Annotated in this window: 48 protein-coding genes (1 of these 48 cut by a window edge); 19 read left to right on the forward strand and 29 right to left on the reverse strand. The window is 67.8% G+C overall.

Features of this window, described 5'->3' with window-relative positions; translation table 11 throughout:
* Positions 1-132: 132 nt before the first annotated feature.
* The 7 genes from NKJ07_RS22560 to NKJ07_RS22590 all read right to left on the reverse strand — a co-directional run bounded on the left by NKJ07_RS22560 (position 133) and on the right by NKJ07_RS22590 (position 5,046).
* The gene (locus NKJ07_RS22560) at positions 133-1,020 is read right to left on the reverse strand and encodes a DHH family phosphoesterase (RefSeq protein WP_318571079.1); all 888 of its coding nucleotides are present in this window, start codon (positions 1,018-1,020) and stop codon (positions 133-135) included.
* Positions 1,021-1,183: 163 nt separating this feature from the next.
* Complete coding sequence (locus NKJ07_RS22565) at positions 1,184-2,305, reverse strand: DUF8173 domain-containing protein (RefSeq protein ID WP_318571080.1); 1,122 nt, start codon at positions 2,303-2,305, stop codon at positions 1,184-1,186.
* A gap of 450 nt (positions 2,306-2,755) precedes the next feature.
* The gene (locus NKJ07_RS22570; RefSeq protein WP_318571081.1) at positions 2,756-3,148 is read right to left on the reverse strand and encodes a DUF5518 domain-containing protein; all 393 of its coding nucleotides are present in this window, start codon (positions 3,146-3,148) and stop codon (positions 2,756-2,758) included.
* A gap of 351 nt (positions 3,149-3,499) precedes the next feature.
* Entirely contained in the window at positions 3,500-3,916 is a 417-nt protein-coding gene (locus tag NKJ07_RS22575) for a DUF6677 family protein (RefSeq protein WP_318571082.1), read from the reverse strand.
* Between the two features lie 26 nt (positions 3,917-3,942).
* Complete coding sequence (locus NKJ07_RS22580; RefSeq protein ID WP_318571083.1) at positions 3,943-4,107, reverse strand: hypothetical protein; 165 nt, start codon at positions 4,105-4,107, stop codon at positions 3,943-3,945.
* Positions 4,108-4,201: 94 nt separating this feature from the next.
* Positions 4,202-4,558: a YbjQ family protein gene (locus NKJ07_RS22585; RefSeq protein WP_318571084.1), complete on the reverse strand. Its 357-nt coding sequence runs from the start codon at positions 4,556-4,558 to the stop codon at positions 4,202-4,204.
* A 122-nt stretch (positions 4,559-4,680) separates the two neighbouring features.
* On the reverse strand, positions 4,681-5,046 hold the full coding sequence (locus NKJ07_RS22590; protein WP_318571085.1) for a DUF5518 domain-containing protein: 366 nt from the start codon (positions 5,044-5,046) through the stop codon (positions 4,681-4,683).
* 125 nt (positions 5,047-5,171) lie between these two features.
* Between NKJ07_RS22590 and NKJ07_RS22595 the strand changes: the two genes are divergently transcribed.
* The 8 genes from NKJ07_RS22595 to NKJ07_RS22630 all read left to right on the forward strand — a co-directional run bounded on the left by NKJ07_RS22595 (position 5,172) and on the right by NKJ07_RS22630 (position 16,422).
* Positions 5,172-5,723, forward strand: coding sequence for an LURP-one-related/scramblase family protein (locus NKJ07_RS22595; RefSeq protein ID WP_318571086.1), 552 nt, complete (start codon positions 5,172-5,174; stop codon positions 5,721-5,723).
* A 101-nt stretch (positions 5,724-5,824) separates the two neighbouring features.
* Positions 5,825-7,195 carry a TIGR00341 family protein gene (locus NKJ07_RS22600; RefSeq protein ID WP_318571087.1) on the forward strand — a complete coding sequence of 457 codons (1,371 nt, stop codon included), beginning with the start codon at positions 5,825-5,827 and terminating at the stop codon, positions 7,193-7,195.
* A 319-nt stretch (positions 7,196-7,514) separates the two neighbouring features.
* Entirely contained in the window at positions 7,515-8,003 is a 489-nt protein-coding gene (locus tag NKJ07_RS22605) for a DUF1269 domain-containing protein (RefSeq protein WP_318571088.1), read from the forward strand.
* A gap of 450 nt (positions 8,004-8,453) precedes the next feature.
* A complete protein-coding gene (locus NKJ07_RS22610) occupies positions 8,454-10,154 on the forward strand; it encodes an MFS transporter (RefSeq protein ID WP_318571089.1) in 1,701 nt (566 codons plus the stop codon).
* A gap of 97 nt (positions 10,155-10,251) precedes the next feature.
* Positions 10,252-11,442, forward strand: a complete 1,191-nt coding sequence (locus NKJ07_RS22615; protein WP_318571090.1) for an AI-2E family transporter — start codon at positions 10,252-10,254, stop codon at positions 11,440-11,442.
* Between the two features lie 248 nt (positions 11,443-11,690).
* Positions 11,691-14,009, forward strand: a complete 2,319-nt coding sequence (locus NKJ07_RS22620) for an arylsulfatase (RefSeq protein ID WP_318571091.1) — start codon at positions 11,691-11,693, stop codon at positions 14,007-14,009.
* Positions 14,010-14,265: 256 nt separating this feature from the next.
* A complete protein-coding gene (locus NKJ07_RS22625; RefSeq protein ID WP_318571092.1) occupies positions 14,266-15,096 on the forward strand; it encodes a YihY/virulence factor BrkB family protein in 831 nt (276 codons plus the stop codon).
* 264 nt (positions 15,097-15,360) lie between these two features.
* Positions 15,361-16,422, forward strand: coding sequence for an AI-2E family transporter (locus NKJ07_RS22630; protein WP_318571093.1), 1,062 nt, complete (start codon positions 15,361-15,363; stop codon positions 16,420-16,422).
* Positions 16,423-16,993: 571 nt separating this feature from the next.
* Here NKJ07_RS22630 and NKJ07_RS22635 read toward each other — a convergent pair.
* Complete coding sequence (locus NKJ07_RS22635; protein ID WP_318571094.1) at positions 16,994-18,010, reverse strand: DHH family phosphoesterase; 1,017 nt, start codon at positions 18,008-18,010, stop codon at positions 16,994-16,996.
* A gap of 134 nt (positions 18,011-18,144) precedes the next feature.
* On the opposite strand from NKJ07_RS22635, the gene NKJ07_RS22640 reads away from it, so the two are divergent.
* On the forward strand, positions 18,145-18,618 hold the full coding sequence (locus tag NKJ07_RS22640) for a hypothetical protein (protein WP_318571095.1): 474 nt from the start codon (positions 18,145-18,147) through the stop codon (positions 18,616-18,618).
* Between the two features lie 141 nt (positions 18,619-18,759).
* On the opposite strand, the gene NKJ07_RS22645 is transcribed toward NKJ07_RS22640, so the two are convergent.
* Positions 18,760-20,913, reverse strand: coding sequence for a DUF7282 domain-containing protein (locus tag NKJ07_RS22645; RefSeq protein ID WP_318571096.1), 2,154 nt, complete (start codon positions 20,911-20,913; stop codon positions 18,760-18,762).
* A gap of 249 nt (positions 20,914-21,162) precedes the next feature.
* Positions 21,163-21,612, reverse strand: a complete 450-nt coding sequence (locus NKJ07_RS22650) for an HTH domain-containing protein (protein ID WP_318571097.1) — start codon at positions 21,610-21,612, stop codon at positions 21,163-21,165.
* Between the two features lie 1,008 nt (positions 21,613-22,620).
* Between NKJ07_RS22650 and NKJ07_RS22655 the strand changes: the two genes are divergently transcribed.
* Positions 22,621-22,917 carry a HalOD1 output domain-containing protein gene (locus NKJ07_RS22655; RefSeq protein WP_318571098.1) on the forward strand — a complete coding sequence of 99 codons (297 nt, stop codon included), beginning with the start codon at positions 22,621-22,623 and terminating at the stop codon, positions 22,915-22,917.
* 155 nt (positions 22,918-23,072) lie between these two features.
* Positions 23,073-24,302, forward strand: a complete 1,230-nt coding sequence (locus NKJ07_RS22660) for an alpha-D-ribose 1-methylphosphonate 5-triphosphate diphosphatase (protein ID WP_318571099.1) — start codon at positions 23,073-23,075, stop codon at positions 24,300-24,302.
* Positions 24,303-24,309: 7 nt separating this feature from the next.
* On the opposite strand, the gene NKJ07_RS22665 is transcribed toward NKJ07_RS22660, so the two are convergent.
* From NKJ07_RS22665 to NKJ07_RS22675, 3 genes are all read right to left on the reverse strand, one after another.
* Positions 24,310-25,413 (reverse strand): hypothetical protein, encoded by a 1,104-nt coding sequence (locus NKJ07_RS22665; RefSeq protein WP_318571100.1) that lies wholly within the window; start codon positions 25,411-25,413, stop codon positions 24,310-24,312.
* A 104-nt stretch (positions 25,414-25,517) separates the two neighbouring features.
* The gene (glmS, locus tag NKJ07_RS22670) at positions 25,518-27,335 is read right to left on the reverse strand and encodes a glutamine--fructose-6-phosphate transaminase (isomerizing) (protein ID WP_318571101.1); all 1,818 of its coding nucleotides are present in this window, start codon (positions 27,333-27,335) and stop codon (positions 25,518-25,520) included.
* Between the two features lie 290 nt (positions 27,336-27,625).
* Positions 27,626-28,417, reverse strand: coding sequence for a DUF7344 domain-containing protein (locus tag NKJ07_RS22675; protein ID WP_318571102.1), 792 nt, complete (start codon positions 28,415-28,417; stop codon positions 27,626-27,628).
* 214 nt (positions 28,418-28,631) lie between these two features.
* On the opposite strand from NKJ07_RS22675, the gene NKJ07_RS22680 reads away from it, so the two are divergent.
* Positions 28,632-29,651 (forward strand): lipid II:glycine glycyltransferase FemX, encoded by a 1,020-nt coding sequence (locus tag NKJ07_RS22680; RefSeq protein ID WP_318571103.1) that lies wholly within the window; start codon positions 28,632-28,634, stop codon positions 29,649-29,651.
* 91 nt (positions 29,652-29,742) lie between these two features.
* Here NKJ07_RS22680 and NKJ07_RS22685 read toward each other — a convergent pair whose 3' ends face one another.
* From NKJ07_RS22685 to NKJ07_RS22720, 8 genes are all read right to left on the reverse strand, one after another.
* Entirely contained in the window at positions 29,743-31,086 is a 1,344-nt protein-coding gene (locus NKJ07_RS22685; RefSeq protein WP_318571104.1) for a prenyltransferase/squalene oxidase repeat-containing protein, read from the reverse strand.
* Positions 31,087-31,161: 75 nt separating this feature from the next.
* The gene (locus tag NKJ07_RS22690) at positions 31,162-32,160 is read right to left on the reverse strand and encodes a GNAT family N-acetyltransferase (protein ID WP_318571105.1); all 999 of its coding nucleotides are present in this window, start codon (positions 32,158-32,160) and stop codon (positions 31,162-31,164) included.
* Between the two features lie 46 nt (positions 32,161-32,206).
* Entirely contained in the window at positions 32,207-33,097 is an 891-nt protein-coding gene (locus NKJ07_RS22695; protein WP_318571106.1) for a polysaccharide deacetylase family protein, read from the reverse strand.
* A complete protein-coding gene (gene wecB / locus NKJ07_RS22700) occupies positions 33,090-34,166 on the reverse strand; it encodes a non-hydrolyzing UDP-N-acetylglucosamine 2-epimerase (protein ID WP_318571107.1) in 1,077 nt (358 codons plus the stop codon). Before wecB ends, NKJ07_RS22695 begins: the two co-directional genes overlap by 8 nt.
* The gene (locus NKJ07_RS22705; RefSeq protein WP_318571108.1) at positions 34,156-35,154 is read right to left on the reverse strand and encodes a glycosyltransferase family 2 protein; all 999 of its coding nucleotides are present in this window, start codon (positions 35,152-35,154) and stop codon (positions 34,156-34,158) included. Before NKJ07_RS22705 ends, wecB begins: the two co-directional genes overlap by 11 nt.
* The gene (locus NKJ07_RS22710) at positions 35,144-36,631 is read right to left on the reverse strand and encodes a nucleotide sugar dehydrogenase (RefSeq protein WP_318571109.1); all 1,488 of its coding nucleotides are present in this window, start codon (positions 36,629-36,631) and stop codon (positions 35,144-35,146) included. Before NKJ07_RS22710 ends, NKJ07_RS22705 begins: the two co-directional genes overlap by 11 nt.
* Positions 36,628-37,623, reverse strand: coding sequence for a Gfo/Idh/MocA family oxidoreductase (locus NKJ07_RS22715; protein ID WP_318571110.1), 996 nt, complete (start codon positions 37,621-37,623; stop codon positions 36,628-36,630). Before NKJ07_RS22715 ends, NKJ07_RS22710 begins: the two co-directional genes overlap by 4 nt.
* Entirely contained in the window at positions 37,616-38,698 is a 1,083-nt protein-coding gene (locus tag NKJ07_RS22720) for a DegT/DnrJ/EryC1/StrS family aminotransferase (RefSeq protein ID WP_318571111.1), read from the reverse strand. Before NKJ07_RS22720 ends, NKJ07_RS22715 begins: the two co-directional genes overlap by 8 nt.
* A 492-nt stretch (positions 38,699-39,190) precedes the next feature.
* Between NKJ07_RS22720 and NKJ07_RS22725 the strand changes: the two genes are divergently transcribed.
* Together NKJ07_RS22725 and NKJ07_RS22730 are read left to right on the forward strand one after the other, a co-directional pair.
* On the forward strand, positions 39,191-39,742 hold the full coding sequence (locus NKJ07_RS22725) for a DUF7344 domain-containing protein (RefSeq protein ID WP_318571112.1): 552 nt from the start codon (positions 39,191-39,193) through the stop codon (positions 39,740-39,742).
* 139 nt (positions 39,743-39,881) lie between these two features.
* The gene (locus NKJ07_RS22730; protein WP_318571113.1) at positions 39,882-41,465 is read left to right on the forward strand and encodes an alkaline phosphatase family protein; all 1,584 of its coding nucleotides are present in this window, start codon (positions 39,882-39,884) and stop codon (positions 41,463-41,465) included.
* A 67-nt stretch (positions 41,466-41,532) separates the two neighbouring features.
* Here the strand turns inward: NKJ07_RS22730 and NKJ07_RS22735 are convergent, their stop codons facing one another.
* Positions 41,533-42,114: a metal-dependent hydrolase gene (locus tag NKJ07_RS22735; RefSeq protein ID WP_318571114.1), complete on the reverse strand. Its 582-nt coding sequence runs from the start codon at positions 42,112-42,114 to the stop codon at positions 41,533-41,535.
* Positions 42,115-42,118: 4 nt separating this feature from the next.
* Positions 42,119-43,135 (reverse strand): DUF1616 domain-containing protein, encoded by a 1,017-nt coding sequence (locus NKJ07_RS22740; protein WP_318571115.1) that lies wholly within the window; start codon positions 43,133-43,135, stop codon positions 42,119-42,121.
* Between the two features lie 510 nt (positions 43,136-43,645).
* Between NKJ07_RS22740 and NKJ07_RS22745 the strand changes: the two genes are divergently transcribed.
* Positions 43,646-43,921, forward strand: a complete 276-nt coding sequence (locus NKJ07_RS22745; RefSeq protein ID WP_318571116.1) for a winged helix-turn-helix domain-containing protein — start codon at positions 43,646-43,648, stop codon at positions 43,919-43,921.
* Positions 43,922-44,616: 695 nt separating this feature from the next.
* On the opposite strand, the gene NKJ07_RS22750 is transcribed toward NKJ07_RS22745, so the two are convergent.
* Complete coding sequence (locus tag NKJ07_RS22750) at positions 44,617-45,231, reverse strand: acyltransferase (protein WP_318571165.1); 615 nt, start codon at positions 45,229-45,231, stop codon at positions 44,617-44,619.
* Between the two features lie 153 nt (positions 45,232-45,384).
* On the opposite strand from NKJ07_RS22750, the gene NKJ07_RS22755 reads away from it, so the two are divergent.
* From NKJ07_RS22755 to NKJ07_RS22765, 3 genes are all read left to right on the forward strand, one after another.
* Positions 45,385-46,482: a glycosyltransferase family 4 protein gene (locus NKJ07_RS22755; protein WP_318571117.1), complete on the forward strand. Its 1,098-nt coding sequence runs from the start codon at positions 45,385-45,387 to the stop codon at positions 46,480-46,482.
* Positions 46,483-46,613: 131 nt separating this feature from the next.
* Complete coding sequence (locus NKJ07_RS22760) at positions 46,614-48,431, forward strand: hypothetical protein (RefSeq protein WP_318571118.1); 1,818 nt, start codon at positions 46,614-46,616, stop codon at positions 48,429-48,431.
* A gap of 8 nt (positions 48,432-48,439) precedes the next feature.
* Positions 48,440-49,858, forward strand: a complete 1,419-nt coding sequence (locus NKJ07_RS22765; protein ID WP_318571119.1) for a sulfatase — start codon at positions 48,440-48,442, stop codon at positions 49,856-49,858.
* Positions 49,859-50,037: 179 nt separating this feature from the next.
* Here the strand turns inward: NKJ07_RS22765 and NKJ07_RS22770 are convergent, their stop codons facing one another.
* From NKJ07_RS22770 to NKJ07_RS22780, 3 genes are all read right to left on the reverse strand, one after another.
* On the reverse strand, positions 50,038-50,445 hold the full coding sequence (locus tag NKJ07_RS22770) for a DUF5518 domain-containing protein (protein ID WP_318571120.1): 408 nt from the start codon (positions 50,443-50,445) through the stop codon (positions 50,038-50,040).
* A gap of 161 nt (positions 50,446-50,606) precedes the next feature.
* Positions 50,607-51,545, reverse strand: coding sequence for a hypothetical protein (locus tag NKJ07_RS22775; protein WP_318571121.1), 939 nt, complete (start codon positions 51,543-51,545; stop codon positions 50,607-50,609).
* Between the two features lie 133 nt (positions 51,546-51,678).
* Positions 51,679-53,550 carry an asparagine synthase-related protein gene (locus NKJ07_RS22780; protein WP_318571122.1) on the reverse strand — a complete coding sequence of 624 codons (1,872 nt, stop codon included), beginning with the start codon at positions 53,548-53,550 and terminating at the stop codon, positions 51,679-51,681.
* A gap of 231 nt (positions 53,551-53,781) precedes the next feature.
* On the opposite strand from NKJ07_RS22780, the gene NKJ07_RS22785 reads away from it, so the two are divergent.
* Positions 53,782-55,317 (forward strand): flippase, encoded by a 1,536-nt coding sequence (locus NKJ07_RS22785; protein WP_318571123.1) that lies wholly within the window; start codon positions 53,782-53,784, stop codon positions 55,315-55,317.
* Between the two features lie 96 nt (positions 55,318-55,413).
* On the opposite strand, the gene NKJ07_RS22790 is transcribed toward NKJ07_RS22785, so the two are convergent.
* Positions 55,414-55,632, reverse strand: a complete 219-nt coding sequence (locus tag NKJ07_RS22790) for a hypothetical protein (RefSeq protein ID WP_318571124.1) — start codon at positions 55,630-55,632, stop codon at positions 55,414-55,416.
* A gap of 53 nt (positions 55,633-55,685) precedes the next feature.
* Positions 55,686-57,543 carry the 3' portion of a glycosyl hydrolase family 28-related protein gene (locus NKJ07_RS22795; RefSeq protein ID WP_318571125.1) on the reverse strand. Its footprint extends 71 nt past the window's final position, so 1,858 of the gene's 1,929 nt are visible here — the last part of the coding sequence; its start codon lies off the right edge, out of view; its stop codon occupies positions 55,686-55,688.

Consider the following 57,543-nt stretch of genomic DNA (forward strand, 5'->3'; position numbering starts at 1 on the left):
TCGTGCATTTCGGGAGCCGGGACGCGACTGTCACTCCGGTGGCATAGAAGTACCGTTCGGCGATCGGCTCGACGTACGCCTCGTTCAACGTACGCCAGTCTGTTCCTGTGGGGATCGACGACTCGACCGGGATCACCCACCAGCCATGTCCTCGTGTCCGCCTGCTCGGCTCTGACTGCCGACCACCTCGCGGAGGACGCGGTTCAACTGAAGCGCCGGGTTCTGGGAGCGCGCACTCAGGTGGATCTCGCCGTCGCTGATGCCGTAGACGAAGGTGTTGTCGGTGCCCTTGAGGTTGATAAGGATGTTGGCTGCCTGTGGCAGGGCGTCGCGCACGGCGACGTGACCTACCCAGGACACGAGGCTCCGGCCCCGAACCCGTCGGTTCTTGATCGCATCCTCGATCGCGTTTATCCTCGCGGGAGAGAACTGGGCGCTGTAGAACTCATAGATCATCGACTGGCTGGCGTGGCGCTGGAGTAGTGTTGCTGCGTCGTACGCGAAGTGGGTCGGATTACGGACGTGGTCGAGTCTCTCTCGGTGAAGGGCGAAGAGGAGCATCGAAGCGAGATACACCGGTGGCGGATTGGAGATTTCGGTGAGGTACTCGGTGAGGATGGTGCTCGTCGCCCCGAAGGAGGGACGGAGATAGACGAATCTGGCGTGTACCGGTTTGTTGTACTGGTGATGGTCGATGACGATGTCGACGTCCGTGCCCGGGGGGAGCTGCGTGTGGTCCCCGGGGAGCGCGTGGTCGACGAAAGCGATGAGTGCCGTGCCGGTGACCGTGGTGGAGGTGACTGCAACGAGTTTGAGCCCGAACTGCTCGACCATCGCGCGGTTCTGTTGTGGGAGATCGTCCCGCCGTAACGGATCCGGACGTCCGAAACCCCTGTTCTCCGCGATCCACTCGATCGCCGCCGCGCTCGCAATGTTATCCGGATCCGGACTGTCGTGACAGACGATATCGAGCGACGTGTGGCCCCGCAGCAACTCGACTAGCTCGTAGAGACGGCTCATGTTCAGGATAGGCCGTCGAAATCATCAATGTTTGAGTGAAGTCTCAAACCGAGGGGACCTCTCTGCCTGGTGATGGCGAAGAAGCCCGAGACCGGACGGGAGGTACGCGACACCGAGATCACCGCTTCCTGTTCGGCTGGTGTGTTTCACTCGACGATGCACTTTAGATCGACAGTGATTCGGGCGGTGGCGACGGGTCACGCGTCGTCTGTGACGACAGACGAGGCCTCGCCGGTCGCCGTGGTGCGTTCGGTCCGACGGTAGGTCTGGAGGCCGATCTGCGCAATCGCGCCGACACCAACGGCGATGACCACGACGTCGACGACGAACCCCAAATACGGGATGCGGATAGCCAGCCCCACCACCACCAGCCCGACGAGCAGGGCGGCCCAGCGGTTCTCGATCGGTCTCCCTTCGCCCCCACGAACGCGAGCTGTCGGGGAACGACGTCGAGCAGCCAGACGCCGATGGCGAACCGACCGTAGATCGCGCCGATCCACGAGACGACGACGAAGAGCAATCCCCCGACGAGCGCGATCGGCAGCCCGAAGAGGCTCAGCGCGAACAGCAGGAGGATGAGCGGGGTGGCGACCAGCACCGCGAGGCCGACGCCGCCGGACTGGAAGACGTCACGAGCAGCTCCGACGGAGACCCGATTCGAGAACCTCGGGAAGACGCCGATCAGGACCAGCCCGAGCAACAGGTTCACCATGAACCCGTAGATGTCCCAGATCGTGACGGTGAACCAGCCGGCCCCGGTCGCCTGCATCGGGAGCAGGACGCCACTGGCAACGGGCAGCAGACCGGCCTGCTGGATACCCGACCCCGGCGGGGCCCCCGTCGCCACCACCGGTGCGACTGGGAGGAGCGACGGGAGCGTCGCGTTCCGCGCGATTGAGTACGTCTGGTTCAACCAGCTGACGCTGGCGTTGAGGCTCCCCTGCGTCATCGCTGTGCCAAGAACATCGTCGACGTCGCTCACGACGGACGCGTTGACCGTCGCCGTCGCGACGAGGTTGGTGCGTCCGAGCGCGACCGTGGCCGTTCCGAGGAACCGACCGGCTGCGCCCACCTCCCCCTCGGGAGCCGTCGGGTCGCCCGTCACGCGCCCGCCCAACGCGACGGTGCCCTCGAATTCGTCCACGGTGACATCCACCTGCTGGGGGACGAACGGTGGCCCACCAGTCGACGCGGCGGCGACCCCGGACCCGGGACCGCCCGCGAGGAGGACTGTGACGACGACGGCGAGGAGGAGCACTCGCGAAGTGACGGGAGGGCGACTCATCTCACGAACCCCCCGACGAGGCAGCGCTGACGCTCGCGATGATGCTGGTCGAGGCGGTCACGTGCACGTGTGACCCGCAGTTTCGGTGGACGAGTCGGGCAGGATGTCATGGGGATGGATTGCAGTTTCGGTGGACGAGTCGGGCAGGATGTCATGGGGATGGATTACCGTAGACTGGTGTCAGCGGCGGCCCTCCGTCAGGCTGGCACCGATGGCGGCCGTGACGGCTGGCACGAACGCGTCGTCCTCGTCGGCTATCGTTTCGGTACCGTACATGTCTGAGTAGCGCTACCCTCGCTTCGAGATTGTGACGACGGGTGCGCTGTTCGATATGATGGCACATTCGGGACCAGTGATTGTGCCCCTGCACGTTGGGGCTCGGACCATCGGTGACCTCCATCTCGAACCGATTCCGAAGCGGTGTCATGAGGGCCTGTTAGATGGACGTAATCAGCTAGCCGCCGTGCCCGAGCGCGTCGCTTGGCGCTCCTTTATCCACCCACCTAGAGCACCGGCGAGTGCACCGGGAATCGCCTGGACGAACAGGGCGAACAGGGTGACGGTCGCGGCCCCGAGCGCGGGGAAGATTCCAACGAAGAACAACCCCCACACCGTGACGAAGGCGAGCCAGATCAATGCGCCGATGATGGTGGCGAGGCCACCGTGGACGGCTCCCTCCCAGCCGCCCAACACCATGTAGCCGGCGACGAACCCGCCGATCAGGCCTGGCAGGGCCAACATCCACACGGTTGCCCCCGAGATCGGAACCGCGAATGCGGCGACGATGGCGATGGCGAGGGCAACGAGGAAGCCCGTCAGGACGGCAGTCCAGTTAATCTCCATGATCGTCCCGTGACTACACCGGCACTCGACCTTGTTATATATGTTATGTCAGTAAAGTAAGGTACCTCGTTTGCTACCGATAACGGAGAGATACGTACCTGGTCATTTGCGGTTGGCTTCGGCGATGACGTTCTCGAGAGGTGTTTGTCGTCCTCCGACCAGCACCGTCTGGGAGGTTTCGATGAAACGGTTCTGGGGCCTTGTTGTAACTCTTGCTGAGAAACACAACGAGTGAGTAGCGCGAGGGATGATGGATGCCTTCCCGAAATCACACGTCCTTCAGTAGGTCGAACATGCGATGGTGCCGGCTCGTCGTGCAGTAGCTCGCCCCCAGTCGCCCACACTTCGCGATCAGTCGTCCGCAGTCTTCGATTCGATGTCCGCCTCGACGGGTTCGAGACACCAGCGACAGAACTCACTCGTCAGCTCGACCGAACGGTGGCACGCGTGGCAGTGCACGTGCGTCTGGCCGTGCTGTCTGTGGGTCAACCAGGTGTCAAGTGCGCAGAGGACGCGCGACACGGCGGCGAGGATGACGAGCGCGACGGTCGGGATCTGTGCGTCGACATCAGCGATGGACGCGGCGGTCCCCGTGGTGATCGTGACGATGAGGTCGGTCGGGAGGACGAGTCCGACTGCTGATAGGACAAGGGCGAGCCAGACGGACGCCCGAACCCACGCCCGGAGGTAGATGTGACCGAGTCCCGGATAAAGGAGAGACAGCACCACGGCGGTCGTTCGATGTCGTTTCTTGTGGGACAGGTTCATTGCTGGGATTCAGGGGTCATCTGGAATTAATCTTCCGTTACCTTGGCATCCCCGTCGCGCGCTTCGAACTCCCGGAGGACCCCGAGCAGTTCCGCTTCGAACTCGACGTGCTGGAGCTGTTTGTCCCCACCGATGTGGAGGTCGCTGATGAAGTAGTACGTGCGAGTTCGTCCGGTCTCGGGTGGTGCCATGCGTTGTGTCAATCCGGCGTGGATCGGTTCTGCCGCTTTTCCTACGCCGTACCGATAGCTCTTGGCCGGACGATCCGACGGTCCGATGGCTCGATCAGTCGAGCCGAACCGCGGTCCCGTAGGCGATCACTTCCGACGCGCCCTGTGTCACCCCCGACGTCTCCATCCGGACGTTGACGACGGCGTCGGCACCCATCGCCACCGCGTCCCGTTCCATCCGGGCGATCGCTTCGTCACGAGCCTGCGTGAGCAGTGTCGAGTACGCCGACAGCTCACCGCCGGCGAGGTTCTTGAGGCCCTGGGTGATGTCCCGCCCCACGTTCCGTGCTCTGACGGTGTTCCCTCGTGCGATCCCGAGCACTTCGACGATCTCGTGGCCGGGGATGGTTTCGGTCGTGACGGTCGCGACGAGCGACGACTCCGTGTCTCTCCGTTCGGTTTGTGAGGACATCTCGACCGGATAGACGACACCCGAGAGAATAACTGTCGCTGTGAACAGTGCTCGCAGCCGGCGGGTCAGTCGGTCGCCCCGACCGGACGACCGTTGCGGGGTCACCGTCCGCGTTCTCACGGTCAACCCAGCCAACCGCCGACCGCCCCCGCCAGCCCACTCGGCAGGGCGAACAGGAGCGCGACGACGACGCCGACGAGGAGCACGCTCGCACCGGCGAGGAGGCTCCCCAGCGGCCCCGCGACCGTCCCCACCAGGACACCGCCGACCGCGAGCACGACCGCCCCGACGATGCCGCCGAACGCGCCGGCGACCAGCCCGTTCCACCCTCCGTTCCAAAAGCCCCCGCCGGCGATGACCCCGGCGACGAACCCCCCGATCACGCCGCCGCCGATGGTCCCGACCACGGGAACGACGACGCCGCCGATCGACCCGACGACGACTATCACGATGAATCCGATCACGACCGCTTTCCAGTTCGTCGCCATACCCTCTTTAGAGCCGCCGGACGCATAATACGCGTGGCTGCGAACCCGTCGGACTGTCACGCCACAGTGAGCGACCGGTCGAGCGGCAACTGGATTCATGCCCGTCAGGAGCGTACACACGCACGATGGCCCGAAGATTCGACCGACAGGCCCGGAGAGCAAAGCGCACGCGCCGCGGCGGCGACCCCGGGTGGCAGCGATACCGGATGACCCAGAAACTCATCTCCATCGGGGACGACTACGACGTCGAGAACGCGGCCGGCGAGCGGGTGTTTACGATCGACGGCAAGGCGCTCCGCGTCCGGGACACCCTGAAGATGACCGACGTCGAGACCGGCGACACGTACCGGATCAAAGAGCGGGTCGTCCGGGTCATGGACACGATGACGATCCACAAGAACGGGCAGCGAGCGGCGGCGGTGAAGAAGGCCGTGGTCACGCCCATCCGCGACCGGTTCACCGTCTTGATCCCGGGAGCGTCGAACCTGAAGGTGAAAGGCAACGTGCTCGCCCACGAGTACCAGATGTCCCGGGACGGCGAGCGGGTCGCGGTGGTGTCGAAGAAGTGGTTCCGCGTCCGTGACAGCTACGGCGTCGAGGTCGCACCCGGGATGGACGCGGGACTCGTCATCGCTATGACGGTTGCGCTCGACATGATGGCGCATCCGAGCCGCTGAGGGTCGGCGTCGGACCACTCGCTCCCCGGCTGGTAGCCACGTACCGTCGACTCGCTCGTCGACAGCCCGTCATTTATCACCACCGACGTTGTACGACGCCTATGCGTCTCGTACAGGTACTGATACCTGCGGGGAACCGGGAGAGCGTGCTCGATGCCCTCGACCAACAGGGCGTCGACTACGCGGTGTTCGAGGAGGTGGGGCGGGGGGACTTCGAGGCGATGGTCCAGTTTCCCGTCCCGCCCAGCGGAGTCGAGCCGGTGCTCGAAGAACTCGTCGACGCGGGGGTGCAGGAGGACGCGTACACCATCGTCTTGGCCCCGGAGACGGTGGTCTCCCAGCGACTGTCCGCGCTGGTCGAACGGTTCCCCGGGCTCCGCATCTCGCGGGAGGAACTGTACGCGCGGGCGGAGGACCTCGCGCCGGCGAACTCGACGTTCTTCGCGTTTCTCGTCCTGAGTACGGTCATCGCCACCACCGGGCTGCTCCTCGATTCGGCCGCGACGATCATCGGCGCGATGGTGGTCGCGCCGCTCATGGGGCCGGCGATCTCGGCGAGCGTCGGGACGATCCTCGACGACCAGCGCATGGCCGCCCGCGGCGTCCGACTCCAGGTGACGGGACTGCTCGCCGCGATCGCGACCGCCGCGATCATGGGCTGGCTGCTCCAGCAGACGATCCTCCTGCCGCCCGGGCTCGACATCCGGATGATCCCGCAGGTGGCCGAACGGACCAGCCCGAACTTCCTGTCGCTGTTCCTCGCGCTCGGCTCCGGGCTGGCCGGCGCGATCAGCATCATGCGAGGAGCGGGATCGGCCCTCGTCGGCGTGGCTATCGCCGTGGCACTCATCCCACCGGCGGCGACCTCCGGCCTCGGGATCGCCTTCGGCTTACCGGGGGTCACCATCGCCGCCGCCGTGCTCGTCGTCGTGAACCTGCTCGCGATCAACGTCTCGGCGCTCGTCCTGTTTTACCTCTCGGGATTCAAGCCGCTCGACGCCGGGACGTTCGAGGGCGTGAAACGGTCCGTCGTCTCCCGGATCGTCGTCATCGCGATCGCCATCGCGGTGCTCTCGGTCGCCCTCGCGGCCGTCACGATCACCACGTTCCAGACCCAGTCGCTCGAACAGCAGACCCAGACGGAGGTCCAGCAACAGTTCGAGGAGGCCGACATCGAAGGCGTCGAACTCGTCAGCGTCACCGTCGACTACGAGCCCGAGGACCTGCTCCTCGGCAACGAACCGGAGGTCGACATCCTCGTCGCCATCCCGCGTGACCTCGAGGCACCACCCGACCTCGCCCAGCGGTTCGACGACCGGCTCACCGAGCAACTGGGGCGTGACGTCGTCGTCCGCGTCGGCTTCATCGAGGCGCAGGTCTCCGAGGACGAACCGCCGGAGCCGCCGCTCGGGTGGCCCTCTCGGTCAGGGGCCACGGTCGCGGACACTCGGCCCGTCCGCCCCGCCGCGTGACCGACTGAGTGCGATTGTCCCTCACAGCGCTGTCTCGTCCGGTTGTGCGCCGGCCACACTCCTGAGACGGGCCTCGGGCCGCGTTCACCGGCGGGCGCAGTACTCAACTGAGAACCGCCATCGTTGGGCTTACGGACGCGATCTGGATCGGGAGGAGGCAGACGAGCGGCGGGCGACCACGTCGTCCGACGGGACCGTGGTCGACCGGGCGTCGGGGGGACGAACGCCGTCAGCTGTCGCGACGTATCAAACCCCCTGAAACAACGGTTATTACCCATGCACTCAACATCAGGAACGAGGTGTTATCTGAGTGAAATCAATGGTCGTACTCGCGTTCGACTCCGAAACGGGCGCGTCCGAGGCGCGGGACAAACTGTTCGAGTTACAGAAAAAGGAGCTAATCACGCTCGAAGACGCCGCCGTCGTCGTCCGCAAGCAGGACGGGAAGACGAAGGTCAAACAGGCACACAGCCTCGTCGGTACCGGCGCGCTCGGGGGGGCCTTCTGGGGCCTTCTGATCGGTCTCATCTTCCTCGCGCCGTTGTTCGGTATGGCCGTCGGGGCGCTCGCAGGGGCACTCGGCGGGAAGTACACCGACATCGGGATCGACAACGACTTCATCAAGGAGGTCGGTGACACCGTCGAACCGGGCGAATCGGCGCTGTTCCTGCTCGTGACGCAGGTCCAGACGGAACGCGTCCTCGAGGAACTGTCGGCGTTCGACCCGACCGTCCTGCAGACGAACCTCTCCGCCGAGGACGAGACCAAACTCCGCGAGGCGTTCGGCGCCGAGGAAGTGGCCGCCTGAGTCGCGACCGCACCGCTTCCCGTTTTCACACGCCTGATCGACTCGCCCTAGGCTCCCCAGCCTCCTCGCTCGTCGGCGCGTCCGTGGTCGTCGGCGCATCGACACGTACATACGGCCGATCCGCATAGCGGAGCTATGCCGGACAGAGACACACCACGCCGACAACCCGTCTCGACGGGAATACGGTGTGAGGTCGCGGACGAACGCCGCGTGAAGCCAGGGATACACTTCTACCAACAGTGTCCGGTCTGCGGACGCCCGCTCGACGGGCGGCACGAGATCGAGTTCGACGTCCGCTCTCGATAGTCGCCAGCCCGTCGAGCGGCGCTTGCATCGTTTCGAATCGTCTCTGATGCATCGCTCCCAACTGCCCCGAACGTCCCCATCGAACACGCTTCGTACGCCGTGGAAATCGATTATATACTGTCGCCTCGTAGATAGAACCCGTTCATGGACGAAGAGACGGCGGAACAGGCGCGAGCGGACTCGACCCGTCGGTTCTGGATGCCGGCGATCATCGCGGCGCTGAGCATGTTCCTCGGCGTGCTCGACTCGTCGATGATGAACGTGGCCGTCCCGGCCATCGTGCAGGACCTGAACACCACGGTCAGCGCGATGCAGGCGGCCATCGCCGTCTACTCGATGGTGATGGCCGCGCTGATCATCCCCGGTGGGACGCTCAGGGCGGCCATCGACACCAGACGCCTGCTGATCATCACGCTCGCCATCTACAGCGTCGGGACGCTCCTGGCGGGCGTCAGCTGGAACTTCTCGGTGCTCTTCGTCGGTTGGTCGCTCATCGAGGGGGTCGCCGCCGCCCTGTTGCTGCCGATCACCTACTCGATCATCGTCGAGAACTACCAGGGAGGCGACCGTGCGAAGGCGTTCGGGGCCATCGGGGGCGTGACGGCCGTCGGGGTGGCCCTCGGGCCGATGATCGGCGGGACACTCACGACGTACGCCAGCTGGCGCTGGGGCTTTTTCGGTGAGTTCTTGCTCGTTCTGGTGATCGTCGGCCTGACCATGCGATACCTGCAGCCGCAGCCGACCGAGGAGTCCATCGCGTTCGATGCCGGCGGGACGGTCCTGTCGATCCTGGGGATCGTCGGTATCATTGGTGGGTCGTTGCTGGCCGGACAGTACGGCTGGGTCCAACCGCTTCGGCCGCTCGTCGTCGATGGGAGGCTGATTCAGCCGCTCGGGCTCTCGCCTGCGATCTGGTGTATCGGACTGGGGATCGCGTTCCTCGTGGCGTTCTTCCAGTGGGAGGCCCGACAGGCTCGCGCCGACCGACCGACGCTGATTCCGCCGGCCGTCCTCCGGAACCGGACGTTCTCCGCTGGCATCACCACGTTCGGCAGCGAGTCGCTGTTTCTCGCCGGCTTCATGTTTACGGTCCCTGTGTTCCTCCAGTCGGCGCTCGGCTTCTCGGCGTTCGAAAGCGGAGTGGCGCTGGTGCCGTTCTCGCTGGCCACGCTCGTGGTGGCGGTGGTCTCGACTGGCTGGCGGCAGTACGTCGCCCAGAAGCGCATCATCCAGATCGGGCTCGTCCTCATCGGCGTCGGGTTCCTGCTCTTGGCTGGCCAGATCGATCCCGACCTGACCACGTCCGAGATGGCCGTGCCGATGCTGGTCGTCGGCATCGGGCTCGGGCTGTTCACCGGGCAACTGGTCGACCTGACGATGTCCGCCGTGCCGGAGTCGTTCTCGGACGTCTCGTCGGGCGTCATCAACTCGATCAGCCAGCTCGGCTACGCCTTCGGGACGGCGGTCGCCGGCTCGCTCCAGCTCTCCGTGTTCTACGCGAGCGTCGTCGACGGGGTGACGCTCTACGCGACCGGGGAGTCGGTCACCGGGGACGAACGACAACAGCTCGCCGTGCAGCTCGAAGACGCCGTCGAGACGACGACACAGGCCCAACAGCAGGCGTTCGTGAGCGGGCTCTCCCCCGATGCACAACAGCAGCTCCTCGACATCGTCCAGACCGCGATGGTGACCGCCCAGCAGAGCGTCTTTGTGCTCATCACCCTGTTCGTCCTCGTCACCCTGCTCGCGTCGAGTTTCCTCCCCCTGTCGCGACCGCAACGGGGGAGAACGCAGGAGCCGGCGACTGCCTCTCGCGACGACGAACTGCCGTCGACGGACGACTGAGCGGCCAACCGAGGAGCGCGCTCGCGACGCCCGGCCGAGGCTCGACCGGCCGTTTTCTGTGAAAAACCGTTAACTACGTGTCAGGCTAAATACGGGCATGATCAACGACCGAACCGCTTCCGAGCCGATACGCGTGCGACTCCTCCGCCCGGACCTCGGCTGGTGGCTGCTCGGTCTCGCGTTCCTCGCCGTCGTGGCGTGGATCGGGTTCGAGTATCTCGGCTGGGTCGTCTTCGGGCTGTTCACGTACTACGTCGGACGCCCGATCACTCGCAGACTCCGAGGGCGTGTCTCCGGGTCGCTCGCCGCGGGGCTCACGCTGGCGTTCATCATCGTGCCGATCCTGTTGTTCATCGCGGCATTCCTCTCCGTCGCGGTTGGACAGGCGCTCACTCTGCTGTCGTCGGACGCCGTTGCGTCGGTTCTCGACAGTCTCCCCATCCCGACGACGCAACTCCCCACCGACCCCGTCGACGTCGTCGTCGTGATCCTCCAGGACCCGACGTTCAGCGCGGCCCTCGGCCAGTTCGGCGTCGCGGTCGGCGCGTTCACCGCGACGCTGTTCAACGTGTTTCTCGCGCTGATCTTCGCCTTCTTCCTCCTCGTCGAGGACGCGCGGTTGGCCCGCTGGTTCGAGACGAACGTCTCCGGGGCCGACTCGCGGACGGTCGCCTACCTCCGCGGCGTCGACCGGGGACTGACCTCGGTGTACTTCGGCTACACGCTCACGATCTTCGTCGTCATCGTCCTCGCGGCCGTCATCTACACGGTCTTCAACGCCGTCGCTCCCGCGGCCCTCCAGATCCCGTCGGCGGTCCTGCTCGCGGTCGTCACCGGAGTGTTCACGCTCATCCCCCTCGTGGGGCGGTCGATCGTGTACGCGCTCATCGTCGCGCTGCTCTCGGCGCAGGCGCTCACGGTCAATCCGGCGCTCCTCTGGGTGCCGCTGGTGTTCTTCCTCCTCATGGTGCTGGTGTTCGACAACGTCGTCCGGACGTACATCCGGCCGTACCTCTCGGGGAAGGCCTACCACATGGGACTCGTCATGTTCGCGTACCTGCTCGGGCCGGTCCTGTTCGGCTGGTACGGCATCTTCATGGGGCCGTTGCTGATGGTCCTCGTCGTCGAGTTCGCCACGAACGTCCTGCCGCGACTCACCCGCGTCTCTGAGGCGACCCCGTCGCCGGAGACGGGAACCGACGGCGACATCACCGACTACGGCGCGGTTGAGTACAGCGAACCCGCCGACTCCGGCGACACCGACGAGGGTGCCGCACGGCCCGGGTGAGACGAGCGAAATACGGCCAGCCGCGTTTCGGCACGCGTCACGGGCTGTCGCCCGGCGAATCGGACCGTCGTCCGGTCGCTCCCGTCGGCGGATAAGCAACCGATAACAATACGTGCGCACGGCGAGGTGAGAACTGCTCAGCGCCCGAGGTGAACGTGCTGTTCGGTGCGTCGTCGTGACCGGAGACCCACCGACGGGACTCCCTGGACTCGAGCGGCAGCCGTCTCCTCGACCGAGCGACCCAACACATGCCAACTCAGCGATTTCACGGCCAGATCGGCCGCACATACGACGAATCGGAACCGTGGTGGCCCGAGCAGACCCGGGCCCCCGAAGACGCCCCGAACGTGCTGATGATCGTCCTCGACGACGTCGGCTTCGGACAACTGGGCTGTTACGGCGGCCTCGTCGACACTCCACACATCGACCGCCTCGCCGACGACGGCCTGCGGTACAACAACTTCCACACCACGGCCCTCTGCTCGCCGACCCGCTCTTGCCTGCTGACGGGACGGAACCACCATTCGAACGGCTTGGCGGGCATCGTCGAGGTTTCGACCGGATTCCCCGGCTACAACGGCCACATCCCGCACGAGAACGGGATGATCTCGGAGGCGCTCGTCGAGGAGGGCTACAGCACGAACGCGCTGGGCAAGTGGCACCTCGCGCCGGCCGAGTCGACGAGCGCGGCGGGCCCGTACGATCAGTGGCCGCTGGGTCGTGGCTTCGAGCGCTTTTATGGGTTCCTCGGCGGGGACACCGACCAGTACACGCCGAGCCTCGTCCACGACAACCACCAGACAGCCCCCCCGGCCACGCCCGAGGAGGGCTACCACCTCACCGAGGACCTCGCCCAGCGGGCCATCGAGTTCATCGGCGACGCCAAGCAGGTCGACCCCGACAAGCCGTTCTTCTCGTACTTCGCCCCCGGCGCGTGCCACGCGCCCCATCAGGTCCCCAGCGAGTGGATCGAGAAGTACGAGGGCGAGTTCGACATGGGCTGGGACGAGGCGAGAGAGATGATCCTCGACCGGCAAAAAGAGATGGGCGTCGTCCCCGAGGACACCGACCTCTCGCCGCAGAACGAGGACGTCGACCGCTGGGACTCGCTCTCCGACGACGAACAGCGGCTCTGCGCCCGGATGATGGAGGTGTTCGCGGGCTTTCTCGAACATACCGACGCCCAGATCGGCAAGGTGCTCGACTACCTCGAGGAACTCGGCGAGCTCGACGACACGCTGATTATGCTGGTCTCGGACAACGGCGCCAGTTCCGAGGGCGGCCCGATCGGCTCGGTCGACGAGAACCGCTTCTTCAACAACGTCCCCGAGAGCCTGGAGGAGAACCTTGAGGCGATGGACGACCTCGGCGGGCCGGAGTACTTCAACCACTACCCGTGGGGCTGGACCTGGGCCGGCAACACGCCGTTCCGCCGGTGGAAGCGCGAGAGCTACCGCGGCGGTAACAGCGACCCGCTGATCGTGTCGTGGCCGAACGGCATCGACGCGGAGGGCGAGGTGCGCGAGCAGTTCGTCCACGCCATCGACGTGACGCCGACGATCTACGAGGCGATCGGCATCGACCCGCCCGAGGAGGTGAAGGGCTATTCGCAGTCGCCCATCGAGGGGACGAGCTTCGCGTACACCTTCGACGAGCCGGACGCCCCGGAACAGCACACCACCCAGTACTTCGAGATGATCGCGACGCGCGCCATCTACCACGACGGCTGGCGGGCCGTCCACCCCTGGCCGTTCGGCGAACCTATCACAGCCGATGACCTCGCGGCGACCAGCATCGAAGAGACGGGCTGGGAACTGTACAACCTGGAGGAGGACTTCGCGGAGGCACACGACGTGGCGAGCGAGCACCCCGAGAAGGTGCTGGAACTCGCCCAGTTGTGGTGGTCCGAGGCCGGGAAGCACGACGTCCTGCCGCTCGACGGCCGCGGCGTCCAGCGGTTCGCCGAGGCCCGGCCCCAGCCCGGGAAGCCGCGCGACCGGTACGTCTACTACCCCGGCGGCCAGCACATCCCCGAGAACGCCGCTGTCAAGGTGTTCAATCGCGACCACAGCATTACCGCCGATCTGACAGTGCCGGTCGGCGGCGCCGAGGGGGTCCTGCTCGCCCAGGGCAGCCGGTCGGGCGGCTACTCGCTGTACGTGATGGACAACCGCCTGCAGTTCGTCCACAACTACGTCGGCGTCGAGGAGCACGAGGTCGTCGCCGACGAGATGCTCCCGGAGGGTGACGTCTCCGTCCGCATGGAGTTCGAGGTGACCGGTGAAGTGGACCTCCAGAACGGGAAGGGGGCGCCGGGAACAGTGCGACTCTACTACGAGGACAGCCAAGTCGGTGAGGGCGACGTCCCCGTAACGACACCCATCACGACGGGCCTCACGGCCGGGCTGAGCTGCGGCTACGACGCCATCAACGCGGTCACCGATGACTACCGCGACCGGACGCCGTTCGCGTTCACCGGCGACATCACGCGGGTGACCGTCGACGTCAGCGGCGAGCCATTCGTCCACGAAGAGGCCGAGATGGACCGCATCATGGCGCGTGAGTGACCGATCGCGACGGCGCGCTCGGGACGCGACGGCCGACGAACCGGCGACGCCACGCGAGACCACCACGGCGCGGCATCGCCGACCGACACCGGGGCGGTTCAGACGGGGACCACGCTCGCCGCGACGACGTCGTCGCCGTCGCCGTCGGCGTTCGCTTCGGTCTTCTGGGTCGGTGCCGTGATACACGTGTTTCTCGCTGTGGTGTCACGGGGCAGCCGCGGTCGGCCGTCGTAAGCCACAGTTTCGAGGCCCACCGATGACGGAAGAACACGACTCCGAACGGAGCGGCTCGTTCGTGCCCGCGCCAGAGACGGCTCGGCGGCTCCTCGTGGTCGTCCGTGCGACGGACCTCGGATTCCTGGCGGCCAGCGTCGCGTACTACGCGTTCGTCTCGATCCTCCCGTCGCTTTTACTCCTGTTCCTGGCCGTCTCCGCCGTCAGCGGCGAGGAGTTGGCCCGTGCGGTGGTGCAACAGGCGACGCTTCTCACGCCGACCGGGCAGGAACTCATCCGGGAGGCGCTCGTGGGTTCGACCGCACGCCTCGAGGTGTCGATCCTCAGCGTGCTCGTTCTGCTGTGGGGCACGGTTCGGCTCTTCCGGAGCCTGACACACGCGTTCTCACGGATCCACGGGACGAAGGCTGATCGCTCCCCCCTGGAGACGGTCCGTAACGCGGCCGTCGTCCTCGGGGCCGTGACCGTCTCGTTCGTGCTCCAGACCGCCGTCTCGCTCCCTGATGCCCTCTTCGTGGCCCGGCTGCCGATCCTCGGACGGTTCGATCAACTCGAACTGTTCGTCAGCCTCTGTCTGACCCTCTTTCCCGTCTACTACCTTCTCCCGCCCGTTCCGCTCACCGCTCGGCAGGCGCTGCCGGGAACGGTCGTCGCCGCCGGCGGCTGGCTCGTCCTCGAGTTCGGGTTCGTACTCTACACCCGGTTCGTCGCCGGCGCGTCAGTGTACGGGGTCTTCGGCACGTTCATCCTGTTCGTCGTCTGGCTCTACTTCACCGGGCTGTTGCTCCTCCTCGGCGCGAGCCTCAACGCCGTCCTCGCGGGCGGCGGCGCTCCCGTTGGGGCGAGCGAGTGACGTCCGCCGAACGGGGCCCCGCCGGGTTCGATTCCCGCGGTTGGCGTCACGACCTCCACCGGTTCCCGGGGAGACGACACCCCGCGTCCCGCTCCTGGGCGCGTTGGCCGTTCGTCGACCGCGTTCGTCCCCTCCCGCCACGGATTGGCAGCACATAACAAAATCCACGCGGGGAGACGATCACCGTAGCGGCGGTGCCTACTCGGGTCACGCCGTAGCGGTGACCCCCGCTCGACGCACGCGGGGTCGGTACGAGGCTACACAATGACTGAAGACGGCGGCGCTCCCACGACCGGAGACGACGGCCTGTCCTCGAACACGTTCCTCCGGCTCCTCCTGTTGCTCGTCGGGACGCTGTCTGTCGCGCTCGTGGTGCCGTTCGTGCAGGCCGTCCTGGCAGGGGGGCTGCTGGCGTATCTCGTCGCCCCGATCGACGACCGCATCTCGGCTCGGGTGGGAGCGACCGCCGGAACGGTCCTCACGATGGCCGCGACGGTCGTCGTCGTGCTCGTACCGCTCGTCCTCCTGATCGGCGTCGCGGTCGACCAGGCCGTCTCGCTGGTTCAGGGTTCCGAACTCCCCGACGCCGCGGCGGTCGAACTCCGCGTCCGGGCGTGGCTCGGGCCGGATGTCGACCTGTCGGCCCTGACCGAAACGGCGTCGAACGCCGGCGAGATGGCGTTCAGGGGGATCATCGGGAGCCTCGCCGGACTCGTCGGCGGCATCCCCGCACTCGCCATCGGGGCCGTGGTCTTCCTGTTCACGTTCTTCTACCTCCTGCGGGACCGCGACCGGCTCCTCGCCTGGCTCCGGGTCGCCGCCCCGCTCGAGCCGGCGGTGATGGACGAACTGCTGACGCGCACCGACGACCTCCTGTGGGCGGCGCTTGTCGGCAACGTCATCGTCGCCGCCGTCCAGGCGATCCTGACGGTCGTCGCCTTCGTCGTCCTCGGGTTCGGTAACGTCGCCTTCTGGGGCGTGGTCACCTTCGGCCTCTCGTTGCTCCCGCTGATCGGTGCGTCGATCGTCTGGATCCCCGCGGTGGCCTATCTGGTCGTCGTGGGCAACCTCCCCGGGGCGTTCGGCCTCCTCGTGTACGGGAGCATCGTCATCAGCGGTTCGGACAACCTGATCAGGCCGCTCGCGATGCAGCGTGGGGCGCATCTCAACCCCGGACTCCTCATGCTCGGCATCTTCGGCGGGACGGCCGTGTTCGGGTTCGTCGGTCTCTTCGTCGGCCCGGTCATCATCGGCCTGTCGAAGAACCTCGTCGAGGTGCTCGTGCGAGAACGCGACGAGCAAGAGACCGTGACCGAGGGCTCCTAGCGCCGCCGGTGCCGGCCGTACGCGCCCGGCGGCCCGCGCCGACGCGTCCGTGGTCCCGATGTGAGCGGTAGCCACAGACGGGGACGTCTTGACCCCTCTGATAGGGGGGCGCGAGTGCCATGGACGCGTCGCATGACGTGAACTCCACCAGTTCGTTACAGTCATATAATCGTAATTGGTTGGCAACCCTGACCGTCCCGAGCGCCCCAGTCGACTGCCGACGTTCGTCGATCGGTTCGTCGAACCTACCGCTATCGCGTCCGAGTAACGGACTGTTTCTCCGGTCAGTCCTGATCGGCAGAGCTATGTAACGGGTCCGCTAAGCGCGAGGCATGCGAAGTGGACCCACGTGGCAGCGGCCTCGGTGTAAGACTCGCTTACAGTGTGCAGTGACCAAGGGGTACACGGTCAAACCCGGCGGCCACATCTACGAGTGGTGTCCGTTCTGTGGGCACCGGATCTCCGACGACGACCACGTGCTTACGCTCGACTTTCGCGGGTAGGCCGCTCCTCCCTCGCGGGTCGGCGTCCTCCGATCGTCGCCGGTCCGGTCGCCGACCCGGCCGACGGCTCACTCGGACCCGTGCTCTCCGTCCAAGTTCATACTGTCGAAGAACCGCCTGTTGACCCGCGCCGACAGGAACTGGATCAGGCCGTCGTCGTCGGGTGCGGGGTCGCCGAAGATCCCCAGCGGGATCTGCCCGGCGGCCATGTCACGGTGTCCGCCGGCGCTGCCGACGCTCCCGAACGCGTCTTTCAGGACCGAGCCGACGTTCACCCGTGGATCGGCCGTGCGCGCGCTGAGGACGAGTGCGTCCCCGCTGATGCCCGACACCAAGACGGTACCGACCCCTTCGAGGTTCAAGAGGAACTCCGCGGCCTGCGGGAGGGCGTCGCGCTCCGTCGTCCGGCCGACGCTCGTGACGAGCGTCCCCCCGCGGATCTCCCGGTGTTCGATGGCGTCGCCGATCGAGTCGACCGTGTTGGTCGAAAAGGCGGAACTGTAGATCCGTCTGAGCAGTTCCAGATCCGCCATCGGGAAGAGAAACAGCGCCGATTCGTACTCGTGGGCGGTCGGATAGTGCATGTAGTCGATCCGCTCGCGGTGCAGTGCGAACAGCAGCGCGGAGGCCAACTCCGTCGACGGGTCGATCCCGAGTTGCTGGAGGTACTCCACGAGGATGGTCGACGTCGCCCCGTAGTCGGGCCGGATGTCGACGAACGTCGCCTGGACCGGCTCGTCCCGTGGGTGGTGATCGATCACGACGTCGACGGCTCTGTCCGGGGGAAACGCCGTGTTGATTGCCGTCTCGGCGTGATCGACGAACGCGACTAGGTCCCACTCGTTGGCGTCGAACTCGGTGAAGGTGTCGAGGTCGATGTCGAGGAGGTTCACGAACGTTCGGTTCTGCTGGTGGGTGATCTCGCCCCCGTACACGATGTCGGATTCGGTCAGCCCGGTCGACTCGGCGACCGTCCGGAGTGCAAGCGCGCTCGCGAGACAGTCCGGATCGGGATTGTCGTGACAGACGATCGCGAGCGACTCGGCCTGCTCGAAGAGATCGACGAGTTCCCGGACGTCGGGCATACACGAACGTAGGCGACCGAACGGTATAGTCGCTTCTGACGCCCGGTCTTCGCCGTCGGCGTCGATCCCGCTCCGCCGGCCCTCGACCCGGGGTCGCCGGTGTCTCTTTGTCCGCCGGCGCCGAACAGCGCTCGATGACGACGCGACAGGCCTTTACCGCCGAGGAGTGGCGCAGCCTCGCCCACACGCCCACCGAGACGATGCTCGCCGTCATCGTCACGTCGTACGGTGGCAACCGGCGGGAGTTCCGTTCGCTCCGCCGAACACTCGAACGCGAGGCGGCGGAGGCCCGGACCGAACTGGGGACCGAACTCTCGGGGTTCGTCGCTGTCAACGCTCACCGACTGATCCGCGACGCCGTCGACGGCGACCTCCACCGGCCGGTGGCCCAGGCACGGGCGCTCGACCACTGCCGGGAGTCGACGTCGATCCTGCGGTCGAAAGCCGCGCCCGCGGAGCGAACCGAGGTCGGACAGTACGTGCTCTCCTGTGCCGAGACGACCGCGCACACGGCCCGCGCGGGGCTGTTCGGCACGGGCCCGCGCGTCGGTCGCGCCGAAGCGCGGTTCCTCGAACAGGTCGCGGACGCGCTCGACGTGTCACGCTGACCCTCCGGCCGCCGTGGCGCGGCACGCGCCGCGTTCACACGACGGTCCGGTTCGTAGCGACGGCTCTGGCGGTCGGCGACTGTCGTCTCCGTGTCTCGATCGACGGAGCTGAAAAAAACGAACGGCGAGGCCGTGTCGGCGTCAGAACGCAGTCGTCGTCACCAGCTGTGACATGGCCACCGATCCGGGCGGCGACGTCGGTCCGGGTGCCAGCGTGGCCGTCGGCGTTCCGGTCAGGGTTTCAGTTGTCGTCGCGGTCGCTGTCTCAGTTGGCGTTTCAGTCGGTGTCTGGGTCGGGGTTTCAGTTGCTGTCTCGGTCGGGGTTTCAGTTGCTGTCTCGGTCGGGGTTTCAGTCGGCGTTTCGGTTGGCGTGCTGGTCGGCGTTTCGGTTGGGGTTTCGGTTGGCGTGTTGGTCGGGGTTTCAGTCGGCGTCTCGGTCGGGGTTTCGGTTGGCGTGCTGGTCGGGGTTTCGGTTGGCGTTTCAGTTGGCGTCTCGGTCGGTTCCTCGGGCGCTTCAGTCGGGGTTTCGGTTGGCGTGCTGGTCGGGGTTTCGGTTGGCGTTTCAGTTGGCGTCTCGGTGCCGGCCTCGACGGTCACGTTGGCGGTGTCGGAGGCGAGGATGGTCTCGGTGTCGGGGTCGACGGTGCTGGCGTTACCGTCGATGTCCGGGTGGACCGCCGCGATGAGCGTCTGGCTCTCGTCGACCGGTTCGTCGAACTCGACCGAGACGTTGTCGACGGCGGTCTCGGTGGCCTGCGTCGCGCCGAGCAGCGTCTCGGGGGTGCCGTTGTCGTCGAGCGTCCAGACGGCCGTGTAGTACGGCGTCGTGGTGTTCGACGCGGCGGCGACCGTCACCGACGTGCCGTCCGACGTCTGGTCGTCGAACGTCACGGAGGGCTCGGTCTCCTCCTCGAAGGTCACTTCGGCGTCGTCGGTCACCGGGTTGCCGCTGCTGTCGACGTACGGGATGTCCTCGACCCCGCTGCTCGTGACGAAGTCGTACGTCTCGTTGTCGTTCGTGTCGAGGTGCGGCATCGCGATCAGCGTCTGCGACTCCGTGACCGTCCCGTTGAGCAGTGTGACCGTGACGTCGCTGCTCGCTCCGGGTTCGAGGTACTCGGAGACCCCGACGACGCTTCCGACCGCGTCGCCGTCGAGCAGGCTGGCGTTGTGGATCGTCACGAACCCGCCCTCCGGGAGCGTCGCGCTGGCGACGGTGACTGCCGACCCGTTCGTCGTCTGGCCCTCGAACGTTACCGTGGCGTCGGTCGACACCGAGTCGACCGTGACCGTCGCGAACTGCCCGTCGTCACGCGTGAACACACCGACTTCGTACTCGCCGGGCGCGAGGTCGCCGTCGACGGCCGTGAACTCGACTGTCTCGGTCGAGTCGCCGTCGATCGTGACGTTCAACTGTTCGACGCGCTCGCCGTCGAGCCACACTTCGACCGGCTGCTCGTCGCTCGCGGTGTTCGGGTTCGACACGTTGGCCGTCACGCTGATGCCTTCACCGACGACTGCCGTGTCCTGCGTGTCGATGCTTTCGACCTCGAAGGAGCTGTCCGACGAGATCGTGATCGGCGCGGAGAGGCTACTCTCCTGAGTGTAGACACCGTGGACGTACTCTCCCGGGACGAACTCCGAGGGGTCGAGCGTGAACGAGACCTGCGTCGACTCGCCGCTGTCAAGCGAGAGCTGCTGGCGGGCCTGGACTGCGCCGTCGACCCGGTAGGCGACCGACTGCGTTGCGGCCTCGTCGTTCGGGTTACTCACCGTGGCCGTCACCACGACGGAGACGTTGGACGACGTCGTGTCCGGGGCTTCGAGATCCGACACGGCGAACGACTCCCCCGTCACCGGCTGGTCGATGGTCACGTTGGCGGTGTCGGAGGCGAGGATAGTCTCGGTGTCGGGATCGACGGTGTTGGCGTCACCGTCGATGTCCGGGTGGACCGCCGCGATGAGCGTCTGACTCTCGTCGACCGGTTCGTCGAACTCGACCGAGACGTTGTCGGCGGCGTTCGTGGTCACCTGCGTCGCGCCGAGCAGTGTCTCGGGGGTGCCGTTGTCGTCGAGCGTCCAGACGGCCGTGTAGTACGGCGTCGTGTCGTTCGACGCGGCGGCGACCGTCACCGACGTGCCGTCCGATGTCTGGTCGTCGAACGTTACCTCGGGAAGGCCGTCCTGCTGGAACTGGACCGGGGCCGTCGCACTCAACGCGCCAGCGGGCAGGCTGGCGACTGTGAGTGCAACGACGACGGCGACCGCTCCGAACTGGAGATACCGTGTCGTCATGGTTTGGTATTCACCACGGGTATATGAATCGGAGAACGTGAATAAAAACTAGTACGACTGTTCCAGTTGTCGAGTCGGTTAGAAGATACTACTTATTCTCGTAGGGCACCGGCTACAGCGCCGAGACGGGACGGACGCACAGACCGCGCCGGGGTCGGAGGTGCCCGTGCTCCCCCGTTTCTCGTCCGTTCGTGACCCACGGAGCCGCCCTGCCGGTTCGCCGCCGATCCAGCCCACCGCCCCCTCGTTTCACCGACCCGAGGGGTTCGTCGGCAGCGTCACGCTCCGGTCGAACTGGTTGACGTATTCGCTCACCGTCCACTCCCGCCCGTCGACCGTACAGGGATAGACGCCGACCAGTTCGTCGGCCTCGTAGACCGCGAGACAGACGAACGGCGTGACGACCACAAAGAACTCCTCGTCGGTGTAGGGTCGCTCGATCGTCCGGTATCTGAACACGGCGTCGAGCGCGGCCCCCCGGTCTCGCGCCCAGGCGCCGAACTGCTTCAGCCGTTCGACGGTGACCCGGTGGCAGGTCGTGTCGTCGTCCGGCGCGACGGGGCAGATCTCGCGCCCCCAGACGATGACGTCGTACTCGTCAATCCGTCCGGTGTCCGCCAGTCGCTCGAGCCGATCGATGACCTCCTGCTGACGGCTGTGTGCGTCGATCGCGGCCTGGCTTCGCACGAACAGCTCCATTCGGATCTCAGACGGGGTGTGGCTCGACATGGTAGGGGCTTGCTAGCCAGTCACTGGCTGTGGCTCGTTTCATTCGCTCGATAGCATAAATCACTTGTTCAGCTCGGGCTGACTGTCAGTCCATCACTGGAGTGTCGTTCGGGTGAAACATCGCCCAGCCGTCGCCGACGCCGCTCGGTTCTGGCGCGTGCCAACCGGCGGTGGCGGTGATCCGCCGAAAGCCCGCTGTCCAACTCCGACCGACCTCTGTACACGTCTCCGACGCTATCCGTGCCCCTCTGTTACCAGACGGTGGCGCGGTGCCGCCGCGAACGTATACTCAACCCGACACGATCTCGTGCTGGTGCGCCACATAGGGGGTTCCGGTCGTGGCCGAGGCCGCCACCGGGCCGTCCCGTCCCGGAGCGGGTTCCGAGCGCACGGCCTCCCGTGCGTCGTTCGGCGCGGTAAGTACTGACTACTGGCTGTCGACTGCCGTCGACTCCGTCGAGCAGTCTCGGTGGGAGGGGTGAGGGCGGCCGTCCTGGGCCGGTCGGATCTGTTACAGAGGTAGGCATGTAACGAACGCGGCGCTGGGCAGAATACGGTGAGCGTATTCGGTCGTCACGAAAGAAAGCCAATCCTACTTCGGACCCGTCCGTCGGAGCACAGGTTAAGCGGTCTGTTCGGCTCCCGCCGGGCCGACCGTCTCCGTCGGACGGCGGGTGTCCGTCACGGCGCGGGCTGGCCGACACGGAGCAGGTGACACTGGCGTGTCACCACTTGATTTTCCGCCTTTACATCTCGCTAGGATGTATATTGTAGGTCATTAATGCTGATCGTGTCCCAATGTGATGCGGGTGTCGGAGACTGAATCTATAATTTACAATCCACGAATATTTATTCCTGAAAACGGACGTGGACGCTGGCGGCATGCAGAAAAGTATATGTCCAGGGCCCCGAATGGCCATAACCGTCGTCTAACTCAACCAGTGCCGGACGGACACGATCACACAGAGTGCTACATCAATGACAGGCAAACCTTATCACGACAGTGAATTCGTTCCCGGGAGCGAGCGAGACCAACCCGGCCCCCGAGCGGCAGGGACGCTGGCGTTTCGCATCACAGAGGCCGTGGCGGTCGAGTACGGGACGGAGGCCACGGAGATCAAGACACGGCTGTGGGACGCGATCGAAGTGGACGCGCTCTCAGGGCTGTTCGGGCGGTCCCAACAGGGGGCGGTCAGGTTCACGTTCGCCGGGTGCCACGTGGAGATCAACTTCCTTCCCGACGGAACCGAGGAGATCACCGTCCGTCGGATCTGACCCGCTCGTCGTGGCATATCATCTGACCCGCTCGTCGTGGCGTATCAACCGTCTACCCGTCAGTAGTGACCGCCGACGCGCCGTTCCGATCGCCTAAGCAGTAAATTACTATTCCCCGAATCGCCCTACTGAGCGACAACTCACGGGGAACACGAATGGTCGACACAGACGCCAACGGCTGGTACGCACGTGGACTGACGCCGCACACGCCCGACCACGCGCTCGACGGAGTCGGAGTAGTCGACGAGGACACGTTCGTCGTGCGATCCGACCGTATCGTCACTCCCGACGGGGTCCGTTCGGGGCATCTGGTCGTCCGCGGCGATCGGATCCTGGGGATCGATCGACAGTATTCCCGGCCCGTCGAGCACGCGGTCGACGCCCGGGGGCTCGTCGTCGTCCCCGGGCTGGTCGACCTCCACGGCGACGAACTCGAACGGTACGTCCACCCGCGCGACGCCGCGCGGGAGTCGATCGACAGCGCGCTGACGGCGTGCGACCGGGCGCTTCTCGCCGCCGGGATCACCACGAAATACCACGCCATCGCCTTCGAGGACGTCCCCGAACGCAACCGCTCGCACGACCTGGCGGCGGAACTCTCCGCGCGGATCGCCGCGGGCGACGTCGGGCTGGCGGACCACCGCGTCCACCCCCGCTGTGAGCTCTCCGACGCCGTCTCGGTCGACGCCGTCACCGAACTGCTCGGGCGGTTCAACGTCGACCTCGTCTCGATGATGAACCACGCCCCCGGACAGGGGCAGTTCGCGGACGAACAGCGGTTCGAACAGCAGTACCCGACGGCCGCCGCCAACGGCTCCGGGCTCGTCGACCGACGGCTCGCCGTCGACGACGGGACGATCGAGGCGCGTCGCCGCCGACTCGCCGAGGCGGCGCTCGACACGGAGACGACCCTCGCGACGCACGACGACGACGACCCAGATCAGCTCGCGCGGACGGCGGCCCAGGGGGTGTCGATCGCCGAGTACCCCGTCAGCCTCCCGGTCGCCCGACGGGCGCGAGCGCTCGGTCTCATCGTCGCCATGGGCGCGCCGAACCTGGTGCGCGGAGGGAGCATGTGGGGGAACCTCGCGGTCGCCGAGGCCGTCGACGCGGGCGTCGTCGACGTGCTCTGTAGCGACTACCGGGCCGCGTCCATGCTGGAAGCGGCGTTCGTCGAGACGGGTGAACCGCTCGCGGAGCGGGTCGCCAGAGTCACGAGCGCCCCCGCCGACGCGATCGGGCTCTCCGACCGGGGGCGGCTCGAACCCGGTGCCCGCGCCGATCTCCTCCTGGTCGATCCCACGGCCCGCCCGACCGTGCGCGCGACCGTCGTCGCCGGCGTGCCCGTCTACCGGGCGGGCGAACCCCTCCCACGCCTCGACTGAGTCGGAGTCAGTGCGTCAGCGGCCGCTCCCGCCGTGGGTCCGCCCCCCGCGGCCGGAGCCCCTCGACGCCGTCGAGATCCGTCGGGTCGGCGGCCACGCTGGTGAGCACGTCGGTCAGGTCGACCAGCGACCGGACGTACTCCTCCTGCCGGGCGGCCCACTCGGTCGCGACCGCCGGGCTCCCGAGGAACTCGTCGGCGGCGTCGAGCACCGCATCGAGCGTCCGGCAGTTGCGGATCAGCCCCCGCCGTTCGAGTTCGACGAAGTTCCCCATGTCGTCGTCGCCGACGAACGAGTTCGACCGGATCGCGGGGGTTCCGACCAGCGCCGCCTCGGTCACCATCGTCTGCGTGTCGGCGACGAGGAGCGACGCCGCGGCGAGCGCGTCGTGCAACAGCGCCGGGTGCGCCTCGTAGCGGCGCGCGGGGAGCCCGGAGAGGTCGCTGTCACCCCCCTCGTCGGAGACGAGGACGGTCGCGTGCTCGGCCAGGTGGGTGACGAGCCGACGGCGGTCCGCCGGGTCGAACCCACCGTGTCCGACGTCGTGGTGCGAGCCGAACGCGTTGAACCGGACGACGACGAACCGCTCGTCGGGATCGAGCCCGAGCCGCGCTCGGACGTCGGGTGCGGGCTCGAACACGTCGGGGTGGAGGTACGCACACTCTTTGAAACCGTCGAACACGTAGTGGGTGTCGCCGAGGTCGTTCCGGAAGGCGGCGGGGGTCAATACGGCCGCGGCGACCGGCACCGACAGGGAGTGGTCCAGCCCGGTCGGCTCCGAGTCGAGCACCAGGATCGTTCGCGTCCGCGTACACGCCCCTGCGAACGCCGCGTACGTCCCCATGCCGAACACGAGGTCGGGATCGAACGACCGACCGACGGTGAGGATCCGGGTGAACTGTGCCGGGAGGTTCTTGAGAAGCGACCCCTTCGTCGTTCCACACGTCCCGTACACCCGGTACGGGAGCCCGTACTCGTCGAGCAACGCCACCGTGCAGCCGTAGTCACGGGCCAGGATCAACACGTCGTGGCCGTCGGCGATGAGTTCGCGGACCGCGTGCTTGTACAGGTGGACGTGCGCGGGGGTGTTCGCCAGAACCAGATAGCGCATGGCGGCCCTCGAACCCCGCGGCGCTTAGTAACGCACCGATTACTCGGCTCGCCGGTTCCGAGACCGACCGGGGCGGGTCGATAGCGATCCCGTACCGATCGCGGTCACTCGACGGTCACGCTCTTTGCGAGGTTCCGCGGCTTGTCGATGGGCCGGTTGAGGAGGTTCGCGATGTGGTACGACAGCAACTGGAGCTGGACGGTGGCCGGGACCGGCGAGAGCAGCGGGTGCGTGTCGGGGAACGTGAGTGCCTCGTCGACGACGCCCGCGACGGTCGTCGACGACTCGCTCAGCAGCCCGACGACGGGCGCGCCGCGCGCCTGCACCTCCCGGACGTTCGCGAGCAGTCGCTCGTCCTCGTGGCCGGTGAAGACGGCGATGACGGGGGTCGACTCCGTGACGAGCGCCAGCGGCCCGTGTTTCAGTTCGCCGGCCGGGAACCCCTCGGCGTGTTCGTACGAGATCTCCTTGAGCTTGAGCGCGCCCTCGAGCGCGACCGGGTAGGCCGCGCCGCGGCCGATGAAGAAGTGGGCATCGGCGGTGTGGAACCGGGTGGCGAGGTCGAACGCGTTCGACGTCGCGAGCACCTCCTTGACCACGTCCGGGAGCGACGTGATCGCGCGGAGACAGTCGGGGTCGACCGGCGTCGCGCCGACGTCCGACGTGATACGGGCGGTCAACAGCACGAGCGTGGCGACCTGGGAGGCGAACGTCTTCGTCGCCGCGACGCCGATCTCGGGGCCGGCACGGATGTACAGCACGTCGTCGCACTCGCGGGCGGCCGTCGACCCGACGACGTTCGTGAGTGCGAGCGTGCGGAGTCCGGCCTCCTGGGCCGTCCGGAGCGCCCCCAGGGTGTCGGCCGTCTCGCCGCTCTGTGTCACCCCGATCACCAGCGGTGTCTCGGAGTCGGTGACGGCCGAGTACTCCGAGGCGAGAAACGCCTGGGCGGGGACGCCGTGTTGCCGCAGGAGGATCGCACCGTACAGCGCGGCGTGGTACGAAGTCCCACAGCCGATCAGGTGGACCGCCGAGACGTCGGCGAACGCGCCCGGGTCGAAGCGCTCGAGGGTGACCCCCTGGGTGGCGGGATCGACCCGGCCCTGGAGGGCCTGCGAGAGCGAGGTGGGCTGTTCGAAGATCTCCTTCGACATGAAGTGGTCGTGCGTGCCCTTCTGGGTGTCCTCGGGGTCCCACTCCACCGTCTCGACTGGCCGGTCGACCGGCTCCCCGTCGAGGGTCGTGATCGCGTAGCCGTCGGCGGTGACGACCGTCACGTCCCCGTCCTCCAGGTAGACGACGCGGTCCGTGTGGTCGAGGAACGCGGGGACGTCGCTCGCGAGGAAACAGCCCGTCTCGCCGACGCCGAGCACGAGCGGCGACCCCGCCCGGGTGGCGAACAGCGCGTCGACCCCGTCGACGAGGAGCGCGATGGCGTAGCTCCCCTCCAGGCGCCCGACCGCCCGCGTGAACGCGTCGCGCGGTGTCGCCGCGCCCGGGAGGTACTCCTCGACGAGGTGGGCGACGACCTCCGTGTCGGTCTCGCTGTCGAACTCGTGGCCGGCGGCGGTGAGCTCCGCCCGGAGCGTCTCGTGGTTGTCGATGATGCCGTTGTGGACGACGGCGACCCGACCGTGACAGCCCGTGTGCGGGTGCGCGTTCTCGTCGGTCGGCCGACCGTGCGTGCTCCAGCGCGTGTGGCCGATCGCGAGGTGACTTCTCGGCTCCGGCGGGCGCTCGTCGAGTTCGGCCGCGAGCCGGTCGATCGTCCCCGACTGCTTGTGGATGTCGATGCCGTTCGGACCCTGGACGGCGATGCCCGCGGAGTCGTACCCGCGGTACTCGAGGTTCTTCAGGCCGTGGAGCACGTCGTCGACGGCGTCGATGCCGTCGGCGCCGAACCGCCCGATGATGCCGCACATCAGCGGCTCACCCACCCTGCACCGACTCCCGTCCGGTGTGACCGCCCGCCCGTGTGCCGCCGCCGACCGAGCGAACGGCCTGCCGGCGTGGTCGACGAGCGGTACGGGACGAACGAGCGTGGACGGCAGTCGAGTCTGGTTCTGCTGGGCATGCGATGTCGCGTCTTGTGCGCACTAGGTGCTTTGTTATTGAGAGATTGTAACACGAATGTTGTCCTGACGATCCGATAAGGACCGTTTACCGAAAGAACTGCGGCCTTTGCCGAAAGAACCGCGGCCGGAGAGAAGCGCTAGTCGGACTGCTGCCACGAACCGACCGCCGGGAGCGACCACGGAACCCCGTCGGCCCGGTAGAGCGTCTGGGCGATCGCTACCAGAAACAGCGCCACGAGGAACGCGCCCTGGATCGCCACCAGCGCACCCGTCAACAGGTTCAACAGCGAGAGCGTCCCGACGGTGGCGATGCCCACGGCTGACACGCCCAGATAACAGAGCGACCACCGATGTGACTGCTCGTACGGCCCCTCGAGGTACTTCTCCAGGTACGGTGCCTGGGGGCCGGGTTCGATCAGCCCCCGGTCCTTGTTGAACTCGATCACGTCCAGTTTGTCCATCTTCGGCAGGTGACACTGGTAGAGGCCAACGTACACCCGCTTTCGCTCCTGGGCGGTGAGCAGTGCGGCCGACTTGTCGTTCTCCAGCGCGGCCACGTGGTCGGCGATGGTCCCCATCGAGACGGGCGACTCCTCCTCGCCGAGATAGCGCAGGACGCGCCGCCGCCGCTGGTTCCGGATGACGTCGAAGACGTCGTCGAGGCTGATCTGCTCGTCGGGCGTCCCAAGCTCCTCTCTGACGAGTTCCTCCGACGCGTCGCCGTGGTCGGTGCCGGTCCCTGCCGACCGGTCCGCGCTCGCATCCGCGTCGGCGTCCGCGGTTGTCGCCGCTTCCGATTGCTTTACATGCTGATAGATGCCTCTTGCAGTAGCAGCCGCCTCGCTCCCAACCGATCCTCCGTCGGTCCGTGTGTCATGTGTGTCATTCCGCTCTGTACCCGTCCCGTCGTGCCGATCTGTTCCCCCCATTTTGTTTCCCCCTACTTGCAATATCTACTACCAACAGGGTTACGTATAATTGTTATGGCTACCTCACAGTACTTACATACTTACCGACTTGTCCTGTTGTACGATTGAGAGGTCCCGACACGGCGCGTAGGGGACGGTGGTCGTTTCTTTCTCGACCGCTGGGAAGGACGCTTATAACAAAGCGTGGACCGCCGGAGGGAACGAGTAGGTGACCATGGGCCTGGAAATAGAGCCGGCGACCGAGGAGGACATCGACACCTGGAACCGCGCGGTCGAACGATCCCCGCAGGCGAACCTGTTCCACCAGTACGAGGCGCTCGCGGTACAGGCGGAGCACGCGGACGCGATCTGTCACCGCCTGATCGGGTACAAGGGCCAGGAGGTGGTCGGTCTCTTTCCACTCTTCGAGGTGCAGAAGGGGCCGTTCACGGCGGTGTTCTCGCCGCCGCCGGAGCTGCGGATCTCCTATCTGGGCCCCGCCCTGGTGAACATGGAGGGGCTGAAACAGCGGAAGCTCGAACGCCGACAGCGCGCCTTTATCGACGGTTGCTTCGAGTGGCTCGACGCCGAACTCGGGCCGCGATACGCGCACGTCCGACTGCACGGACACTACGAGGACCTCCGCCCGTTCATCTGGCGGGACTGCGACGTGACGCCCTCGTACACCTACCACGTCGACCTCCGGGCGGACGAAGAGGAGATCCTCATGCGGTTCAGCAGCGACGCACGGAGCAATATCCGTGACGGGCGCGAGGCGGCCGTCACGATCGAGGAAGGGGGTCCCGAGGCGATCGACGCCATCATCGAGCAGGTGAGCCAGCGGTACGAGAACCAGGGGATCGCGTACCACGTCACCGAGGGGTTCGTCCACGACCTCGCCGAGTCGCTCCCCGAGGGGCAGATCCGCCCGTACACGCTGTCGATCGACGACGAGTTCATCGGAGGGATCCTCTCGCTCGAGTACGACGACATCGCCTACCGCTGGCAGGGGGGCGTCCGTACCGACACCGACGTCGACCTGTCGGTGAACGACCTCCTCGACTGGGCGGTGATGCGGAGCGCTAAATCCCGCGGCTGTGCGGTGTACGACCTCGTCGGGGCGGACAACCCGCGCATCAACCGGTACAAAGCGAAGTTCAACCCCGAACTCGTCCCCTTCTACAGCATCGAGTGGGGCTCGCCGACGGCGAACCTCCTCGCGCACGTGTACCAGCGCCTCCGCCAGCGGGCCTGATCCGCCGCTCGGCAGCTCGTCGCGGGCGGCGTCTTCGGGTGCGTGCTCGCGGACGCGGCGGCGCGACCGCTCGCCGGACCGGGCGGCGGGATCAGGTCGAACGGTGAGCCGGCTGATCCGGACGCGGACGCGGCGTCGACCCGTCCACGGAGCCGTTCCGAAGCGACGTCACCGTGGTGTCGACGCCCGCTCTGTGTTCCGACTCCGGCTCTGTCTCCGTCCGGGCCCGCGCACGAAGGTACGTCGCCAGGGCGTACGCCATCCAGGCCTGACACCAGCGCATGAGCGTCGTCCGGACGGTGTACAGGCGGTGTTTACGGTAGTAAAAGCGGCCGTCGCCGACGTAGAGGTTGTCGAGCGTCCAGTCGATGATCCGGCGGGCGAAGGCGAACTCGCCGGCCAGCGTGAACACCTCGATGCCGGTCGCCGCCGCGTGGATGTCGCGCGGGTACGAACTCGACTCGTCCCAGTTGGGTGCGCCCGAGGGCTCGAACAGTTCCTCCCGGAAGAACCGGAGCCCGTCGTCGAGGGTCTCGTCGTACCGGCCGTCGCCGACGACGTGACGGTACCGCAGATACGAGCCGACGACGAACCCGTTGTGGTGGTTGTCCATCGAGAGGTGCGACGACGACGGCGGCTCCCGGTAGGCCCACCCTCCGACGTCCGTCTGGAGGTCGGCGATGTAGTCGAGGAGGTTCGTGGCGCGTTCGAGAAAGACGTCCTCGCCGAACTGCGCGTAGAGGTCGACGAAGAGCCGCGCGCCGAGCGCCCCGGCGTTGATCGTGTAGTACGTGTCGGGGTGGTTCATGTGGTAGTTGATCTTCGCGCCGCCGTCGATCGGCCGGTACGCTAGATCGGAGACCACGAAGTCGGCGGCGGTGCGTGCGACCGTCGGGTAGATCGGGTCGACGTCGGCGGCCGCCAACAGTGACTTCACCGCGAACGAGGTCGAGACGACGTCGGGGTCGTTCGGGTGGCCGCGCCCGTCGAGGTGCTGGATCTGGTGTTTGTGGCCCCCGCAGAACCCCGCGTAGCCGACGCTCCGGTTGGCGACGAGCCAGTCGTTGAGCGCGCGCACCTCCGCCCGGTGGTCGACGTCCGCGGCGGCCTCCTCGCCGCTCAACTCGGCGCGGTACTGGTTCGCCAGCGCGAACAGCGCGGTGCCCTTGAAGTTCCGTCGCTTTTCGACGAGGAGGAGCGGCCGCAGGTTCACCGGCGGCCGCTTGACCAGTTCCTGGGTGGCCAGGTTCAGGTACTTGTTGTCGACTGGCAGCCACTGCAACAGCCGGCTACTCATCCCGTCTCCGTAGTCCCAGCCCGTGTAATCGCGGGTGCGCGCGTACTCGAGCGTCGCGTCGAGGACTTCGAGGAGGTCGGCGTCGGGGCCGACGTCGGCGGACCGCGAGACACGTCCGGAGGTCGGTCCAGTTGTCATAACTGTGAACAAGCGAGTCCATGGAAACGACCGCCGGGCATTGTTATACTCTCGTTACCCTAGTGGGGGCGGCGCTCACCGCGCGACGAGTCGGTACGCGGACTTCGCCAGCTCCATCCCGATCCCGCCCGACTCGACCGTGTAGTACGGGACGAGCCGGCCGCCGAACTTCCGTTTGTAGTCGCAGATTCGCTCGGTGTTCGCCCCCACGAGGTCGTACTGGGTCACGTCCGAGAGTTCGGGCGCGTCGATCACGTCGCGGATGACCCGCCAGTGCAAGAGCGTGTTGACGCTGACGCCGTCGTAGGTGGCGCTGGCACCGCCCTGCCAGTAGTACGCCGTCCCGTCGGAGACGAGGACGAGCATCCCGCTGAGGTAGTCGCCGTCGGCGTCGCGGGCGACGTAGACCCGGCAGTCGTCGTCGAGCGCGCCGACCAGGTCACGGACGAACGGCCACCGGAGGGGCGACGGCTCGTCCTGTTCGTCGTACCGGGCTGTGACCGACTCGCAGATCTCCCGTGCGCCCGCGCGTCCCTCGACGTCGATGGTGACGTCGACGTCCTCGTCGATCTCTCGCCGCAGGCTCTTCGAGAACGGTCGCATCGCCTCCTCGGGGGTCACGTCGGCGAGATCGAGCACGTACGTAAAGCGCGGCTGGAGGTCGAAGCCCCGCCAGACGAACGGCCGAGGGTCGGTGTAGTCAGCCGAACAGACGATCCGAAACAGCGTCAGCGAGGTGTCGGCGTCGAGGGTGTCGAGCAGCCCCTCGACGAAGCGGCGGTTGACGAGTTCGGCCGTCCGGCGCTTCGGGCTGTTGGGCATGAGCACCGGCCCGAGGCGGTGGACGCCCATCGACGGGGGCGGGGAGACGACGAGCCGACCGGGTCGGCGCTGTTGTTCGAACACTGGGCAGAGCGCGACCGGGTTGTCGCCTTTGAATCCGCCGAACAGCCGGAGTCTCCCCCGCGCGTGCTGGTCGAGCACGCGGAGCGCCGGGGTCGTGTGGAACACCTCGACGCCGCTCGCCGGGAGGTACTCGTCCCATTCGGACAGTGAGAGTTCTTCAACGTTCATTCCGTCACCACGCAAGGCGGCTGATACGGGCTTTGTTATCCAGTTCCTACGCGAACGCGGGGCGTGAGAGTCGCTCCGGCCCGAGCGACTCATACAGTTCCCCCGGCGGTCCGACCCACGCACCTCGCTCTTTGGCCTGCTCGACGAGATGCCGGTAGAGCCGGCCGAAGCCGGGGAACTCCTGCTCGTTGAAAAAGCGCGGGTGCCACAGCACCGTCATCACGGCGTCGTTGTCGGCCGCCTCCTCGACGAGCCGGTCGCACTCGGTGGCGGCGCGCTCGAACGACTCGCCCGGGTCGGGGAGTGCGACCTCCATCGCGGTCAGCGGAAAGGTGACGAACTCGTCGTCGAACGGCCGGTGGACGCCGTACCCGTTCGCGAAGCCGTACTCCGTCGCCGAGCCCAGGCTCGCGTCGTAGTTGAACCCGAGCTCGCGCTGGGCGCGCCAGGTGTCGGTCCCGTCGAGATTCAGGTAATGCTGGCGGACGCCGTCGACGCCGTGGCCGAGCACCGATTCGAGCACCCGCGTCTCCGACGCCAGCCGGTCGGGGTCGGCGTACGAGCCGTACGAGCCGTGGAGTCCCACCTCCCACCCTCCCTCGTCGAGCGCGTGGATCACGTCGACGATCTCCGGCCGCGCGAGGTCGTAGCGGCCGAGATGCTGGATCCACCGGGTCGGATCGGTCCACACCGACGGCCCCTGCCCGAACAGATGCGGCTCGTTGAGGAAGTAGAACGCCGACCGCACGCCCAGTTCGTCTTCGAGGCGCATGATCCGCTCGAACTGCCAGTACGGCCGCGTCCCCGGCCGCAGGCTGGTCAGGTGGGCGGGGTCACGCTCGGCGAGCGCGTAGTACGCCGACTGCGCCCACGTCTTGTACGGCCGGTCGACGTCGTGGGTCAGACAGAGGGCGAACGAGTGGTCGGGATCAGGCATCGGCGAGCGCCTCCACGATCCGCGCGGCCGCGTCGCCGTCGCCGTAGGGGTCGGGCGACGACGACGGGACGCGGCGCTCGGCGAGCGCCGCCCGGATCGCGTCGGCCGACGCCCCCACGAGCGTGTTCCAGCCCGCCTCGACCGTCTCGATCCACTCGGTCTCCTCGCGGAGCGTGACGCAGACCGTCCCGAGAAAGAGCGCCTCCTTCTGGACGCCCCCCGAGTCCGTGGCGACGCGGGCGGCCCCGTCGAGCAAGTCGACGAACTCGAGATAGCCGACCGGCTCGATGACGGTCAGCGCCTCCGTGGCCCGCTCCCAGAGACCGTACTCCCGCAGCGCCGCCTCGGTCCGGGGGTGGACGGGGAACACGACCGGGTACGGCGCGTCCGCCAGCCCCGCGAGGATTTCCTCCAGGCGGTCGGGATCGCCCGTGTTCGCGGCGCGGTGGACGGTGGCGAGGACGTACTCGCCCGGGCGCAGTCCGAGGTCGACGCGGACGGTCGCGACCTCGATCGCCCGCTCGCGAACGTCGACGAGCGCGTCGTACATCACGTCGCCCGTGTTCCAGACGCCCTCGTCGATCCCCTCGCCCCGCAGCGTCTCCACGGCGCGCTCACACGGCGCACAGCAGACGTCGGCGAGGTGGTCGGCCATCACCCGGTTGCGCTCTTCGGGCATCTCCCAGTCGCCGCTCCGGAGCCCCGCCTCGACGTGGACGAGCGGCGTCGACCGCATCGACGCCACCAGCGCGCCCGCGAGCGTCGAGTTGGTGTCGCCGTAGACGAGCGCGGCGTCCGGCGCTTCGGCCTCGAACACGTCGTTCAACTCCGTCATCATGCGAGCGACCTGTACCGGGTGGGGCGCGGAGCCGACCCCGAGGTTGTACGCCGGGACCGGCAGGTCGAGTTCGTCGAAGAACACGCCGGAGAGTTCGTCGTCGTAGTGTTGGCCCGTGTGCACGAGCACCTCGTCGTGGGCGCCCTTGAGCCGTCGCGAGACGGGGAACGCCTTCACGAACTGCGGGCGCGCGCCGACGATCGTGAGCACGCGGCGGCGGTCAGTCGTCACGGTCGACCACCACGTGGAGCGAATCGTTCGCCTGCACGTCGAACGCCATCGCGAGCAGGGCGGCGAGCCCGCTCGTGAGGCCGAGGAGCACCAACGCGGGCCACTCGGCTGGGCCGGTATCACGGCTACGCACCGCCTGCAGGCCCTGGACGGCCCACGTGAGCATCCCGACGACACTCAGGACGTACAGCCCGACGAGCGGGTGGAACTCCCGGACGAGATACCGTCCTCTGAGCCGCCAGAGGAACCCCGACAGCAGCAGCCGCGACAGCCGTGGGACGAACGAGCGGTACCGGATCCCGCTCCGCTCCTCCCCGTAGATGGCCGGGATCGACACGTCGGCGACCGGGAGCCGCGCGACGTTGAGCGCCACCAGCAGGTCGTTGCGGAAGCCGTAGCCGTCGTAGAGGCGGTCGAGGTCGATCGTCTCGAGGGCGTGGCGGGAGATCGCCGTGTAGCCGTTCTGCGAGTCCATCAGCGTCCAGTAGCCGCTCGCCACGCGCGTGAGCCCGGTGAGGAGCGCGTTGCCGAACAGCCGCCACCGCGACATCCCGTCCCTGTGGCTGGGCGACAGCAGGCGGTTCCCCTTCGCGTACGCCGCGCGGCCGGCGACGAGCGGATCGAGCAGCCGATTCAGCATCTCGGGGTCCATCTGCCCGTCGCCGTCCATCACGGCGACGACGTCCATCCCGTCGGCGTGGGCACGCCGGTAGCCCGTCCTGATCGCCGCGCCGACCCCCTGGTTGGTCTCGTGACGTAGGGGGACGACGCGAACGTCCGCGTCCGAGCCCCCGTCGGCCACGGTGGCGACCGCGTCTCTCGTGGAGGCCGCACGCTCCGTCAGCACCTCCCAGGTCTCGTCTGTCGACGCGTCGTCGACCGGGTACACCCGATCGACGAACGTCGGCAGGGTGTCGATGACCTCCCCGACGAACGGTGCCTCGTTGTGCGCCGGCACCACCACGCCGACCGTGTGGTTACGATACATCGGTCCACCCCCCGTCGTCGGCGTCGGTGGTGGTGTCGGTGCTGGCGTCTGGTTCGTCGAGCGACCGGGGCGGTTCGCGCCCCCCGATCGTCAACACCTCGTGGTCGACGTCGTCGAGCCCGGGGAGGCCGCGCCCGTCGATCACGAGCAGGTCGTCGAAGCGGTCCCACTCGATGGTGGCGAACTCGGGATGGGCGGTCGCGACGACCACGCCGTCGAGCCCCATCCCGGGGAGCTCCGACAGTCGGGCCGTCGAGAACGCGGGCGACCGCACGCCGCCGTCGACCCGTACGTCGACCTCCACGTCGAGGTCGCGCTCGACGTCCACGTCGACGTACGGGTCGACGGCGACCACGTCGGCTCCCCGACGGATCAACTGCTCCGCGACGGCCAGCCCCGGCGACTCGCTCTTCTCCGCGACGCCCGGCCGGTACGCGACGCCGAGGACGGCGATCCGGGCGGTCTCGACCGACCGTCCCCGCTCTCCGAGCCGCCGAGTGAGCGTCTCGACGGTGAACTCGGGCATGGTGTGGTTCACCCACCGCGCGGTTCGGATCAGCGGCGTATCGGCCGAGACGCTGGCCATGAGGAAGTGGGGGTAGTACGGGATGCAGTGGCCCCCGACGCCGACGCCCGGGCGGTGTAAGTCACAGAACGGCTGGGTGTTGGCGGCGGAGATGGCAGCGTTGGCGCTCACGCCGAACTCCTCGGTGAACCGGGCCAGTTCGTTGGCGAGGGCGATGTTGACGTCGCGGTAGACGCCCTCGAACAGCTTGACGCACTCGGCGGTGGTCGCGTCGGCGGTCTCGATGACGCGGTTCGTCGTGAGTTCGTCGTAGACGAGCGCCGCCGCCCGCGTCGCCTCGTCGTCGGTCCCCCCGACGATCTTCGGGTACGCGCCGGAGATGTCACGGATCGCGCGCCCGCTCGACGTGCGCTCGGGACAGAACGCTACTCCGAAGGAGTCGTCCCGGAGGCCGCTCGCGTCGGCGAGCGTCGGCTCGACCACCCCGGCGGCGGTGCCCGGCGGGACGGTCGACTCGACGACGACGAGGTCGCCGGGATCGAGCCCGCCGGCGATGGGTTCGAGGACGCTCTCGACCGCCGAGAGGTCCGGATCGCGCGACGCGTCGAGCCGCGTCGGCACCACGACGACGTGGAGTCGGGCGTCGGCCGCCGCCGCGTGGGCGTCGAGGGTGGCACGGAGCGCGCCCTCCGCGACCAGCACCTCGACGAACGTGTCGAGGTACGGCTCGTTGTCGACGGGGCTCTCGCCGTCTTCGACCGCCGCGACGACCGCCGGGTCGACGTCGACGCCAGTCACTTCCCCGGTCGCCTCGGCGAAGACGGCAGCCAGCGGGAGCCCGATCTTGCCCAGCCCGTACACCGCGACGGGGAACTCGCCGGCGGCGAACGCCTCGCGCTGGGCCGGCTCCTCGTCGACGCTCCCGTACAGCGGCGGTGACTGGCGGCTCATTCGGGCACCACCTCCACCGGGAGCCGCCCCGTCGCGAGTTCGTCGATCCGGGTGGCGAGTTCGAGCGCCCGGAGGCCGTCCTCGCCCGTCACTGCCGGGGGAGCCCCGGTCCGGACCGCCTCGACGAACGCCGACAGCTCGCGTTTCAGCGGCTCGCCGTTGTCGATCGTCGGCTGCTCGACGACGCTCTCGTGTCGGTATCGGAGCGAGCCGTCGGTCTGGACGTACGAGGGGAGCGACCGGCGGTGGATCCGGACCGACTGGTCGATGTAGTCGAGGACGATCCAGCAGTCCTCGGCGGTGATCACGAGTTCGCGGACCTTCCGCTGGGTGACGCGGCTGGCCGTCAGGTTCGCGACGACGCCGTCGTCGAACTGGAGGGTCGCCGTGACGTGGCGGTTGTCACACGCGCCGACCGCGGTGAGTCCCTCGATCTCCCCGTCGACGAGCGACAACAGCACGTCGATGTCGTGGATCATCAGGTCGATCGCCACGCTCTCGGTGACGGCGCGGTCGACCGGCGGGCCCAGCCGTCTGGCGTCGATCGCGATGACGTCGAGGTCGGCGAGGACGTCGCCCAGCGCCTCCACGGCGGGGTTGAACCGTTCGACGTGGCCGACCTGGAGCGTGACGTCCGCCGCCCGTGCGCGCTCGATGAGGTCGCGTCCCGCCGCGAGGTCGTCGACGAGCGGCTTCTCGATCAGGACGTCGACCCCCGCGTCGACGGCCGCCCGGGCCACGGGCGCGTGCGCCGGGGTCGGAACGACGATCGACACCGCATCGACGCGGTCGATCAGCTCCGCCTGGTCCAGCGCCCGCGTCCCGTGCTCGGCGGCGACCTCGACCGCTCGCTCGTGGTCGGCGTCGGTGACGCCCACAAGTTCGACGCCCGGGTGTTCGGTGTAGATCCGGACGTGGTGGCGGCCCATCCGGCCGACGCCGACTACGCCCACCCGGATCCGCTCGCCCGCCGCCCGTTGGCGCTCACTCATCGTCGAACTCCATGACGGCCGTGCGGATCGTCTCGACGTCCTCGTCCGAGAGCGCCGGGTGGACCGGGAGCGAGACGACCTCCTTCGCGGCTCGCTCGGCGACCGGGTGGGAGCCGTCGTAGTCGTCGTATGCCGGCTGGCGGTGGATCGGCGTCGGGTAGTAGATCGCCGTCCCGACGCCCGCCTCTTCGAGGTGGGCGCGGAACCGCTCGCGCGCCGCCGTCCGGACCGTGAACTGGTGGTAGACGTGCGTGCGCCCGTCGGGTTCTGTCGGGGCGTCGAGACCGCGCTCGTCGACCGCGGGGGCGAGCCGGCTCGCGTGCTCCCGTCGTGCGTCGGTGAAATCGGGGAGCCGTTCGAGCTGGATCCGGCCGATCGCCGCCGCGATCTCGGTCATCCGGTAGTTGTAGCCGACTTCGGTGTGGGTGGCGTCGTCGGTTCGGCCGTGATCGACGAGCCGCGCCGCCCGCCTTGCCACGTCTTCCCGGTCGGTGACGACCATCCCCCCCTCGCCGGTCGTCATGTTCTTCGTGGGGTAAAACGAGAAGCAGCCGGCGTCGCCGATCGAGCCGACGCGGCGGCCGTCGACCGCCGCGCCGTGGGCCTGTGCGGCGTCCTCGACGAGCAGGAGGCCGTGTGTCTCACAGAGCTCGGCCAGCCGGTCCATGTCGGCCGGTAGGCCGTAGAGGTGGACGGCCAACACCGCCTCGACGTTCCCGTCGAACCGGTCGATCGTGCGCTCGACGGCCTCGGGGTCGAGCGTGTACGTCTCGGGGTCGATGTCCGCGAACACCGGCGTCGCCCCGCAGTGGCGGATCGCGTTGGCGGTCGCGATAAACGAGAAGGGCGTCGTGATCACGCGGTCGCCCTCGCCGATGCCGCACGCTTCCAGCGCCGCGTGGAGCGCGGTCGTTCCGTTGCTCGTCGCGACCGCGTGTGCCGTCCCGCAGAAGTCGGCGAACTCGTCTTCGAGCTGCCGGACCTCCGTTCCGGCCGCGAGCTGTCCGCTCCCCATCACCTTGAGGACGTGCTGTTTCTCCAGGAAGCCGAGCGTCGGGGAGGCAATCGGGATCATTCGGCGGGCCACCGTTTCCGCGGGCGATTCGATCGTGAGTCGGTGTCGACACCGAACCGGATCCGATCGGGGGCGACCGCACCCGATCCGTTCCGGTCCGTCGCCGCCGACGCGGTACAGTCGACAGCTGTGCGGACCCCGTCGGCTCCGTCCCGGCTGTCGGTCGTGAATGCAGACATGGTACTGTAGTACTGCGCGCTGTCCACGGTGTGGACGAGCGACGGGATGCGCTACCCCACCGCTCCGCTTTGTTATTCTGAGACACTCGGCCGGTAGGTGACGTTTTCCCACGCACCCGGTCCCGCGCGCTTCGGCCGCGGTCCCGGCGGGTCGCACGCCGTCGCTCGTGGCGCAGTCATCCCCCGAATACGGCCCGAAATAGGCCGAGTTTAGCGCGTGCCGAGAGCCGGCCGGAAATCAGTAGACAAGTGGTAACAAAGTATTCGCTCACGTACACATTACGTCGAGCCTCGCGCCGACGGATGGTGGCCAATGTCACAAGAGGAGAATCAACTCACTCGCGATCTCGTCTTCGATCTACTGAGTAGTCCCCGTCGCCGGTACCTCATCTACTACCTCCGTACCGAGGGCCGAACGGTGAAGCTCACCGAGTTGGCGGACGAGGTGGCCGCGTGGGAGTACGAGTCGCCCGTCGAGGACCTCGACAAACAACAGCGCAAGCGGGTGTACGTCTCGCTGTACCAGACACACGTCCCGAAACTGGCGGAGGCGGGGCTCATCGAGTACGACCCCGACACCGGGGAGATCACGCCCACGTACCGCCTCAGAGACGTCGACAGCTACCTCCCGAACGGCGACGAGCCGGAGGTCCGCTGGGAACTGATCTACCTCCTGCTCGTGGGGGTCAGCGTCGTGTTACTCGCCGTCGCCACGCTCGGCGCCGCCCCCGGCGAGGACGTGCTGATCGTCCCCGTCGGGCTCGTCATCCTCCTGTTGTTCGCGGTGACCGCCGCCGTCCACTACTACGTCGTCCGGGTGGCCAACGGCGTCCCCGAGAACTTCACCTGGCTCCTGAGACGGTAGGTGTCGCAGTACCGCGCACGGTAACGCGACGCTACACACACGGTGGCGACGGATCGACGAGCGCTACGGGCGCGCTCGTGTCGGGTCTCGCGGGCAAGGGGTCGCATAACAAAGACGTTGCTTCGGGAACGAAAAGCCAATGTCCGACGGTCTCAACACACTCCTCGTCGGCATCGATGCGGCTTGCTTTCCCGTGCTGGTGCCACAGTTTCGTAACGACGAACTCCCGACGCTCCAACGCCTCTTCGGAACCAGCGGCGAGCTCGAGTCGCAGATCCCGCCGTGGACTGCGAGCGCGTGGCCGTCGGTGTACACGGGGATGAACCCCGGGAAACACGGGGTGTTCGACTTCCTCTCGTTCGACGGCTACGACTGGGACGTCGTCTCGTCGACCCACGTCCGCCGGCGGTTCCTCTGGGAACTGCTGGATCTCCACGGCTACCGGAGCGTCGTGGTCAACGCCCCGGTCACCGCCCCGCCGCGCCCGTTCGACGGCGCGCTCGTGCCGGGCTACATGGCTCCCGAGTCGCCCGCGTGCCACCCTGCCGGGCTCCTCGACGAGCTCGAAGCGGCCATCGGGGAGTACCGGGTGTACGGCGACGCCGACTCGGCGACCGACTGCGTCCGGTCGCGGGGGGAGGCGTTCCGCTACCTGGCCGACCGGTTCGACCCGGCGTTCGGCTTCCTCCAGTTCCAGTGGACGGACACGATCTGTCACGAGCGCCCGGGCGACACCGACGCGCTCGGCGCGGTCTACCGGGCGGTCGACGAGCAGATCGAGGCGACGCTCGACGCCTGCGAGCCGCGGAACGTCGTCGTCGTCAGCGACCACGGGATCGGCCCCTACTCCGGCTTCGAGTTCCGCGTCAACGAGTACCTCGCCGACCACGGCTACGTCACCGTCCGGCGGGGCGGCGACGGGATGCCGACCTGGGCCGGCATGCGCGACACGCGGCTCAGACAGGGGGCGGAGACGACGCGGCCGTCGGCGCGGCTCCTGGACCGCGTTGCCGCCAGCGCCGCGACGGTCGGGCTGACCAGCCAGCGGCTCGGTTCCCTGTTCGAGGCGATGGGGATCCGGTCGTTCGTGCTCGACCACGTCCCCACCTCGACGGTCAGCGCCGCCACCGAACAGGTCGACTTCGCGCGGTCGCGGGCGTACATGCGGTCGCGAATCGAGTGCGGCGTTCGCCTCAACGTCGAGGGGCGCGAACCCGACGGCGTCGTCCCGCAGTCGGCGTACGACGACGAGCGCCGCGCGCTCATCGGACTGCTCCGCGACGCGACCTGTCCGGACGGCTCGCCGGTGTTCGAGGCGGTCGTCCCGCGCGAGGAGGTGCTCTACGGCCCCGAGGCCCACCGCGCCGTCGACATCGTGACCGTCCCGACCGGCTTCGACCAGTTCCTCTCCGCCAGGCTCGGCGACGGCGTCTTCGGCCAGCCGAGCGAGCCGTGGAACCACAAGCGGATGGGGGTGATCGCCGCCCGCGGCGCGGACATCGACGAGTCCGCGTCGCTGGCGGACGCCTCGCTGTTCGACGTGGCACCGACCGTGCTGGCGACGTTCGGGGTCCCGGCGGACGCGGCCATGGACGGCCGGACCCTCCCGATCGTCGACGCCGCGGGCGAGCGGGAGTATCCGGACCACGAGACGGACGCGACGACCGAGTCCGCGCCCGAGACGGTGGCCCAGCGGCTGTCGGATCTCGGCTACATCGAGTGACGCGCCGGCGCGCGTCCCGACCGGACGGCACCGGCGGTCGCCGGTGGTAACTCCGTCCGAACGCGGCTCACGACCGTGTCAGGACCGCGTCGAAGGCGGCCGAGACGAGGTCCGTCCCGGGAGTCCCGTCGCGGAGCCAGACGCCGACCGCCGTCGCGAACAGGAGGACGTCGAGCGCGAGATACCGCAGCCCGGCCGGGGTGGCGACGATCCGGAGGAACCCCTCGAACAGCTCGCCTGTGCGAGTGAACAGCCCGACCGGGGGCCGGTCGACCGAGGGGACGAGCGGCCAGAAGAGGAAGCCGACGGAGACGGACCCACCGAGGAGGAAGCCGTAGACGGCGTCCGCCGGCAGGTGGAGCAGGTAGCCGACCGCGAACGCGACGCCGGCGTCGCCCGCGCCGTGCCGTCGGGCGAACGCGAGGACGAGCCAACAGACGGGGAGCGCAAACAGGAGCGAGTGGGCGAGCGACGTCCCCGACGGGAGGACGCCGAGGCTCCACGCGAGCGGCTTGTCGACGAGGTCGGGGAACTGCGATCCGAGCGCCACCGCCACCGCCGCCCGGCTACTCGGCGCGCCACCCCGGCGCACCCGAACCCCCGCGGCGTACGCGAGATAGCCGATCGCGAGATGGTCCCACGGCCACATCGCGTCAGGTCGTCGGCGCGTCGGTCGTCTCCGTCCCGCCGACGTCGATCCACAGATAGAGGCTCCGGTAGGCGTTTTCGCCGTTCGGGTCCGCGGGAACGTCGCCGGCGTAGAGGTAGTACGCGAGCCGGAGGTCCTCACCGCGGATGGTGGGCAGGACCCGGTGTGGGACGCGCTGGGTCGCACCCGGACCGACGGTCGCCTCGAAGCGCGTGAGCTCCGGCGCGTACGAGACCCGGGCGGACTCCTCTTCGATCGCGACCCGCTGGAGCTCCACCACGACGGTGTACGTGACGGTCTCGGCCTCGTGGTTCGCGAGGCCGACGACCAGCTCGATCTCCTCGTCGGGGGCGACCTGCGTCGGGTAGTCGCTGGCGACGTAGCTCCCGTCGTCCTGCTGGGTCAGGAGCGAAAAGCCCGTGTACGACGCGGACTCGGCCGGCACGCCGATCGCCACCGTCGCGACCACGACGGTGAGGGCGACGGCGACCACGAGCGTGACGCTGGAGATGGCCGTCCGATCGAACGGGCCCACCCACGACCGGAGCCCGCTCGCCCACTGTCTGATCGGCGGCTCGTAGCGAACGGGCGCTGGGACACGCATCCGGCGGACCGTCCCGGCGGTCATCCCGAACACCGTCCCCACCCCGTAGACGAGCACCACTCGCTGCGGATCGAGGCTGTTCCACGCCGCCCAGAGCGCCAGCGCGATCACCGGGAGCATGGCGACGCTCATGCCGAACGAGAGGGCGAACCGTACGGTGTCAGTGAGGGAGCCGTCGGTCCCCACGAACCCCTCGGACGAGGGGTGACGACCGGGGAACAACACCGTCAACAGCGCGTATCCGGGGAGGAACAACAACAGCGGGAGTCCCACCACGACGCGGACGAGGGTCGTCTCGACGAACAGCACGACGGCGACCGCGACGATCGCCAGCGCGCTGACGAGGAAACTGTCGACGGGCGTCTCTTCGACGACGTCGAGCAGCCACCACGGCTGCTCGCTCGCTGTGTACTTCATTGGTCACTCCGGCACCTGGGCCGCCCACACGGCCGGACGCGGTCTCACCACACGGACGCTCCGGGGCGTCGGTCGTGCGACACGGACACTTTGAGGAGTCATTCACGCTTTTTTATGCTGGGCGAGACATTGTTATTCAGTGTCTACCCGTGACAGTCGCCAGTCGGGCGTTTACACGGGCCACGCGTGCCGATCGCGACGACTCTCTCGCCGCCACCCCGCACGGTTGCGACCGGCTGAAGGCGGTCGTCCCCACGTCCGCTCTCGGGGTTCACCAGCTCAGCCCGCCCGTGGGGGAGGGGGGCCGACAGCCTCGGTCCGACACGGACGCGGCGAACGATCCCGAGAACGGCACGGTCTCACCTTCGAACGTGGTAAGTATTAGCAAGAGAAACGAACAGGATAACGCCTGAATGGTATCCTCCATATTACAATGCTGGCAGTCAAGGAAGGTGAAGTAGCGCCGAGGAGCGCGTGCCGCACGCAAATTTCGGCAAGGAACCACCACAAATGTCGACGGACTGGGATCTAATCGGGTACGTCATCAGTTCCACCCACCGGGTTGCGGTCCTGCGACGCCTCGCCACCGGTCCCGCGACGCCGTCGCAGATCGCCGCCGACACCTCGATTTCGATCTCGCACGTCTCGCGCGCGCTGGGTGAACTCCGCGAGAAGTCGCTCGTTGACCTGCTGGTCTCCGAGGAGCGCAAGAAGGGCCGCGTCTACAGCATCACGACGGACGGTGAGGAGGTGTGGAACACCATCGAGGCGGAGAACCTCACCTGACTGGCGACTGACCCCGGTCGCCTCGGCGTTTTTTCCCCGCGACGACGCGTCGTCCCCCGCGGGGGCTCGTTCAGATCGGTCGACCTCACGCCACCCGACCCGGTCGGCCGCCGTAACCACGCAATAACAATCCCTGCTCCGACGGTAGCAGTAACCGGCCTGATGGATGAGCTCCACCGTGATCAGGCCACCCGGCGTGCCACCGGCTCCAGACCTGGCACGCCCGTGCCCGGGGCTGATACACCGAGTTCTCAGGGGTACTCGCAGCCCCACGGCACTCCGCGGCTCACACGCTCCGCGAGCCGTCAGCTTCTACGCTACGCCCCGACGCCGTCGTGACCGACCAGCGGGACGCGTCGCTGGGACGAGAAGAATCCAGGAGGAACAGCCGAGGCGGTCCGGCCGTGGGCAGGGACGGACCGCCACGGACGGTACGAGGGGAATGACTCGTGACCCGGTGTGTGCGCGAACCAGGTCGACTACAGCTACAGTGACTATTCACTTTGTTATACACTGACATTCGACACGGCACTGCTAAACACGCACTGGATACCGCGGTGCGCACCCGAAAAACCTGGGCGACGCCCATTCACGGCTGCGCGATCGGGCGGTCGTTCATCAGCCCCGCTGTCAGGCAGTGCCGGCTGTCGCCGACTCCGGGGATGGAGACGACCGGTAACCAGTGACAGACCTGCTCAGCCGATGCGGTTCGGGCCGTCGATCTCGGGCGGGAGTTCCCGGACGGTGGCCGGGACGCCCAGGGCCAGTCGATCGGGCGGGACGTCCTCGGTGACGACCGAACCGGCGGCGACGAAGCTCCCGCGGCCGACGGTGACGCCCGGGAGGACCGTCGCGTTCGCGCCGATCGAGACGTGGTCCTCGATCGTCGGTCCCTGCAGGCCCGCGTCGGTTCGGATGGGAAACGGGTCGTTCGTGAGGACGACCCCGGGGCCGAGGAAGACGTCGCTCCCGACGGTCGTCCCCGTCGGGACGTAGACGTTGGTCTGCATACTCACCCGCGACCCGACCGTCGTCTCCCCGTCGATGACGGTGTTCGTGCCGACGAGCACGTCGTCGCCCAGCGTCGTCTCCTCGCGGACGAGCGCGAAATGCCCGGTCGACAGGTCGTCGCCGGCGGTCACCGCGCCGTACACGACGCTCCCCGCGCGGACGACCGCCCGGTCGCCGAGTACCGTCGGCCGGCCGAGTCGGTCCGCAGCGTAGCCGAGTGTCGCGCCCGGATCGATCCGTGCGTCGTCGCCTACCGTCGCGTCGCCGTTTCGCGTCGCGTCGTCGTGCTCTCTCACCATGAGTGACGAGGGGGCGTGCCCCGCGCCGATGACAGAGGTGTCGAGCCGAATCATTGTTATTCATGCCTTACGCCGGCTCTCACCGCGGTCGGAGGGATCGACGTCCGGGTAGGGACCTGCTGAATAAGTCGGTCCGCCCGGAACGAGGGACGTATGCGTTCGATAGACCTCCTCATCGTCGGGCCGGCGGGTCACCGCACCGGCGGCATCGCCCGGTACATCGCCGATCAACGACGCGCGCTCCCCGAGGTGGTCGACGCGCGGCTCTACGACGTGTCGACGCCGGACGGGGCCGGCTGGTGGTGGTTCCTCCGCTCGGCCCTGCGCTCGGTCGCCCGGATGGCGGCCTTCGCCGCCCGACGCCCGCCGGACGTCGTCCACGTCCACTCCTCGCACCAGTACTCCTTTTTCATCTCGTCGTTCTACGTCCTCTTCGCCGCGTACGTCTGGCAGCGACCGGTCGTGATCCACGTCCACGGCTCGTCGTTCGACACCTTCCTGGCGACGGAGTCGCCGCTCGTCTCGGCCCTCCAGCGGCGGGTGTTCGACGCCGCCGCCGGGGTCGTCGTCCTCTCGGAGTACTGGCGGACGATGCTCCGGCGCGTCGTTCCGGCCGAGAAGCTCGACGTCCTCCCCAACGCGGTCGACGTGTCGGGGTACTCGCCGACGTTCGACGCCGAGCCGCCCCACGTGGTCTTCGTCTCCAACCTCATCGAGCGCAAGGGCGTCGAGGAGCTGTTGACCGCGCTCGAACGGCTCGACCGGGACGGGTTCGACTTCCGGGCGACGATCGCCGGCGACGGGCCGCTCCGTGACCGCGTCGTGGCCGTCGCCGAACGGACACCTTCGGTGGAGTACCGCGGCTACGTCACCGAGTCCGAAAAGCGGGCACTGCTCGAACGCGGCTCGATCTGCGTCCTGCCGTCGTACGCCGAGGGGCTCCCGATCGCGTTGCTCGAAGGCATGGCCGGCGGTAACGCCGTCGTCGCCACCGCCGTCGGGAGCGTCCCCGAGACGATCGGCGACGAGAACGGCCTCCTCGTCGAGCCGCGGGACGCGGCGGCGCTGGCCGACGCGCTCGAACGGCTCGTCGACGACCCACAGACCGCCGCGGCGATGGGCCGGGCGAACGCCGAACTCGTCCGGTCGCAGTACTCGTGGCACGCCAACGCGGCGCGGTTGACCCGGCTGTACGCGGGACTGCTCGACCGGTCCGACGCCGGGCGGCAGGTCGAACTCGCGTCGCAGTGAGTCGGGGGCGACGCTGACCGGGAGCCGCCACCGTCGCCACGCTGCGGACTGGACGCCGACGGCGTAGGACCGACCTAGTCGGACGGTACCAGAGCTATAACAAAACACGGAGTCACTCAACGGAGGGGTAGATGTCTTACACACACGTCCGCCGGGGCGGGTGGGTGACGAACACCGCGTTGACACTCGGGTTCCTGGCGCTCACCGCCGCGCTCGTGTCGGCACGAACGACCCCCGCCGTTGGCTACGAGGTGTCGGTTTATCAGGCGACCCCGAGCGCGGTCTGGGCCGCGCTCGGGGTCGCGTTCGTCGTTTCGCTGGTCGTCTCGCTCTTCGAACGCAGTCGACTGCGCTGGCTCGGACTCGCCCTTGGGGGGACCGCAGCGCTCACCGTGTTCGCCCTCCCGCTCATCCGGGGCTACTACTACTACGGGGCCAACGACGCGATGACGCATCTGGGCTGGGTGCGCGACCTCGTGACCGGCCAGTCGGAGCCGATGTCAGTGTTCTACCCCGGCTTGCACAGCCTCTCGGTCTTCATCAGCTACGTGACCGGCTACACGATCGAACGCGCGATCTTGCTGTCGCTCGTCTGCTTCGTGGCCGTCTCGTTCGTCTTCGTCCCCCTCTGTGTCCGTGCGATCGTCTCCGACAACGACATGGTCGTGGTGGCGTCGTTCGCGATGTTCATGCTGCTCCCCGTGAACAACGTCAGCACTCACGTCCACGCCCACCCCTTCACGCAGGCGGTGTTGTTCTCGACGCTGTCGCTGTTTTTAATCCTCCTGTATCTGCGAACCCCCGACGCCCGGTCGTCGATCGGCCCGGTCTCACACACCGGGGTGCTCCTGGCGCTCGCGAGCGTCGGGGTCGTTCTCTACCATCCGATGCACGCGCTGAACGTCCTCGTGCTGCTCGTCGGGGTCGTCTTCGTCCAGGCCGTCTACTCGCGGGGCTGGGCCACCGGTACGGTGGCCGAGACGGTCGCCGGCCACCGGACGATGTACGCACAGACGTTGTTCTTGGGCTGGGCGTTCGTCGTGTGGGCGGTACGGCGACCCGCGTTCCAGAACACGGGCGAGGCCGTCGCCCGCCAGCTGGGTGGCTACTTCGGAGCGGCGCCGCCGGTGGCTGGCGGGCGGATCGCCTCACAGGGGAGCTCCCTCCAGGCGATCGGTGGCAGCCTCCCAGAGCTCTTCGCGAAGCTGTTCCTCGTGAGCGCCGTCTTCGCGGCGCTCACGGCCGTGATCACCGTCGCGGCGTTCTCCGGCCGTCTCGAACGGCGACAGTCGGACCTCTCCGGTGTCGTCCAGTACTTTGCGGTCGGCACGCTGGGGCTCTTCCCGTTCATCGCCGCGTACTTCGCCGGCAACGTCGCCGAGATGCATTTCCGGCTGCTCGGCTTCCTGATGCTCGTCGGGACGATCCTGGGCGCGATCGGGCTGGTGTTCGGGATCCGCAGACTGTTCGCGCCCCGCGGACTCGCCTCGCCCCGCGCACGCGGCGTGTTGACGCTGATGTTGGCGGTGATGCTCGTCGTCTCGCTGGTGGCGGTGCTCCCGTCGCCGTTCATCTACAAGGCGACGCCACACATCACGGAGTCGCACATGACCGGCTACGAGACCGCCTTCGAGACGTCCGATCCCGACCTGCCGATGGCCGGCGTGCGGAGCGCGCCGTGGCGCTACAGCGACGGGGTCGAAGGCGTGGCGGCCAGCACGCGGTACGAAACCGTGGTCCCCGACGGCGGCCTGACGGACCTCCGTGACTCGCTCAACGGGACCGGCTATCTCACGATAACCGACTTCGACAGGGGGCGGGAGCTCCAGGCGTACCGCGGCTTGCGCTACACGGACGAGGGCTTCGACTCCCTCGACGCCCAGGTCGGCGTGAACAAGGTCGAGTCGAACGGCGACTTCGTGATGTACCACGTCGTCGGGGAGGCGTGACCCGCCCCATGACGCGCTCTCAGCGGCCGAACGTGATCTGGCTCACGATCGAGAGCACCCGGACGGACCACACCACGTTCGGCGGTGCCGACACCGACACGACGCCGAACCTCGCCCGCATCGCGGACGCCGACCGCGGCCGGGCCGTCCCCGGCTGTGTCGCCCACGGCGTGTGGACGCTCCCCTCCTCGGCGTCGATCCTCACGGGGACGTACCCCACACACCACGGCGCGGGCATCACCGGGGAGGCGATCCCGGACAAACTCCCGACGGTGGCCGAGCGCCTCCGGGAGGTGGGCTACCACACGCGCTGTCTCTCGCCTAACTCCCACCTGAGCAGCGCGACGGGGCTCGACCGCGGTTTCGACGAGTTCGCGTGGGTCGCCACGTCGACGCTCCGGGAGACGATGGGGCTCCGGACGCTCTTTCGGTACCTGCGGAACCTCCGTGCGCACGGCGGCGGGCTGTCGCTGGAGCCCCGGCGTCACGGCACCGACTTCATGATGACCGACCGGCTCACGCGCTGGCTCCGCTCGGCGGGGGCCAGCCGGGAGCCGTACTTCGTCTACCTCCACTACGGGGGGCCACACCGACCGTATCTCCCCCCGGCGCCGTACTACGATCGGCTCGCCACCGACGAGACGCTGCCGCGGTCGGCGGCGTACGACTTGGCGGCCGACCACCACGACAACCTGTTCGAACACATCGCCGACGGCTGTCCGTTCTCGTCGACCGAGTGGGCGACGCTGTCGGCGCTGTACGACGCCGAGATCGCCCACGTCGACGACCTGATCGGCGAACTGTTCGACACCGTCCGGTCGCTCGACGGCCGCGACACGGTGCTCGTCGTCACCTCGGACCACGGCGAACTGTTCGGTGAGGGCGGGCTGCTCGCCCACCAGATCGTCGTCCACGACGCGGTCGTCGACGTCCCGCTCGTCGTCCACGGCTTCGACGAACTCGCCGACTACGACGGCGACGCCGTCCAGCACGCGGACGTGATGCGGACGCTCCTCGAAGCCGCCGGCGCACCGACCGAGGGGATGCAGGGGCTCGACCTCCGGACGGAGAGCCGCGACCGGGCTATCGTCCAGCGGGGCGGCGAGCGCGCGCGTCAGAACCTCGAACAGATCGCCCAGTTCGATCCCGCCTTCGACACGACCCGCTACCACGACGGGACGCTGCACGCGGTGCGGACGCCCACGTTCAAATATCTCCGTAGCGACGACCGGACCGAACTGTTCCGTCTCCCCGACGAGACGCGCGACGTCAGCGACGCCTATCCCGACGTCATCTCGCACCTCGACGGCGGTCTCTCCGAGTGGCTGGAGACGACCGGGAGGCCGCTGACCGACGAGCGGGTCGACGGCGAGTTCTCCGGCGCGATGCGCCAGCAGCTCCGCGACCTCGGCTACCTCGTCGAGTGAGCACGTCGACCGTCGTCGCGACCGGCCGGGCGACTCCGGTCACTTCCACTTCGGTTCACCTCCGAGCGAGGCGTGGCCCGTCTTCGGACACTGTTCGTCGCGGTAGCAAAAGTCGCTCGTCGTTCGTGTTCGTCGTTCGTGTCGTCCCGAACGGGGACGGTCGGCCGTCGCGTCCGCGATCAGGCCGCGGGCTTGCCCACCTCGACGTCGTCGGGTTCATGACGTCTGTTCACGTAGCTGCCGATCGCGCCGCCGACGGCCCCGGGGACCGCCTGCAGCAGGAGGACGATCATGCCTGCCACGAAGACGCTGACGCCCGCGACCGGGCTCGCGAACACTGCCAGGAGCGAGAGGATCATCAGCACGACGACGCCCCCGATGACGGTCGCGAGCCCGCCGTGGATCATGCCGCTTTCGGTCACGCTCGTCGCCATGTAGCCGGCGACGAAGCCGCCGGCGAGCCCGGCCAGCCCGTAGCCGATGACCGGGAGTGTGACGCCCACGAAGGGGATCGTTACGCCGCTGAGTAGGCCGATCACGACCGTCGTGACGAAGCCAGCGCCGACCGCTCGCCAGTTTACTTCCATTGTGATCGCACTGATATACGTCACCTGACGGGATGAACAGATGTTGACGGATACGAGCCACTCCGTGTCCAGATACTCTCAGAGGGACTGTCGCGACCGGTTACTGATGTCTCGCCACCCCGCTCCGACGAGATCGCGGCGACGACTCCAAACAGTCTCTCTCAGGCGTAGCCGAGGTGTCGGAGCCGGTCGCTCACGACGTCGTCGGTGACGGCGTCTTCGGTCTCCTCGCTCGCTTCGGCCACGATCGTCCGCCGCGGCCCGGCCGTGTGTTCGAGCCACGGCACCCGCGTCAGTTCGGGCGTGTAGACGCCGGGGGGGTGTCCCCACTCCCGGATCGGGATCGGGCGGGCGCGCTCGCCGATCATGTTGCCGTGATCCGACGTGACGACGGTCTTGCCCGACAGCTCCGCGAGGAGGCGCTCGACGTGGGGCAGGGCCCGGTCGAGGTTGTCCCGGTACGCCCGCCACACCTCGTCGGTCGGCACTCGGATCCGCCCAGTCATCAGTTCCGTCCAGATGTCGGTCGTGAACTGTTCGGGGTCGGGGACGCTCATCTCCTCGGTCATCAGCTCCGAGCCAATAAAGGGGTAGTGCGGCTGCATGAAGTGGACGACGAGCCGCTTTCGTGGGTACTCCCGGGCCGCCTCGAGCGCGTACTCGACCATCGTCTCGGGGAGGACGGTCCCAGACTCGTCGTCCCACCCCGCCTCCTCCCAGACGTTGACGACCGCGTGAAACGTCGGCCGGTACTTGCTGTCGTAGCCGCGCTGGAGGATCGGGCTGGCGGTGACGTACACCGTATCGAGCAGTTCGCGCTCGTGGAAGTTCCCGAGCAGGAACTCGGAGGTGTGCGCCGCCCGCGACACCCGCGTGGAGAGTTCGCCGGGGAGGTCGTGGCGCTCGGCGAACAGGTCGTAGCGGCAGGCGTCGAGCACGACGAGCGTGTCCCAGTCCTCCGCGACGACGTCGACGCCGGCGGTGTTGTACCGCCGCGTGTACAGCCGGCGGTGGTACGCTCGGTTCACCTCTCGCGCCAGGAGGGTCGGGTTCGAGAGTCCGCGACGGAGCCCACGTCGGAGCTGCGACAGCGAGTACATCGGCTGGCTCTATCCGTCCCGACGGTATTGTTATGGACGAACTAGGTCGCGGCGACCCCGACAGGCGACGACCGCCCGACGGCATCCGCCCGACCTCGGGAGGGGTCGCGGAGTGTCGCCCCGCCCGTCCCGGTCAGTCGAGGGTGGCCTGGAGCCAGTGTTCGAGCGTCGTCAGCGGGGCGATGATCTTCATGTTGTTCGCGTCGCCGGCGAGATGCGCCGCCTGGGCGTCGCGGACGACGCCGTCGTCGAACAGCGCCCGGTCACAGGCCGCATCGAGCAGTCCGTCGACGGTCTCGCGAAGCGACTCGTTCGTCCGGTACCACTCGTCGACGAGCCCCCGACCGCCGTACGTCGTCCGGTCGCGGAGCCGGGCCAGCCCCGTCGTTCCGACGAATCCCGCGACGTGGATCGGGAAGGGGTACGACGGCGGCACGCCGGTTCGTTCGTAGGGGATCCGGGCCAGGTTCGCGTCCAGCCCGCGGATCAGCCGGAGTTTGGGGTAGGTCACGCCGTGTGGGATGCGGTTACGCGTCAGTGGCAGCGCCCCCATCCGGTAGCGCGTCGGGAGGCTGGCGGCGGCCTCGATGAGCGGGCCGTCGGCGTAGACGACGCGGGTCCCCACCCGGCTCCGCGGGAGCTGGTTGCTCGCGTGCGCACACCGGAGGTAGTAGTTCTGGAAGTGTGCGTCGAGCACCCGTCCCCGGAGCGACTGCTCGTCGCACCAGCGCACCTCCTCGCGGAAACTGTCGAGCGGGTCGACCGACGGCGTGAGCAGGTCGCGGACGGTCGACTCGTCGAGCGTCGCCTCGCTCCGGTACATCGACTCGACGGCCGACGAGTAGTCGGTCAGGTGGTGGCGCTCGACGTGGTGGCCGAACAGCGTCCCCTCGAGCCCCTCCATGACGACGCCCGTCGGATCGTCGATGTTGAAGACGGCCGAGAGGTTCTTCAGCGTGTTCCACTGCACCATCCCGTCGGTCCGCTCGATGACCGTCTCCAGGTGCGGGGCGAACCGCTCGGCGGACAGTTCGACTTCGGTATAGGGGACGTCGAGCGAATCCGCAACCCGGCGGGCGAGGTCGGGGTTCGGCCCCGGCGGGTTGGCGTCGTACGTGTACGCGACCAGGTCGGCCGCGCCCGTCGCCCCTGCCGCGTCCCGGGCGGTGTGTTGCACGCCGGCGGCGACCCCCGACCCGTCGGTCGCGTGCGTTCCGGCGTCGTCCCGTCGGTCGAGCGATCGGCGCAACGCGCAGGCCGTCACTCGGCTGTCGATCCCGCCCGAGAGCCACAGCCCCGCGCTCCCCGAGAGCGTCCCCGCGACCCGGTCGATCGAGCGTTCGGTCCGCTTGAGCAGCTCGTACAGGTACGGATCACCCGGGTCGGCCTCCTCGTACGACGGCTTCCAGTACCGCGTCGTCGTGTAGTCGCCGTCGACACACTCGAGGTACGTCGCGGGGCGGAGCGACCGGATCCCCTCGACGAGCGTCTTGTCTCCCCACATGTACCCCATGAGAAGCAGGTCGCTCGCCGCCTGCAGGTTCAGTTCCGCAGACGACCGCCGGGGCACCAGCGCCTTCAGTTCGGAGGCGAAGAGGAACTCCCCGTCGGTCGTGTAGTAACAGGGGCGCGTCCCGATCTTGTCCTGGGCGAGGACGAACCGTTCGTCGTGCCAGTCGACCGCACAGAGGACGAACGGCCCTTCGATCCGCGGCAACACCGTGTCGGGGCGGTCCAAGACCGCCTCGAACAGTTCGTCGGTCCCGAGCGACAGCGCCTCGCGGTTCGTGATCGCGCCGTCGACGACGCCGGCCCGACCGTCGCCGTCCCAGATCGTCACGCCCCCGGGGTCGACGGAGCCGTGGTGTAACACGCCGAGGCCGGCGTCGCCCCGCCCGAAGCGGGCCTCCTCGTACGACTCCTCGTGGCGCATCGAGTCGAGCATGTTCGCAAGCGAGGCGGCGTCGACGCTCCCACCGGCAAGTCCCGTCATCAGTGCGTACATACCCCGCAGGCGTCCGCTTTAGTATGCACCACCTACAGGCGAACGCCGGCGAACGCTGCTCCGGCGTCGACCGAGCGGGCCCGTGACGACGCGTCGCGGGGCGTCCCGGGTCCGGGCCGCCGCGCCGCCGAGCGCCCGGGCGTAGGAGACGTATAACGAATACCGAGCCACGGCCAGAGGGCGTAACGGCGACCCCGGCGTCGCGCCGGGGTCGAGCCCGATCCACGACCGATGGCAAACGACGACGAACTGCGTGATCTCCTCTCGAGCGCCAGTCTCGTCTTCGTCGGAGGACTGCTGGCGGCGGTCTCGACGCTCGTCGAACAGATCGTCATCGCGCGCGTGCTCACGCCCGACGCCTACGGGGAGGTCAGCATCTCGATCGCGGTGATGACGCTCGGCATCACGATGGCGCTCGTCGGCTTCAATCAGGGCATCCCCCGGTTCATCTCGCGGTTCGAGTCGCCGGTGGACAGACGCGGTGCGTGGGCGACCGGCCTGTTGATCCCCGGATCGCTCAGTCTGGTCCTCGCCGTGGTGCTGGTCCTGACGATCGAGAGCGTGACCGGGCTGTTGTTCGAGCGGTTCAACTCGGAGCTCCTGCTGTTGCTGTTCGTCCTGAGCATCCCGTTCGAGGTGGGTCAGCGGGTCGGCGTCGGCGCGATCCGCGGCCACGAGAACACCATCTACAAGACGTACACCGCGGATCTCCTCTACCCGGGCCTCCGGATCGGTCTCCTGGCTGTGCTCCTCGCCGCCGGCTACGGCGTCGTCGCCGCCGGGATCGCCTATCTCGGCGCGTCCATCGTCACGTTCGTCGCGGCGCACGTGCTCCTCAACCGCCTCCTCCCGCTCGTCGGACAGGTCGAACTCCACGCCCGGGAGATGGTCGTCTTCTCCGCCCCGCTCGTCATCTCGACGGTCCTCGGACTCCTGCTCACCAAGACCGACACGCTGATGCTCGGCTACTTCAGGCCCTCGGCCGAGGTGGGCATCTACACCGCGGCGTACACCGTCGCCAACGGGATGAACTTCGTCCTCATCGCGTTCGGTTTCCTCTACCTCCCGATCGTCTCCCGGCTCGACGCCGGCGACCGCCGCGACGAGGTCGACGAGATCTACACGACGCTCACCAAGTGGGTGTTCATCGTCACCTTCCCCGCGTTCCTCGTGTTCGCCTTCTTCCCCGAGGATGTCCTGTCGCTGTTCTTCGGCCAGGGGTACGCCGCGGGCGGCCTCGCGCTCACCATCCTGGCGTTCGGCTTTCTCACCAACTCGCTGGCCGGCCGCAACAAGGAGACGCTCTCGGCGTTCGGGTCGACGAAGTCCGTCCTCGCCGGCAACGCCGTCGCCTTCGGGCTCAACATCGTCCTCAACCTCGCGTTGATCCCGACGTACGGACAGCTCGGTGCGGCGGTCGCCTCCGCGGCGTCCATCATCGCGCTCAACGCGACGGTGCTCGTGATCCTGCACGTCGGCTTCGGTATCTCGCCCTTCTCGGCCTCGGTGGTTCGCACGTGCGTCGTGCTCCCGGTCACGCTCGTCCCGGTGATGGTGGCCGCTACCGGCTGGTTCTCGCTCGGTCTCGTCACCTTCCCGCTCCTGCTCGTCGTCCTCGGCGTGCTCGTGGTCGCGATCAGCGGGGTCGCGGGCGGCTTCCAGCCGGAGGACGAGGTGCTGATCGAGTTCGTCGAGGAGCGGTTCGGCATCACGGTGCCGTTCGTGCGACGGTTCATCCCTCCGGAAGGGAGTCAGTCCGCAGGATGACCCCCGCTAGGAGTCGGCTTGCACGTGATCGGTCCGAGGGGAGTCGGGCCGCAGACAGGCACCCAGGTCGGGTCCGGTCTGCCCGTCCATGCCGGCTCAGATCATCTCGATCGGGTCCGTCACGAGGCTCGGTTCGACGACCATGAACGTCGCGTCCCGGAGCATGTCCTTCTCGTCGGGCATGACGATGCAACACTCCCGCGACCCACAGGTCGACTGGATCACCTCGAGTTCGAGCAGCTCGTAGCTGAGGTCGTCCTCGAGGTCGGGGTGGAGCGGCATGTCCCGCCACTCCGTGGGCTCTGCGGTCGACACGGTCACCGCCCCTCCGGTCGAGGAGCGCCGAGCACGTCGGCTGGCACCATCGGTCAGCGGGCTCCCGCGTCGACCTGGTTTCCGTCGACCGCGACGGCGGCGTTCCCTTCGAGGAACGTGACGTTCGACACCTCACCGGAGAACCGGTACGAGTCGACGTCACCCTCGTTGGTGACCCAGCCCGTGACGGTCGAGCCGGTGACTTCGTCCCACGACTCGACGTCGCTCGCGCCGGGATCGGCCTTCAGATCGCCGCTGACGGCGATCTCGTAGTTGGTCTGCGTCCCCGTCCCCCGGACTGTGAGGGTTCGAGGAAGTGATTGTTCCTCTGGCTGCTTGGGTTCTTCAGTCTCTTCGGGCTCCTCGGGCTCCTGTGCTTCCTGAGGTTCTTCGGGCTCTTTGGTCCCGCCGTCGGGCATCGGCTCACCGCTGTTTCCCGTCGGGACCGGGCAGGTGCCGCCGGTCGAGATCCCGTTCGTCTGGACGTTCGACTGCGGCGTCGCCACGTCGGTCCCGGTCACGTTGATCGTGCTGTCGGTGACGCTGCTCTGACCGGACCTGACGAACGCGACGCCGCCGCGGCCACTGCCCGTCTGCTGGATACAGCAGTTCGTGAGCTCCGACTGTTCGGCGTCGACGAGTTGAAGCGCGCTTCCGTTGTTCGCGCTCCCGGTCACGCTCACGTTGTTCATCCGCACCCACCGCGCACCCTTCGAGGCGGGGTGTTTCCCGAAGCCCGTCTGCCCTTCACGCAGGACGGCGGGGACGTTCGCGTTGACCTGGATCCGCGTGTTCTCGATCGTCACCGTCTTTCCCGGCCCGCGAACCATCACGCCGGGACCCGGCGAGGGATGGTCGTTGATCACGATCTCGCAGTTGCGGATCGTCGCGCCCGGGGGCTTGTTGATGTACGCCGTCTTCTGGTTGATCACGATCCCGCGGTGACGGAACGACCGGCGCTCGTACTGCGACTCGCGCGCGCCGGTGTACTTGCTCGCGTCGATCTCGATCCGCGCGCCGTCGACGTAGCTCCCCTCGCCGCCGAAGCGCATCGCCTGGCCGTTGTTGTTCCGGTAGAGCCCACCCTCGACCTGGATCTTCCCGCGAATGGCGGTCGCGTAGAGCCCCGATCCACCAAACTCCTCGAAGTGGCAGTCGATCACGCGGAGCGTCCCGCGCGTGCCTGCGCCGGACCACAGCGGCGCGCGCCCGCCGCCGTAGCGCGCCCAGTGCGAGCCTTTCTTCGCGACGACGTTCTTGAGCGTGCCGACGCCGTCGGGGTCGGTGACGCGGACGACGAAACAGTCGGTGCTGCCGCCGCCGTTCTTGTACGAGTTGGCGTCGCCGCGGCCGATGAACTCCACGTTCTCGACGTGGAACCGCTTGGTCACCAGCATCTTCAGGCCGGTCGTGGTGTCGTTGGCCCGGATGTCGAAGTCGATGTTCTTGAAGAGGAACCGATCGACCGTATTGTTCCCACCGCCGACGGTGAACAGGTAGTCGTCGCCTTGCGTCCCCGACGGCGGGACGAACGTGACGTTGTCGCCGAGGCCGATGAAGCCGACTGTCCCCTTGTTGAGAATCGCCTGGTTCTTGCGGGCGAAGCGGTACCGACCCTCGGGGAACTGGATGAGCGTCCGGTCCTTGATGGCGCGCTGGACGGCGCCGTCGACCGGTTCGTTACCCGTCGGGTCCGCGCCGTAGTCCTTGACGATGTTGACGACGCGGTCGAAATTGATCCCGTTGATTTTCGTCGCTGCCGCCGCACTCCCGGCGGTCGCGGCGGAGCCGAGTCCGAGCGCGGCGGCGGCCCCGGCTAACTTCAGGACCGACCGACGGTGGATCCGTCCGTCCTCCCGCCCGTTGTCGTCGGTAGTCACTGCCTTTCGGTCCGTCTGGTCGGTACGCCCG

The sequence above is a fragment of the Salinigranum marinum genome, assembly GCF_024228675.1.
GTDB lineage: Archaea > Halobacteriota > Halobacteria > Halobacteriales > Haloferacaceae > Salinigranum > Salinigranum marinum.

Bases quoted from the DNA above. Each gene is read 5' to 3' on its own strand.
- NKJ07_RS22560 (WP_318571079.1), bottom strand. From the start codon at position 1,020: ATGAGCCGTCTCTACGAGCTAGTCGAGTTGCTGCGGGGCCACACGTCG.
- NKJ07_RS22565 (WP_318571080.1), bottom strand. From the start codon at position 2,305: ATGAGTCGCCCTCCCGTCACTTCGCGAGTGCTCCTCCTCGCCGTCGTC.
- NKJ07_RS22570 (WP_318571081.1), bottom strand. From the start codon at position 3,148: ATGGAGATTAACTGGACTGCCGTCCTGACGGGCTTCCTCGTTGCCCTC.
- NKJ07_RS22575 (WP_318571082.1), bottom strand. From the start codon at position 3,916: ATGAACCTGTCCCACAAGAAACGACATCGAACGACCGCCGTGGTGCTG.
- NKJ07_RS22580 (WP_318571083.1), bottom strand. From the start codon at position 4,107: ATGGCACCACCCGAGACCGGACGAACTCGCACGTACTACTTCATCAGC.
- NKJ07_RS22585 (WP_318571084.1), bottom strand. From the start codon at position 4,558: ATGTCCTCACAAACCGAACGGAGAGACACGGAGTCGTCGCTCGTCGCG.
- NKJ07_RS22590 (WP_318571085.1), bottom strand. From the start codon at position 5,046: ATGGCGACGAACTGGAAAGCGGTCGTGATCGGATTCATCGTGATAGTC.
- NKJ07_RS22595 (WP_318571086.1), top strand. From the start codon at position 5,172: ATGGCCCGAAGATTCGACCGACAGGCCCGGAGAGCAAAGCGCACGCGC.
- NKJ07_RS22600 (WP_318571087.1), top strand. From the start codon at position 5,825: ATGCGTCTCGTACAGGTACTGATACCTGCGGGGAACCGGGAGAGCGTG.
- NKJ07_RS22605 (WP_318571088.1), top strand. From the start codon at position 7,515: ATGGTCGTACTCGCGTTCGACTCCGAAACGGGCGCGTCCGAGGCGCGG.
- NKJ07_RS22610 (WP_318571089.1), top strand. From the start codon at position 8,454: ATGGACGAAGAGACGGCGGAACAGGCGCGAGCGGACTCGACCCGTCGG.
- NKJ07_RS22615 (WP_318571090.1), top strand. From the start codon at position 10,252: ATGATCAACGACCGAACCGCTTCCGAGCCGATACGCGTGCGACTCCTC.
- NKJ07_RS22620 (WP_318571091.1), top strand. From the start codon at position 11,691: ATGCCAACTCAGCGATTTCACGGCCAGATCGGCCGCACATACGACGAA.
- NKJ07_RS22625 (WP_318571092.1), top strand. From the start codon at position 14,266: ATGACGGAAGAACACGACTCCGAACGGAGCGGCTCGTTCGTGCCCGCG.
- NKJ07_RS22630 (WP_318571093.1), top strand. From the start codon at position 15,361: ATGACTGAAGACGGCGGCGCTCCCACGACCGGAGACGACGGCCTGTCC.
- NKJ07_RS22635 (WP_318571094.1), bottom strand. From the start codon at position 18,010: ATGCCCGACGTCCGGGAACTCGTCGATCTCTTCGAGCAGGCCGAGTCG.
- NKJ07_RS22640 (WP_318571095.1), top strand. From the start codon at position 18,145: ATGACGACGCGACAGGCCTTTACCGCCGAGGAGTGGCGCAGCCTCGCC.
- NKJ07_RS22645 (WP_318571096.1), bottom strand. From the start codon at position 20,913: ATGACGACACGGTATCTCCAGTTCGGAGCGGTCGCCGTCGTCGTTGCA.
- NKJ07_RS22650 (WP_318571097.1), bottom strand. From the start codon at position 21,612: ATGGAGCTGTTCGTGCGAAGCCAGGCCGCGATCGACGCACACAGCCGT.
- NKJ07_RS22655 (WP_318571098.1), top strand. From the start codon at position 22,621: ATGACAGGCAAACCTTATCACGACAGTGAATTCGTTCCCGGGAGCGAG.
- NKJ07_RS22660 (WP_318571099.1), top strand. From the start codon at position 23,073: ATGGTCGACACAGACGCCAACGGCTGGTACGCACGTGGACTGACGCCG.
- NKJ07_RS22665 (WP_318571100.1), bottom strand. From the start codon at position 25,413: ATGCGCTATCTGGTTCTGGCGAACACCCCCGCGCACGTCCACCTGTAC.
- glmS (WP_318571101.1), bottom strand. From the start codon at position 27,335: ATGTGCGGCATCATCGGGCGGTTCGGCGCCGACGGCATCGACGCCGTC.
- NKJ07_RS22675 (WP_318571102.1), bottom strand. From the start codon at position 28,417: ATGGGGGGAACAGATCGGCACGACGGGACGGGTACAGAGCGGAATGAC.
- NKJ07_RS22680 (WP_318571103.1), top strand. From the start codon at position 28,632: ATGGGCCTGGAAATAGAGCCGGCGACCGAGGAGGACATCGACACCTGG.
- NKJ07_RS22685 (WP_318571104.1), bottom strand. From the start codon at position 31,086: ATGACAACTGGACCGACCTCCGGACGTGTCTCGCGGTCCGCCGACGTC.
- NKJ07_RS22690 (WP_318571105.1), bottom strand. From the start codon at position 32,160: ATGAACGTTGAAGAACTCTCACTGTCCGAATGGGACGAGTACCTCCCG.
- NKJ07_RS22695 (WP_318571106.1), bottom strand. From the start codon at position 33,097: ATGCCTGATCCCGACCACTCGTTCGCCCTCTGTCTGACCCACGACGTC.
- NKJ07_RS22705 (WP_318571108.1), bottom strand. From the start codon at position 35,154: ATGTATCGTAACCACACGGTCGGCGTGGTGGTGCCGGCGCACAACGAG.
- NKJ07_RS22710 (WP_318571109.1), bottom strand. From the start codon at position 36,631: ATGAGCCGCCAGTCACCGCCGCTGTACGGGAGCGTCGACGAGGAGCCG.
- NKJ07_RS22715 (WP_318571110.1), bottom strand. From the start codon at position 37,623: ATGAGTGAGCGCCAACGGGCGGCGGGCGAGCGGATCCGGGTGGGCGTA.
- NKJ07_RS22720 (WP_318571111.1), bottom strand. From the start codon at position 38,698: ATGATCCCGATTGCCTCCCCGACGCTCGGCTTCCTGGAGAAACAGCAC.
- NKJ07_RS22725 (WP_318571112.1), top strand. From the start codon at position 39,191: ATGTCACAAGAGGAGAATCAACTCACTCGCGATCTCGTCTTCGATCTA.
- NKJ07_RS22730 (WP_318571113.1), top strand. From the start codon at position 39,882: ATGTCCGACGGTCTCAACACACTCCTCGTCGGCATCGATGCGGCTTGC.
- NKJ07_RS22735 (WP_318571114.1), bottom strand. From the start codon at position 42,114: ATGTGGCCGTGGGACCATCTCGCGATCGGCTATCTCGCGTACGCCGCG.
- NKJ07_RS22740 (WP_318571115.1), bottom strand. From the start codon at position 43,135: ATGAAGTACACAGCGAGCGAGCAGCCGTGGTGGCTGCTCGACGTCGTC.
- NKJ07_RS22745 (WP_318571116.1), top strand. From the start codon at position 43,646: ATGTCGACGGACTGGGATCTAATCGGGTACGTCATCAGTTCCACCCAC.
- NKJ07_RS22750 (WP_318571165.1), bottom strand. From the start codon at position 45,231: ATGGTGAGAGAGCACGACGACGCGACGCGAAACGGCGACGCGACGGTA.
- NKJ07_RS22755 (WP_318571117.1), top strand. From the start codon at position 45,385: ATGCGTTCGATAGACCTCCTCATCGTCGGGCCGGCGGGTCACCGCACC.
- NKJ07_RS22760 (WP_318571118.1), top strand. From the start codon at position 46,614: ATGTCTTACACACACGTCCGCCGGGGCGGGTGGGTGACGAACACCGCG.
- NKJ07_RS22765 (WP_318571119.1), top strand. From the start codon at position 48,440: ATGACGCGCTCTCAGCGGCCGAACGTGATCTGGCTCACGATCGAGAGC.
- NKJ07_RS22770 (WP_318571120.1), bottom strand. From the start codon at position 50,445: ATGGAAGTAAACTGGCGAGCGGTCGGCGCTGGCTTCGTCACGACGGTC.
- NKJ07_RS22775 (WP_318571121.1), bottom strand. From the start codon at position 51,545: ATGTACTCGCTGTCGCAGCTCCGACGTGGGCTCCGTCGCGGACTCTCG.
- NKJ07_RS22780 (WP_318571122.1), bottom strand. From the start codon at position 53,550: ATGTACGCACTGATGACGGGACTTGCCGGTGGGAGCGTCGACGCCGCC.
- NKJ07_RS22785 (WP_318571123.1), top strand. From the start codon at position 53,782: ATGGCAAACGACGACGAACTGCGTGATCTCCTCTCGAGCGCCAGTCTC.